The sequence below is a fragment of the Nostoc sp. CCY0012 genome (assembly GCF_963920855.1).
GTDB lineage: Bacteria > Cyanobacteriota > Cyanobacteriia > Cyanobacteriales > Nostocaceae > Cyanocohniella.
Genome location: NZ_CAWUDM010000025.1, coordinates 1 through 57,671, shown reverse-complemented (window position 1 = coordinate 57,671; position 57,671 = coordinate 1). Strand labels below are relative to the sequence as shown.

The window sequence follows — 57,671 nt, the reverse complement described above, 5'->3', positions numbered from 1 at the left end:
TGATTCTACTAGATGGACGTGTAACTTTTGTGCCAACTCTGATAACACAACCGGAACTTTTTGCAAAGCTTTGAGAAAAGGCGATCGCGCATCGGCAACTAAGAGCGATAATTCTGGTAAGCGTGACAAGGAATCTGCCAAAGCTACTAAATCTTTAGCGTTCGCTGTCCCTGAACCAGCCCTTCCCGTTAGCCGTTCCAAATCGTAAATTTGCCGTAACAACTGCCGCAAATCTTGACGCAGAGGGGTATTTTCCATCAATTCTTGGATGGTATCTTGCCTGGCCCCAATGCCTTTAATATCAAGTAGGGGTTGTAACAACCATCGCCGCAAAGCCCGTCCACCCATTGCTGTGCTAGTTCTATTTAAGGCCCACAGCAGGGAACCGTGAAATGTCCCATCCCTAACTGTTTGGGTAATTTCTAGGTTACGTCGGGTTTGACTATCAACAATTAAATAATCAGTAATGGTGTAGGTGCGTAGCCTTTGCAAAGAAATAGTGTTTGCTTTTTGGGTATCTTCCACATATTCCAGCAAACCACCAGCCGCCCGCACAGCCAGAGGTAAATGATCACAACCGAGTCCTTCAAGCGATCGCACTTTAAATTTCTGCAATAATGTAGATCTAGCCTCAGCTTGAGAAAATGGCAGTTGCGATCGCAAGCTATAACAAAATGAAGGTGGTAAACACTGGGGAAGATGAGGCGAAGTTTCTCCAGGACGCAGCAAGCTACCCAAATCAGGTGCATTTGTGGGAACCAGCACCTCGGCAGGTTGCAAGCGCATTAATTCCTGAGTTAAATGTTCTAAATCGCTACCTTGGGTGGTTAAAAATTCTCCAGTTGAGATATCTGCATAAGCTAAACCCCAATGATTAACCGCAATTACCACAGATGCCAAGTAATTATTGCGACTAGATTTTAGCATTCCTGCTTCCAGCAAAGTGCCTGGTGTCAGAACACGTGTCACCTCGCGCCTGACTAAACCCACAGCTTCCGAGGAGTCTTCTACTTGGTCGCAAATTACCACTGCGTAGCCCTTTTCTACCAATTGGGTAGTGTAGCGTTCCCAAGCGTGGTGGGGTACACCGGTCATGGCCACACGTCCCACTTCGCCACCGTGTTTACTGGTAAGTACCAGTTCTAATTCCCTAGAGACAGTTACAGCGTCTTGGAAAAAAGTTTCAAAAAAATCTCCTACCCGATACAGCAGCAAAGCACTAGGATGTTTATCCTTTACTTCCACATAATGCTGGTACATCTTACTCAGCTTACTGCGGTCTACCAATTCAGTATGAGTATGAGGCGCACCAGGGTTATTGGGTTCCGTTGGTTGAGATTCAGAATTAGAAGCGGTCATAGATGCTAGGGGTTACGCACGGAAAAGCCACAATATCCGATGATAACGTGATGTGGAAAATTTCGAGCGATCGCTCAAGGTTTTGTTATCTTATCACTGAGGGTGATGAACAGGCGATCGCAGTAGGGCGACGCTTGACGCACTTTAGCCACATCCAGCAGTTCCAAAAGCTTAGAGGCGTGCTTAATTTTTTGATACTCTCCCTTACTAGTGTTACGCGTAGCAGCTTTTAAACTGGGTTCCAGATTATTTTTGTCAATACTCTCTACATTAGAAGTTTTAGGAATGGCATTTTCTTTAAAATTCTTACCGTAAAATTCCCAAAGCTTCGATTAAATTTGATTTGCCGCATATATTAGCACCAATTAAAACATTTAGCGGTTCTAGTTCAATTTCTTCACCATCACTTCCGTAGGAAAGAAAGTTTTGTAACTTAATTTTATGAATAAACCTTTTAACTTCCACTGGATTCTCCTATTTATCTAATGCTCTAATTACTCAATAGAATTTTATGGGAATTGCAGAACTTGATAATAACCTGATGTGGTAGCCAGAAAAGCGATCGCTCAAAGTTTTGTCATGCTTTCCTGCGACTACTGCGGCGCGTCGGTGGCTACCGAAAAACAAAAAGCCAGCAGACAGAATGACTCTATCTTACTGGCTACATCCAGCTATAGTGTGGAAACTTTATGCTTCTGGTGGTAAATCTTTGCTGTAAATAATCTCTCCAGCTAAATTACGCAGTGATACCGTCATCACCTTGGTATAAGCATCAATTTTCACACCGCCAAAGAATTGTAAACCTTCACTGGGTGGTCGATTTGGTAGCATCCCTGGAGGATTACTTTGGAATATTAATTGGGGGCCAAAGGTGTTATCTAATTGGCCTGGGCCAAATGTACCCGCGTTGAGAGGGCCAGCAACAAACTCCCAGAATGGCTTGAAGTCGGTAAACTGTGCTTTGTTGGGATCGTAATAATGGGCGGCTGCATAATGCACATCTGCTGTTAACCAAACGACATTTTGAATATTCCGGTGTTTGATAAATTGCAGTAATTCAACAATTTCTAACTCTCTTCCCAAGGGTCGCCCATTATCAGCGTTAGCCCAAGCTTCAAAAGCGTTAGGGCCATCTCGAACTATAAGTCCTAAAGGCATATCACTGGCAATTACTTTCCATGTTGCTTTTGATTTTAGTAGTTGCACTTTTATCCATTGCAACTGCGATTTGCCCAGCATATCTGTTTCTGAACTTTGTACTTGCTGAAGATTGTCGGTATTTGGCCCCCGGTAAGTGCGTTCATCTAGCATGAAAATGTCCAGCAATGGGCCATGTTGGAATGAACGGTATATTTTCGATCTATCAGCATCAAATCTGGTCTTATAGCGCATGGGCATATATTCAAAAAATGCTTGTCTTGCCCTTTGTGCTAGCAAGTTAACATCCTTGACTGTATAGCGGTCATCGCTGAGAAGAAATTCGCCAGGATACCAATTATTAGTGGTTTCGTGGTCGTCCCACTGTGCCAACATGGGAACTTCGGCGTTAAAACGCTTGACATTTTCATCGAGTAAGTTGTATTTAAAGTTGCCCCGAAATTCTGTGAGGGTTTCTGCTACTTTTGATTTTTCTTCGATGGTAATATTTTTCCAGATTGTGCCATCATTGAGTAATACTTCGGATTGGATGGGGTTATCAACGTAAACAGTATCACCTGAATGAATGAAGAAATCGGGATTAAGTTGACGCATGGTTTCATAAATTTTCATGCCCCCAAAATCAGGATTAATACCCCATCCTTGACCTGCTGTATCTCCGCCCCAAACAAAGAAGATATCTCTTCCCGTTATTGGGGGCGTGCGGAAAGTACCGCTTACAGGTTCACTGTAGACATTTTGATAATCTAAATCTTGGAAAGTTACCCGATAAAATATTTGTTGGTTTGGTGGTAGATTGTTGAGACTAAATCTGGCTGTAAAGTCGTTTTCTTCTAAAGCCCGTGGCCCGAAAACGCGTCGCACATTGCGAAATGATTCGCTGGTGGAATATTCAATCAACATCCGGGCAGGGCGATCGCAACGACTCCAGAGGATAATACTATTATCTGTGAGATCCCCAGATGCTATGCCGTAAGGTATGCCAGGACGCATTTTATCTGAGGTAATAATTGCAGGTGCTTGAGCAAAAATGCGTGACTGGGATATAAGATTTGTGGCAATAACTCCACCTGCTGTGACAGATGAACTTAGCAAAAACTGGCGGCGATTTATCTTCATTGGCTGATTAGATTTCCTACTCATTATTGGTAAGTTCCCCTGAGGGTTTACATAACAGGGAATTACCACATGAAGTTACGCCAATGAGTAAAGGTTTAGTTATCTCTAGGTTATTAATGCTATGTAATCTAAAGCTTCAATATCTCGGCATGGTGGGTAGCGAAAAACGAGTCCGTACTGGATATCAAAAATTGCAACTTACACCAGAATTTATACAACAAATATACGCGCCCATTGGTTTAGATATTGGTGCGTTGACGTCAGAATAAATTGCCGTCAATATCTGTGCAGAATTAATTAAAGTTCGCCGTAGTGGAACTGGTAATTCCTTATCTAAACTACCCGACGAAATAAACCCAAAAATCTCTGAAGGCTCTAGAAATAAGCCCTGCAATCCTTATATTCTTTTAAAGGCGACGAGCCATAGCAAAGAATCTCACTGAAGAAGAACTAGCTAGCAATTTTTGACTTACTGACTAAACCAGAAATTCAACTGACTAAGCAAGAGGAACAGGAAGTCAAACAAGTTCCTAAAGAATTATACCCCCTGCTGAATTGCCGCCCATTTCCCCTGACTTTTTCATTCTTCTAGAGAACCCCTTTACACTTATCGTGTGGTAGCAAATTCTTTATTTGCCAGTTAGCTTTACGCCAATTTGGGGAATCTTATACATAAGGCTACTTAGATTTAGGTAAAAAATACTAATTAGTCCATACTACCTAAATTTGTACTTTGGGAGAAAATATATCTAAATGAAACTAAAAGACTTAATAGAGCGAGGCTACTTCCCGAAAGAATTGCCACCCCCTTTTCATACATCAACACTTGCAAATAATGTAAATAGTATTATCTCATCTTGGGATATATGTTTTGAGCAGAACAGAACAATAGCAAATCCAAATTTCATATTGACGCAACAGGCCGGAGAAAGTAATAACGAATTTAAAAAAAGAAAAAAAACACATGCGAATAATTTTGTCAATAGATTTAATTCATCAAAAGCTACCGAATTCTCTATTTCAAAAGGAAAGTTATCAAGACGATTCTTGCGTATTCCTAACCCTAAACATTTCATTGAATTATCTGAAAAAATAACAAATAACTGGGCATTATTTGAAAACGTTTTTAGATTATCTCAGTACTCAAAAAGTTTACCAGTTCCTGAAAAAGATGTCAAAAAACGCTCTGTAAAGACTAAGAGCAAAGGAGTAGCTGATTTTAGAAATCAACTTATCGAAACTTCATTTAGCAAGTTGATAGAAATTCGTGTTGATATATCAAAATTTTATCCAAGTATTTATACTCATTCTGTAACGTGGGGGTTTTTAGGAAAAGAAAAAGCGAAAAATTATTTTAAACAAAAAGATAGATTAGATGAACTAATTGACAGTGGAGATATGGATGCAAAGCTGTATAAAATAGCGGATAATATTGACAATTGCATTAGAAGTTGTCAAGAACGACAATCTATTGGTATATCAATAGGACCCGATACTTCTCATATAATTGCAGAGCTTATTGCTTGTAGAATTGATAATATTCTTCAAACTCAATTTGCAAGCATCAATCTTAAAGCGTGTAGGTACTATGATGATTATTACTTGTTTGTATCTACTAAAGATGAAGCAGATAGAGTTTTAAAAGGTGTGCAAAAAACTTTAACAGATTTTCAATTAGAAGTAAATGAAAGTAAAATTAGAATTAAAGAATTTCCGTTCTCTTTTGAAGATGAATTTGCATTAGCTCTATTACAATTCGATTTTAAGGGGAAAAATTTAGGAAATAGTATTAAGCACTATTTTAGCCTTATTTGGGGATTGGCTGAAAAGAATCCTTTAAAGGCTGATAGAATATTCAAATATGCTTTAAAAACATTTGAGTATAGAACAACGGAAATTCCTAAAATAAATTGGAAATTATTTGAGAACTTATTGCTTAAAACGGCATTATTGGAACCCTCTATTTTAGATATTGTAACAAGAATTTTATTGTCATATCGAAGTTATCTAAATACAGAATCTAAAATTAAATTAAAAGAATTAATTGAACTAATAATACTTTATCATAGCCCAATAAAACATAATTTTGAAGTTTCTTGGGCATTATGGTTAGCTAAAACCTTCGAGATTGGAATAGCAGAGACTACAGTAAATTGTGTTATCGAAATGAAAGATACAATTTGTCTATTAGTTTTACTTGATATTTCAAAAACAACAAAACTAATTCAAGGTAATCCACCAGATTTTTCAAAAATAGAAAGTGAATTGAATAGCGACATATTATTTTCAGAATATTGGTTGTTGGCATACGAAGGAGTGAAAAAGGGTTGGCTGACTCCCAGTAATGCCAATTTTCTGGATGAAAATCATTTTTTTAAACTATTAAAAGATTTGGATGTAGAATTTTATGACACTTCCAAACAATTAGAAGTGTACGAACCTAAAAAGAAAGATAAAAATAATAATGAGCAAGACAAAAATTTGAATACTAATTATGAATACACAGTAAATACCGAGCCAAAAAAGCAAGCAATAGATGTACAAGAAATAGATTTTTTCATTCCATCCAACCTATATTAATTTGACTGCTAGTAACTAAATGATTACCTATATCAACAATTTTTGCTAGCTAGTAATCTCAGATATTGCACCAAGCGACTGGAAGTCACTGCTACACAGTCCAAACGCGCGTAGGCGGGTTTAAATATTTGATTTTATTTGATTTTTCCTAAGTCCGCCTGCGCGGACTTCGTTTGTATAGCCGCGTTCGCGTAGCGTGCCGGAGGCATCTTTATAATCGCCAGGACAATTAACTGAGGTAAAAACCTTTGCCTTACATTTTTACCCCAGCTTTACCCCAGAAGTTTATCTAAACTACCCGAAATAAACCCAAAAATCTCTGAAGGCTCTATAAATAAGCCCTAAAACTCTCATAAAAAAAGGGCTTGAAAGCCCTGTAACACTTATATTTTCTTAAAGGCGACACCCGGATTTGAACCGGGGGATGGAGGTTTTGCAGACCTCTGCCTTACCACTTGGCTATGTCGCCGCACTCACAATTAACCATCATACCAACATTTTAGCTAAATTGGTACCTCCAAAAGAAAAAATTTTGCTGCTGATCAAAAAATTGAGTAGTTACTGGCATTTTGACATCCAGGGCAATGGTAAATATTTTTGTCCAATTATTGATTGCTGACTAGACATTTGTGGAGATAGCGTGAAGAATTGATGAATTTTTGCCAAGGATGAGTGACGTAAAATACCAAAAAAAGGCAATATCACTCTTAAGATGGATGAAAAATCAGTTTTTTTAAGAAATTACATATCTATATGTGGTTTTTAGTTCTATGATGACATGAAAATCGTTCAAACCTGGATTAGTTACGTTCCCTCAAGACGAATCAGATGTTAAGACACCCACACGGCGATCAGTAAAAATGAATCAAGTGTCTCCCCTATCAATTGCTCAGGTGACAGATATCCATCTGTTTGCTTCGGAACATCACCAAATGCTAGGAATGCCTACTACACAGTCTTTACAGGCAGTTATAGAGAGATTAAAGAAACTAAGGACTGAACTTGATTTACTACTGCTGACGGGAGATTTATCTGGCGACGGCACGCCTGAATCTTATGAAAACCTGCAAAACTTACTAAATCCACTACAAGTACCAACTTACTGGCTACCAGGGAATCATGACTGCGCGATCGCAATGGATGACATCTTAAGTATAGGGATGATTTCCCGCCGTAAGTCTTTTCAGCGCGGTGGTTGGAATTTTATCTTGCTTAATTCGTCTGTACCTGAGTGTGTGCATGGTTATCTTACAGGTAATACTCTAGATTGGCTGGACTCTGAGTTAAAAATGCTAGGAAATAATCCTAGTGTAGTAGCTCTACATCATCCACCTTTTCTAGTTAATTCTGCCTGGTTAGATAGCAGCAGTCTCAAAAATCCCCAAGAATTTTTTGCAGTTCTCGATCGCCATCCCCAAGTCAAGTTAGTTTTATTTGGTCACGTCCACCAGGAATTTCAACACCAACGTCATGGGGTTGATTACCTCAGCACTCCATCGACTTGCATTCAGTTCCAGTCAAACAGCCCAAATTTTATCCTTGACCAACAATTCCCAGGATTTCGTTTGTTGAAACTATACCCCAATGGCAGTTGGGAAACTTCTGTTGAGCGAGTTCCTTATGGCTATCCATTGGAGTTAGCCGCCACAGGTGCTTAAGAGATTGTAATTTTCACTTCATCGGCAAAACTGTGTTTACGCACAAAGTGAAATGGGCCAGCGACAGATCCCCAAATATGTTCATTGGTATCTAAATCACGTCCTCGGTCAAGGCTGATAAATTTCTCTTCGCTAATTTCAAACTCACTATCTAAATAGGTTTTTTGCCCTTTGCGAAAGACAATGCAACCTTTCCCTGGTTCTACTGTGCCTTTAAAGCTGTTGCCAATCCACTCTACATTCATGTTACAGCCTGGTAACTTTTCTAAATCGTCACCTTTTAGTGTTTTCAGGCGTTCCAGGTCACGAGATGCACCGTAAAACTTTTCTTCTTGCTTAACAGTGTAGTTTTCAATTTGGATGCGATCGCCTGCGGTTACCAATTTTAATACCCGCACACGATATGGGTCATTTAGCGTATAATCATAAGCCTGCTCAACAAATAAACTCACCCCCGACAATACATCCCAAGATAGAGGACGCATACACACGCGAATATGGGCAAAAAAAGGCGGGTTTTCAAAAGCTTGTGCTTGATTACTAAAGTCAGCTGCCATCCAACGGGCTAAGGTGGCAATATCTGTGGAATTAGTCATTACAGATGATCAATGGTTTTTTTTTATTATCTGCAAGTATTGTAAAGCTTAGGGGTGGGGCGGTGGGGCGGTAGGGAGAATTTTAGTTTTGGATGCGTCAAACAAGTTGGCAGTTAGGATTGTTAGAAGCAATTCTTAATCCAAAATCCAAAATTTTATTAGGTAAAGTATTTATGCTAAGACGTTTATGTTTTACTGTTACTTTTGCTATAATCTGGCAACTGAACGCTTCTTTGGCAATAGCGGAGAGTAAAAAGCCCCAACAACCAGATAAGTTTCCTCCCAATCCTCTAGAAATTACCACACCTGACCCTTTACTACCGCCTTTAATTGACAAACAGCAGTTAACTCTCCCGGAACTGCAAAGCTTAGAAACAGCACTGGATCAATTAAATTTGGAAGCAGCGGCGAAATTGCAAACAGGTGATGAGGAAGCAGCATTTGATATCTGGAATCGGGAACTCCGCTTGCGGCGATATTTGGGTTCTGTAGCAGAGGTACAAGCATTAGGGCGAGTAGGTGCGATCGCCTGGAATGAAAATAATAATGAACAGGTACAATATATTACCCAGCGATTACAAACCATTCAAAAGCAAGCACAAAGCTCAAAAATTGTAGACTTAGAATTAATGCGATCGCTTGGTGAAGCTTACCAAAAAGTGCGATCGCCTGAACTGGCCCTAGAAGCGTACAACCAAGTTTTGGCAACAGTGCGCCAACAACAAGACACCAACGCCGTATTGCAGACTCTCAATACCATTGGAGAACTGCATCTACTTTGGTTTAATTACCCCCAAGCCGCCGCCACCTACGAGGAATTACTGAGTTTAACCCCAGGCGATCGCCAAAACCAATTAGTATATCTACAACAGCTAGCTTATATATATCAACAAGCAAGACAACCCCAAGAGTCGGTCAATGTCTTAAATAAGCTCGCCGAAATTTACAACCAGGATAATAATCTGAATAAAATCTCAGAATTGAAACTAGCGATCGGTGCCAATTATGAATCCCTAGCACAGCAAAATCCTATTTTACTACAAGAAGCATTTAACAACTATCAAACCGCTTACGTCACCGCCTGGCAATCACAGCAATATGCTCGTGCAGGTGAAGCTTTGCAGAAATTAATTCTCCTTTATCGTTCTCAAGGACAAATAACCGAAGCTTTGCAAGCTAGCCAAATTCTCATCGAGACACAAAAGCAAGCCGTCAATTTTTATGGCATGATGCAAGCCTACGACCAAATTGGGCAATTGTATCTAGAACAAAAAAATTATCCTCAAGCACTCACAGCCTTTCAACAAGGATTACAACTAGCACAACAACTCAAACACGAAGAATCATATTTTACTCAGCAGATTGAAAAAGTACCAACCGCTAATTTTCAAGAAACCAAATAAAAATCAGGACTTACGTAACCAACCACATATTTTCGTCATTGCGACCGTAGGGAAGCAATCTCAAAGCCTTAATTTTTGTAGCGAGTGCGTAAGTCCTAAAAATGTTTGCTCGTAGTCAGGACTTTAGTCCTGTCTTGAAAAACTTCAGTCCCTACTACAAACTTTTCATTATCAGGAAATGCCAGAGTATAAACATACTCTGGCATTTGTCTGTTTTATTTGCTAATTAAGCCTTTGTTGATTCTAATTTCTCCGATGCTTGAACCAGCTGATAAAGTCTGGCTTCAAACTTTTCTGTACACGCCGACCAATCATATTGAAGTATAGAAGGACGAGCTTGTGCAGTCATTTCTGCTTTAAGTGGAGAATTTTTGAGAATTGTCACCACCTTCTGGGCAAAATCTGCGGGGTTGTTGGGTTCAGCTAAAAAGCCGTTGTGACCAGGAAAAACCTGCTCGGCAGTTGAAGGTGCAACCACAGCAACTACAGGAGTACCAGAAGCTAAAGCCTCGTTATTTGTAGTACAGAAATTTTCGGTTGCTGAGGGATTGACAAAGATATCTGCACGAGCAAACCAACCCAACAGTTCAGTACCGTGAGATTCACCCCAGACAGTAATCCCAGATTTAAACTTGCTAGCACGTCGCCGCAATTCATCATCAAGGGGTCCACTACCAATAACCACCAAATGAACATCAGGAATTTCAGCGGCAATCAGCGGAAACATATCTATCAGTTGCATCACATTCTTTTCCGCCGTAATCCGTCCCACAAACAAAATAATTGGTCTGTGGTCATCAGGAATGGGGTTGTAGATAATATTTCGGGGATGAAATTTCTCACAATCAATTCCCTGATAGGGAAGATATTCACCACGTTGACAGTTCAGCAATTCATACTTATGTAGTTGTTCTCGAGAAGAAAACAAATTGGCATCATAAGCCTCAGTGGATTGCTTAACTAACATGGGAATAATCGGACGCATCAAGTTAAACCACTGTTGGCCTAAGTAGTATTGGATATAGGCAACAATGTCAGTATGAAAGATAGATATGATGGGAGTACCTGTTTTTTGAGCGTATTCCACACCAATTGAACGACCATAACCTTGCAAGAAAAGTGAGTAGAAACCCCTCATTTGTGGAGCCTCTTCAACTACTATAATATCGGGTTGGAAGTTTTCTAATAACTTAGTATCGCTCCAATGTCGATAATTTAGTGGTTGGGGTAGAGACTTGTAGAAAATCAGCGGGCGTGTGGGAAATGCGTAAGCACAAAAGTTGGGAAAAGGCAATAATTCATCTAGTCCTGGCATGGGGCGATCGCCCACATTTTTAGGATACTTATCATTGATTTCTGGATGGACGAGAAAGACTTCATGACCTTGTTGTAGTAACCAGCGAACTCGTTGATGTACTGCGACTGAAACGCCCGTCAAAAAAGGAGAGTACAATCCTGTAAACAGCGCAATGCGAAGAGGTTGCTTGTTCATAGTTTCAATGTATTTGCGTATTTTGATTCAGAGAAGTACTGGTGTTGAGAAACTTGAACACCCATTTACCCTGATGAACTCGAATTTAGGATTTACGCATTGACACCGTTACCGAATTGTACAGAGTAGATTTTTACCCTATACTCTGCTGAACAATGAGAGTATTCAAAGAGATGTATGGCGATCAACAGATTGCTCTAATACTTGATAAGGGCGGTATTCCAATAGCCGAATCCTCCAGGAATTTTTGATTTGATAAGTAATACCACGCCACTTAACTTTTGGCATCCATAAAGATGACAGCATTGCTAACCCAGAAACCCATTGTGTAAAGGGAATGCCCATTAACATTTTCAAGATGTGAGTAACTGACAATTGTGTGCGAGGCTGACCATGAAATTGCAGAACTTGCTGTACTCCTCGCTCTAAGAAAAGTATGATTAACATCAAAGCCACTACATAGCTGCCATAGGAACTAAAAGACAAGGCCGCAGCATACCATTGTCCAGTGAACAAGGCTGCCAAAGATAGCAGCATGAGAATAGTAGGAAGGAATATGGTAAAAATCGCATTACCAATTACAGCTAACCATCTAGGATGATATAGCCGAGAACAAAGTAGTTGGCGTTTCATCCAGTATCTGAATCCTGGTAAATCACATTCTTCCTGATTGAGCATGATCAAAGAAGGTACAAATCTAACCTGTATTTTGTATTTACCTAAAACACTACGTACCATAGTATCTTCACATAAAGCTTTCCCCCACTTATCTAACAATCCTGTTTGGTGAAGTACTTCTGTTTTAATCGCCAAAGTACCACCCCAAGGAATTTTGTATATGTACATCTGAACTACCGCAGAAACATTCCAGATATACCGTACTAAAGAGCCTAAATTGTTGCCTGTAGGCAAATACCAACGATTACCAGTTGTTGCTCCGACTTGAGGATTAGTTAGAGGAGTAACTAATTCACGCAGCCAATTGGGATGGGCTATTGTATCAGCATCTACTAAAGCAATTACTTTGTAAGAATCGTCTAATTCTGAAACAGCTTGTAATAGAGAACTACACTTAAGGCTACAGTTTTTGCGTATTATTCTTAAAGGACTAATTTGAACATTGGTTGCTCCTTCTGCCTCAATCGTCTTGGTAGCAATTGTCCATGCCGGATCTTCCATACGATCAACAACCAACTTTAAATCATAGTATGGGTAGTTCTGATTTAATAGGGCTTTTAAACAGTCACCTAAGAACGGATCAGCACCACGCAAACAAAGAATTACCGCTGTTTTAGGCAACTGTTGATCTGGTAATAAGTTATTTTTGTGTGAAGACAGACGCCACAAAAATACCAGTGATAAACATACCTGAATAGCCAGGCTAATGGATAAAGCTTGAGATAGAAATATTACCAATTTGTTCATCTTTATACCTCTATTAAATTCCTTGCGAAAGATGAATCAATTTGTTATCAGTCATTCGTTATGAGGAAGAAAATTAACTCTTGTACCTTGTTTATCTGCTTATTTCACCCTACCTACTATTCCTCAGCAAAATTAGTCAAATCAAAGAGAAATTTTGCTATCAATAGGTTGATCTAACAAATCATAAGGATGGTATTCAACTAATCGGATATTCCAAGGATTTTGTACTCGATAAACAATACCGCGCCATTTAACTGTTGACATCCACAAAGAAGATAGCATTGCCAATCCATACACCCACTGTGTTAGAGGGATAGCAATTAATATTTTGCCTACTGTAGTAACTGACAAGGGAGTCATCGGCTGACCTTGAAAGCGAATTACTGGACGTACTGCTAACTCTAATATCAGTGTCAACAAAAGTAATCCGATGGTATAGATACAATAAGTAGCCAACAATATCATTGCCAAATCCCATTGAGTATCGAGCAATGACAAGATAAACACTACTATTGCTAGAGAAGGAAATAAGATACTAGAAACAGCATCGCCAATTATAGCTATCCAACGAGGATGATAAAGTCGAGAATAAAATAGTAACCGCTTCAGAGAGTCCATGAAGCCAAGTAAATCACATTCTTCTCGATTCAGCATAATTAAAGAAGGAACAAGCTTGACCTGCATCCCATGTTGTTTAAGGATGTTATGCATCATCAAATCTTCACCGAAAGCTTGTCCCCACTTCTCTAGTATTCCTGTGTGACGTAGCACATCTGTTTTGATAGCCAAAGTCCCGCCCCAAGGAATGCGAAATAAGTACATCTGCACAACTGTAGAGACGTTACCGATGTAGCGGACTAAAGACCCCCAATATTTACCTGTAGGCATATACCAACGGTTACCTGTCGTTGCGCCGATTTTGGGATCATTTAAGGGACTAACTAATTCACGCAGCCAATTAGCATGAACTATTGTATCGGCATCTACCAAAGCAACTACCTTGTAAGAATCATCTAATTCCGACACAGCTTGCAGTAGCGAACTGCATTTGAGACTACAGTTGTGGCGAATTATCCTCAAAGGGCTGATTTGGAAATTGCTGGCTTCTTGCTTTTTGATAGTTTCGTTGACAACTTCCCAAGCCGGATCATCCTGACTATCAACAATTAGCTTTAAATCGTACTCTGGGTAATTTTGATTTAACAGGGCCTCGATACAATTGGGCAAATACGGATCGGCTCCACGTAAGCAAAGAATCACTGCTGTTTTAGGTAACTCTTCATCAGGCAATACTTTTTTGTGACTTAAGTGGATGTAGAACAGAAAAACCAAAGCTAAACACATTTGAATAGCCAACCAACCCAGCAAAGACTGAGATAGGAATATTGTCAACTCTTTCATATATAGTCTCCGGCAAATTTTGCCCTGTTGACTGAGGTGGGAGGTGGGGTGAAGAGGCAGGGGTGCCGGGTGCAGGGGGGAAAGACTTTGAGTTGTTACCAAAATCTTTGTTTTTCTGATCCCTTATTCCCTACTCCCTATTCCCCGTTCTTATGAATCGAGGGAATATTTCATGAAAATGTTGATTTTGGTATTTTGGTTCATGAAGAAACTGGCATCATGAAACTTGGGTGTACCTGTGGCTATGGAAACAGTGGGATTTTGGGAAATTCCAAAACCTTCTTTGGGAATGCCAAAAAAGTCTGTATTCAACTGGCGATCGCCATTTTGATCATCTACTACGGCAACGGCATAATTTCCCGGTTTCAAACCAGAAAATGTATGAGTCAAAGTACTCCCTGAAGGCTGCACACAGGCACTTTTGTGAACATCATTAGTACTCATAGGAAATCCTTTGCCCTTAGAGTAAACTCCCATGCAGATTTCACCCTTTTGGTTATTGATTCCATTCACTACCACTGTCAGCGTTGCTGTAGTGTCTGCATTCACGGTTTTTGCAAAGCTGAGACTTAATAAACTAGCTAGCAAAAGAGAAGAAAGATGAGTTATTTTCAACATGATTTGGTTATTTTTACCAGTAATTTTTGTTTTGCATTCACTGTTACAACACCCTTTTATTGTTAAAACCCAATTATTTAAGAAACAATTTGCTGTTTTTGAGCAGCATAATCTTGCCAACGTTGCCAGACTATTTGCATCGCTTTTAGTAAATCTTTGAGCAAAAGATACTCACTACCTCTCAACTGTTGATAAATACTGATATGGCACCGTACACGCTGATAAAGACTTAATTCAAACAGGTATATAGAAAGGATATATTCCCAAACTATTCTCCAATGCGGAAACAAAATTTTTCCCTTTTTTGAAGAATCAAACCACACTGTATAGGCATAAAGGTCAGGCAACATACTGGGTGAATATTTAGTTTTATTGTCTGTAAACAACAAGTAGTTGGGAAAAAACATACTCAAGGATTGCTCAGAATGAATTCTGGCAAAAAACAGATATTCGGGGATTTCATAAAATCGACCCAGTAAACCAAGTCTTAACAGTAAAATGCCATCAGCAGTACCATAACTACCCATTAATGGTATTTGTTTCAGGGCATTGGCGCGAATTACTCCATAACATTGATAGCAGAGATGCTTGGTAAGTAATTCATGAAAACGCTCCTGAGGTTTCAGTGAATCCGTGTTGAGTTTGAGATTGTAGTTTTGTAAAAAATGGCCATTTTCGTCAATAAAATAGACGTGGGAATGACACAAAACTATTTCAGGATTATAATCAAGTACAGCAACACATTTTGCTAGAAAATCTGGAGCATGTAAATCATCATAGGCAGCCCACTTAAAGTATTCACCTGTAGACAATTCAAAAACACGGTTGAAGTTAGGAGAACAACCGATATTTTTTTCATTTCGATAGTAGCGAATACGTTGATCTTGGGCGGCGTATGCTCGACAAATTTCTTCGGTTTTATCTGTCGAAGCATTATCTGAAATAATTAGCTCAAAATCTGCAAATGTCTGAGCCAAAAGCGAGTCTAAGGCTGCTTGGATAAACTTATCACCATTGTAGACAGGTAACCCAATACTTAATTTTGGTAGAATCTTGCTCATACGACGAAATAATGTTATTGAAAATTTTTCGACTATTTAACTAGATGTTGTCTTGGAACTTGCGTTTTTCAAAGGGAATAGGGAACAGTAACCCACCAGGAAATTTTGTTTTTCTGAGGCTTACTGCTCAAAATAATTGTTTTTCTGACTGGGGCTATAAACCCAGACCAGTAATAGAGTTTTTACTGCTTCCTATTCCCTCAACCTTTTATGAAGTGTGTCGCAAGGTAGGGTTTGTAATCTCTTGTGCAGTAGAGAAAGAATTAACTACATATAAACACAGAGCAAAGTTATGTAGACGGGTTTTCCAACTTAGGAAAATTTTCAAGATAGATGAAAAGCACTGTATTGATGTTAATTTTAAATATCGGTTTTGTTCAGCCATTCTTGTGTATAGTGCAGCCCTTTTTCTAGGTCAATTTTAGGTTGAAAATTTAACAGGTTTTGTGCTTTGGCAATTGAATAAGCGTAAGGGCGACTCATAAAATCTACAGATTCAGGGAGAATATCAGCTTTCTTTCGGAAAAGTTTCTGTCCTTGGGCGCGTAGTTTCAGAAATAATTTCATTTCCTCTTTTGGTAAAGACATTGGTGCCGATAAGTTTTCCATTGCCGCCAATTGCAGAAAATATTCTTTCCAAGACGTGCTTTGTCCATCGGTGATATTAAAAATTTCACCGTATGCCTCTTTTTCTATTGCTAAAAAGATGGCATCTATTAAGTTGTCTATATATACGTGATTAATGATTCCTTTACCATCATTGGCATAAGCAAATAATTTTTGGCGCATCATCAGAATGGGTCTAATTACCCAAGAAATACTTCCTGGCCCATAAACATCTCCAGCGCGAATAATGATAATGCCAAAATCTGGGGGTGCATTCAGAGGTAAAAGTTCGGTTTCGGCTTCTATTTTAGTTTGACAGTAGGGATTATTTTCACCTGAAAGAGGCCCAGTTTCTGTGATGCCGTCAGGATAATTAAAACCATAGACCATTACACTGGAAAGATGCACAAATGTTCTGACGCCAGCATTTTTAGCAGCTTTAGCCATATTGACTGTACCACCAACATTCACAGCCCTAAATTCTTTAATAGAACCTGCTTCTTGGGCCATTTGTGCCGTATGCAAAACAATATCTACACCCTGACAGGCTTTTTGGGCAACAGCAGCATCAGTAATACTGCCAACAATTACTTCAATACCCAAATTCTGTACTGTTTGATTATTATCGGCAGAACTTTGGATTCCACGAACTTTCATTCCTTGGGCTATAGCTAACTCGGCTGCACGCAAGCCAATAAATTCATCAATTCCAGTAATTAAGAGAGTTTTGTTTTGGAGGTTCATGGAGATAGGAGTGATTGGTAATTTATATGATTGAAGTTAGAAGATAGTTCGCTTCTAGAAGACTAGAAAATATCAGCCGGATCTGCGGAGCGGAGTTTATTAATTGCTAGTGACCCTGAAGTTATACATATTAAAACTGCTGAAACCAAGACTATTACTGCATTATTCACAGTCATCATGATTGGCAATTTAGTAGCTTCCATTGCAAATGCATAAATAATTATGGAAGATAAAAATCCTGGTATATAACTTAATAAAGCCAAGATTATTGCTTGTTGAAAGACTACATTTAAGAGATATGTATTGGCATATCCAATTGCTTTTAAAGTTGCGTAGGCCACAAATTGAGTCGCAATGTTGCTATAGAGAATTTGATAGACAATTACTACACCAACTACAGAAGCCATAGTCAACATGAGATTAAGAATAAAACCAATGGGTGTTCTCACAGCCCAATATTGTTTTTCAAAATCAATGAAACCCTCACGAGTAAATACTTGAACATCTTTAGGTAAAATTGCTGCTAAATTTCTCATAACCGTATCTGGGTCTGCACCAGGATTAAGGCTGATGACACCTATATCGATCATTTCTGCTGGTCGAGTGATAGGATTTATCTTCAAAAAAGTTGAGTCACTGACAATTAAATTGCCATCTACACCGAAAGAAGGCCCCAAGCTGAACAAACCCCCTACCCTCACTCTGTAGCCAATGAGAGCATCAAAGGGAAATATTTCAATTGTCTGCTCAGAATTTCCCGCATCAAATTGTGCAGCGATGGGGCCAAACTCTGGGCGAGAAATTCTGTCAAAAAGGACAATGTCAGGAATTTTCAGTCGGTCTAAATTTTCTGCAACTTCTGGTATATTGAAGACAGATTTTCCTGGGTCAAAACCAATCACATATATTGAATATTTCTCTCCAGTTTCTGGATTTTTTAACTTGGCAAATTGTAAATATATGGGATTAACTGACTCTACCCCATCAAAACCCAAGGTTTGGTATAAACGATTGCGTGAAAAACTTTGATTCGATGTCAAAGATTTGTATTGCGAACTGACTAAAAATAAATCACCCCGGAGATTTTGATGCAGTGCGGTAGCACTAGAATAAAGTGCATCTTGAAAGCCAAGTTGGATAAACATTAGCAGCACAATAAAAGCAATCCCACTTACGGCTACGACAAACCGAACTTTTTGCTGGGCTAGCTGTAGCCACGCCAAAGGAATTCTAAAATTCATGGATTCAGTTGTGATTTGTTATATTTGTTTGTTTGTCAGTTGGCAGTTAGTGATATATAACCGACAACTAACCACTGACTCATGACCAATGACTATATTTGAATGGCAACATCTACCTGTAAATTCGTTAAACGAGCTACCCGCGCACTATCTTCGGGATTATCGATGCTGATTTTGACTTCAACTATTCTGCGGTCTGTATCTGCTGTGGGATTAAGGCTGAATATGCTTTGGCGACCAATTTGCCAACCAATTTCGGTCACTGTTCCGGGAATTGCCCCAGCAAATGCCGTGCTAGTAATGGTAGCTTTTTGACCTACACTGACTTTTGATATATCAGTTTGATAAACTTCTGCAACTACATACATCTGAGATATTTTACCGATCTCAGCAAAGCCTGCGTTGTCAATTACTTCTCCGGTTTTGGTGTGGATTTTTAAAATCTTGCCATCTATGGGAGATCTGAGGTAAGTCAATTCCTGGTCAGCTTTTGCTTGTTTGATAGCAGTTACCGCACTAGTAACTTCAGTTTGTGCTAACTCAACATCGACGGGCCGGACTTCGCTAATACTGTTAAGTCTAGCTCTACCTTCTTGTATTTGGTCTTGGAGAGTTGTTTGAGTGCGGTTGAGGTTGGCTCGGGCTTCTGTGATCTGCTGTTGTACAGTCTGGAGTTGTAAAGCTTTACTATCTGCTACAGAGGCAGAAATGGCACCTTGTCTAAATAACTGTTGATATCGCTCGTTTTCGCTTTGGGCGTTGTCTACCTCAGCCTGGATGCGGTTGATTGTTGCTTGTTGCGCTGCAACGTCTCCTTTTAATTGTGACTCTAAACCCGCGATCGCAGCTCTTTGTGCGGCAATATCTCCGCTTCTAGCTCCCGCTTTCACCTGTGCGAGTCTGGCTTTGGCTACTTCTAGCTGGTCTAACGATTGTTGCAAGGCGGCTGTGGAGCGAGCATAATTTTCTAAATGCGCCAATACTTGTCCTTTTTTAACTTGTTCACCTTCGGTGACTAGTAGTCTTTCTACTCGTGGGCCGTTAACTGCATTAGGAGCAGACAAAGTTGTCACTTCCCCTTGGGGTTGTAAACGTCCTAAGGCTGTCACTGCAAGTCTAACAGGGGCAATTTCTGTGGTAGTTTCTGGTGGAGTCTGAACTTGAGGGCGTGTCCGATTTGGTGAAAAATTGTAGAAAGCGATGATTCCGGCTAATAAAGTAACGGAACCGGCCAAAATAATCCGCCACCGACCTAGGGGTTTTGAAAATAATTGGCTTTCTTTGTTTGCTGCCATATTTTTATTCCAATTGTGTTAAATTTGTCTATCGCAGTCGGCTTGTCTGCAAGTTAAGCAATATGACTTATACTGGTAGTGCTGAATTTAAGATATGAAAAGCTCACGTAAAGGTGCAAAGATGAGTTGGGCTTTACGTATTTGTGGGTTTTAGGAATCTTTGTATGTCTGTACAGCCACCTTATTTACTAACTTGGCAACAAAATCGATAGTGGCGTTACTTCAAATCTTTCTTAGTTTTATCCTAATTTGACATCGCATCCAGTATCGTAAAATACGATATTGTCATTAGTCGCTGGTTACTGTCCCCATCACTCTATCTCTATCACTTCTCTAAATTATGTATACTGATTCTTTGACTGACTGCACTAAAAAGCTGTAATTATGCCCATCGTGCCTATAGACCAAATTCATATTGGTCAAAACCGCCGTCCGGTCAAGGGTGAGAAGGTTGATGATTTGAAGGAGTCGATTAAGGCTAATGGTTTATTGAATCCGATTACGGTAGACCAAAAGCTGAATTTGATTGCTGGTTTGCATCGGCTGACTGCTTGTAAGCTATTGGGGCTGGAGGCGGTTGAGTGTAATATTGTCAATTATCAAGATGCGGATCAAGCGCGGTTGGCGGAAATTGACGAAAATCTGATTCGCAATGAGTTGGAACCGTTGGAACGTTCGGAACTGTGGTTTGAGCGTGATCAAATTTTAGTAAGGATGGGACTGAGGGCGAAAGCTGGCGATAATCAACATACTCATAAAGGTAGTGAAACGATTTCACCACCTCCCAAGCGCACAGTTGAGTTGGCTAGAGAGGTGGGCTACTCGGAACGCACTTTTCAGCATGGTAAGCAAATTGCTAAAAGTATTCATCCAGAGGTGAAACAGATAATTAAGCGATCGCCTATTGCTGATAGTCCTACAGCGTTACTGAAGATAGCTAGGGCTGGTAGTCAGGAACGGGCGGCGGCGGAACAGGCGCAACAGGCTTGGGAGTTGGCCCAGGCTAGGGGAGACGAGGCGGAAGCTGCACGGTTAGCTCAATTGATGGTTGATGCGAGGGCGAAACAAAAAGAGTTACAGATTTTGGCCCATAACAGTGCTATGGCACAAAGGGCTGCTAAGTTGGCACAGAAGCAGAGTCTACGTCAGCCAAAACAGGTGGTGGAACCAGCAAATACTCAAGTGAAGCTTGGGGATGAATGGCTGCTGGATCGGCATTTGGTGTATTGCGGCGATACGGCTAGTTCAGATTTTACCAACTTGTTACCTTCAGATGCTTCTCTGGCGATCGCTACTCTTTCTGCTACCTGGGAGCATGATTATTTGGTGGATGAGGCGCGGGTGGTGGCGGTGTTACGTTCTGAGGGTCAGATTTATGAATTTTATCGCCGTTGCCAAATGCCCTTTCAATATGAGTTGCTGCTGGGTAATGTTTATGTGGGTATTTTTTCTCATCAATTAATATCTCGGCCGCAGGCTCCTATTAATATTGAGGGCGTGGAAGGAATTGTTAATTATTTAATTAATTTGTATACAAGTCAGAATAATTTTGTGATAGCTCCTTTTATGGGGCATGGGGAAATTTTGCTGGCTTGTGAACGGTTGGGGCGCATCTGTTTTGTGGGGGATGCAAATCCGGAGTTGGTTGGCCGGGGGTTGTGGCGTTGGCAGCAGTGGAGTGGGAAGTCAGTTATTAGTCATTAGTTTTTTGGCTATGGGGTTAGCATCAGAATTTTATTAAGTGTGATATGGCTATTTGTGGGATTCATGGATTTATTTCTATTTCTGTAACTTTGTTGTCAGATGTTAGTTGATGATATCAAATTTTTGGGGATTCATTACAATTTATTTTGTGTTGTTTATTATGTACAATTTACTAAATTAAGGTTTGCTTCATAAATAACTGTTTAGATATTTTTGTTATTTAATATTCAAAAATCATTAAATATTTGGATTCAATTATGATGCTCTGCTGAGAAATACATTTACTTACTACTGTTTTATTCCTATGTGTTAATTAGATGTTTAATTAATTGAATAGACTCTGGTACTGATATGTGAATCAAGACCCCAGGGGGAATTTAGAGAATTTTCAGGTGATTGCATTGGATATTAATTATACTTTTGGTGTATGGTTTATACAAAAAAAATGCCAGCCAGAATTTAGGCTTTTTATAAAATAACCTTAAACAAATGATTTAGTTTGTGTGAATCATGTTATTCTTTTTATTAATTCAAACGTTTCAAGGCGGCAAGGAAATTTAGTTATTTTGTTAAGCGTGGAAAAGACAAAACTAAACCCAACCGCATTGGCATCACCTTTTAAGTGTGTGAGTATTTCTTCAGAAAAGTGCATGAATTGGGAATAAAGGGGGATGTTTTTTCGGTAACGAACTTGTCAACTTTTCTGGGTTGAATTGCTTAAAATACATTATCCTGGACGTTGAAACTGGCTATGGCATTTATCAAAATACAGAACGTCATTATTAACACCAGCTATATTGCTGCTGTTAAGTTAGATACTCAAACAAGTTTGGGAGAAAAAAGCGTTTCTGTCTTAGTAGCTACTCCTCAGTTTCCGGTGATCCAGTGGGATACAATTGCCCAAAACCTTTGCCATTACGAATGGATGGAATTCACTGGTCAAGCAGCTAACGCACTCCAAGACTATTTTACCAGTTTCAACAACGTCATTGACCTATTACCACAATATCAAGAATCGAGTGCTGGATAAAATTCTGACGCGATCGCTGTTTTCCAAAATTGCCTGGAGGTAGAAAGGCAGTGTGTATCGTGTGGTGTCGGTTTAAAGAGAAGCATTTAGTTTTGTCTGCGTCATGTTACGCGTAGATAAAAAATAGCTCATTTTGAATGGGCAACAGGAATTACTGTAGCTATGCTGCGCCACGCAAGCTATCACGATTCACGGTACTTAAGAACAGTATATGCCTTATGTCTGCTTATTCAATTGATACTGCCTTGGCAGAGTTGGAGAGCCTAATCAATAGTTGTCAAAAAACTGTGATGAGGTCAATAGAGGACAAGAAATCGAATAAGGAAAAACCAATGTCAATTAGCAAGATTAACAGACAATTACAACAAAATCCTATAGCCATTGTTGGTATGGCTTCTCTATTGCCTCAAGCCAGAAATTTACAGGAATACTGGCAAAATATCATTAACAAAATTGATTGTATTACTGATGTTCCCGCTAGTCACTGGAACATAGAGGATTATTACGACCCTAATCCTAGAAATCCTGAAGATAAAACTTATTGTAAACGCGGTGGTTTCATCCCAGAAGTAGATTTTAACCCGATGGAGTTTGGCATTCCTCCCAGCATTTTGGAAGTTACAGACATTTCCCAGCTATTGGGTTTGGTGATTGCCAAAGAAGCAATGGAAGATGCTGGTTATGGTGAATCTCGTGAGTTTAGCCGCGAGAATGTCGGGGTAATTTTAGGGGTGGCTATGGCCAAGCAATTGGCAACACCACTTTCCGCTCGTTTGGAGTATCCTGTTTGGGAAAAGGCACTCAAAAGCAGTGGTATTTCTGATGAAGATACCCAAAAAATTATCGAAAAAATTAAAAGCGCCTACATCAAATGGGATGAAAATGCTTTCCCAGGAATGTTGGCTAATGTGGTCGCCGGACGAATTGCCAACCGCTTGAATTTTGGCGGGATGAATTGTGTCGTTGATGCGGCTTGCGCTAGTTCCTTTGGTGCTTTAAAGGTGGCAATTAGCGAACTAGTTGAACATCGTGCTGATATGATGTTGACCGGTGGTGTGGATACTGATAACACCATCATGGCTTATATCTCTTTTAGCAAAACACCTGCTGTTTCTCCTAGTGATAATGTTAAACCCTTCGATGCTAAATCTGATGGGATGATGCTGGGTGAAGGTGTGGGAATGTATGTCCTCAAGCGTCTAGAAGATGCAGAACGGGACAACGACAGAATTTATGCAGTGATTAAAGGCATTGGTACTTCTAGCGATGGTCGCTACAAGAGTATTTATGCTCCCCGCAAAGAAGGCCAAGTCAAAGCCTTAGAACGTGCTTATGAGGATGCTGGTTTTTCTCCTGCTACTGTCAGCTTAATGGAAGCCCATGGTACAGGTACAATGGCAGGCGACCCCACAGAATTTGGTTCTTTAAGAGATTACTTTAACCAACACGATACCAAAAAACAGCACATTGCTTTGGGTAGTGTGAAGTCCCAAATTGGACATACTAAGGCGGCGGCTGGTGCGGCAAGTTTGATTAAAACAGCTTTGGCACTACATCACAAGGTTTTACCCCCGACCATTAATATTACTGAACCCAACCCCAAACTCGACATTAAAAACTCCTCATTTTATTTAAATACCGAAACCAGACCTTGGATTCGGGCAGAAGGAGAAGCACCAAGACGTGCGGGTGTGAGTTCTTTCGGCTTTGGTGGTACAAATTTTCACATTGTGTTGGAAGAATACGAAGCCGGCGAAAATCGTCCCTACCGTTTACACAGCACTCCCCGCGAGGTACTACTGTTTGCTAACAACCCAGCACAACTGTTGAGTAAGTGTGAAGAAACTCTCGGTCAGTTGCAAACAGATGGCGGTGAGAGACATTTTGCGGCATTAGTTCAGGAATCCCAATCAATTGAGATTCCCCAGGTTGCAGCCAGAGTGGGATTTGTGGCTGAAAATCTGCAAGAAGCTTGCAAGTTCATGCAAATTAGCATTGACTGGTTAAAGCATAAAGGTTCAATCACATCTTGGGATCATCCCCAAGGTATTTACTACCGTTCCTCTGGGATGGAGTTGGGCGGTAAGGTTGTGGCTTTGTTCTCTGGACAAGGTTCCCAATACCTAGAAATGGGACGGGAAGTGGTGATGAATTTCCCGGAAATGCGTCGTCTGCACGGCTGTATGGATAGTTTGTTACTCAAAGATAATTTGCAGCCGTTGTCAGAGATTGTTTTTCCCCATCCCGTATTTGATGAGGCAGAAAAAAATGCCCAAATTGCCGCACTGCAACGCACAGAATATGCCCAACCTGCCATCGGCGTATTTAGTGCAGGTTTGTATTCCATCTTGCAACAAGCCGGTTTTAAATCTGATTTTGTCGCCGGACACAGCTTCGGTGAATTAACAGCTTTGTGGGCTGCGGGTGTTCTCAGTGAACAAGATTACTTATTCTTGGTGAAAGCCAGGGGTCAAGCCATGGCCGCCCCAGAAGACCCAGACCATGATGCTGGGAGTATGTTGGCGGTGAAAGAAGATTTATCTAAAGTGGCTGTAGTCCTGCGGAACTATCCCCAGGTAACCATTGCTAACTTTAATTCTCCCACCCAAATTGTCTTGGCAGGGCCCACCGCAGAAATCGCCAAGGTAAGACAGGCGTTACATGACCAAGGTTGTGCAGCGGTATTGTTACCTGTGTCTGCTGCTTTCCACACACCACTAATTGCCTTTGCTCAAAAATCCTTTGCCATCGCCACTAAGTCGGTCAAGTTCAATAGTCCCAAAGTTCCCGTCTTCACCAACGTTACCGGTAAGCCTTACCCCCAAGAAGCCCAAAGTATTCAAAAAATTCTGGAAACCCACCTTGCTAACTCGGTGTTGTTTAAACAGGAAATTGAGAATATTTATGCAGCCGGTGGTTATTGCTTCGTAGAGTTTGGCCCCAGACGGATTTTGACTAACTTGGTGAAAGATATTCTAGGCGATCGCCCACATCTTACCATCTCCTTAAACCCCAGCACCCAAAAGAATAGCGATCGCTCCCTGAGAGAAGCGGCTGTACAGTTGCGTGTGGTTGGTTTACCTTTGAAAAACATCGATCCTTATCAAATTGAACCTGCACTACCTCCCGTTGAGAAAAAGAAGGCATTAAATGTGCGGTTGAAAGGCATTAATTATGTGTCTGACAAAACCAAAAACGCCTTTACGCAAGCTTTGGAAAATGGGCATACAGTCAGTTTACCTGCTGCACCTGCCATCACTTCTACACCAGAGTTTTCTGAGGCTGTGGTTGTAACTCCACCAGTTAAAGACAGTATTGGTAATGGACGTGTTGCCCATCCTGCACAGAGTTTGCCCGAATTATCACATAACTCTACTAATTCCACCGCATCTAGTACCACCCCACCCCAGCCGCAAATGAATCCGGCCATGCTTCCCACTCAAATAGACCAGGAAACGAAGATGCAACCAACACCAGAAAAACCTGTAAATTATCAACGGACGCTAGAAGGTTTAGAATATCTGCTGACTCAGTTCCAAAAAAATCAAACCGAGAACTTACAAGTTCATGGAACTTATCTGCAACATCAAATGGAATACACCAAAGCGTTTTTCCAACTGATGCAGCAACAAAACTCCTTGTTTGCCAATACTAAATCTGACGCTGATACAGCACAACTTAAGTTAGTTGTCAAGGAAAGTATTGAACGTGGCATGATGCAGTTTCACGGTCAACAAGGTGAAACCCTCCGCATCCATGAGCAATATCTCCTGGAACAGTTAGAATACGCCAAGAACTTTTTCCAACTAATACAAGAAGAATATTCTCAACTAATCTCTGGTGAGGCAATTACTCAACCCACAGAGACAGTTATTAATAAAACCACACCTGCACCTGCGCCAGTAGTAGCAGCGCCAGTTGTCGAACCGCAACCTGCACCTGCACCAGTAGTAGCAGCACCAGTTGTCGAACCAAAACCCGCACCTGCACCAGTAGTAGCAGCACCAGTTGTCGAACCAAAACCCGCACCTGCGCCAGTAGTAGCAGCACCAGTTGTCGAACCAAAACCCGCACCTGCGCCAGTAGCAGCAGCACCAGTTGTCGAACCAAAACCCGCACCTATCTCTGTTCCCGCCATTGACTTAGCTGACTTGGGTAATAACTTGTTAGCCATCACAAGTGATAAAACTGGCTACCCAGTCGAGATGCTGGAAATGGATATGGACATGGAGGCTGACTTAGGAATTGACTCCATCAAACGAGTAGAAATCTTGGGTGCATTACAGGATATGTATCCTAATCTACCCCAGCCAAACCTAGAAGAATTATCAGAAAAACGCACCATCGGTCAAGTTGTAGAATATCTGCAATCCCTTTTTTCCGGTAGCGTTCCTGTAGAAACAGCTACACCTGCTACTAATATCCCCACTCCAATTATCCCAGAACCAGAAGCAGTAGCACCCACCATTCCTACCACAGAACCAACAATAGAATATACCCAAACCCCACTCCCGACTCCCCACTCCCCACTCTCCACCGACGACTACGCAGACTTAGGTGAAACCCTGTTAGCCATCACCAGTGATAAAACCGGCTACCCAGTGGAGATGCTAGAACTGGAAATGGACATGGAGGCTGACTTAGGAATTGACTCCATCAAACGGGTAGAAATCTTGGGGGCGATGCAAGACAAGTACCCCAACTTACCCCAGCCAGACATCGAAGAACTGGGCGACCTCCGCACCATCGGTCAAATAGTTGATTATCTCCAGAAGTTGGCTGGAGGTGAAAAAAAAAAGCCCCAGCAGGAGTTTAGCTACCAGCCAGTCCAGATAATTGACGGTATTGCTCGCCGTCCTGCTAAACTTCAGTTTCTACCACCACCCGATAGTTTAGATTTCGCGTTACCAGAGGGACACGTTGGTTTAATCACCGACGATGGTTCCCTCACCACCGCCCAATTAGCTCAATCCTTAAGCGATCGCGGTTGGAAAGTGGTAGTTTTAAGTTTCCCCCAATCTATCGTTTCCCAGCAATCGCCTTTACCAGTCGGAGTGCATCGCGTAGTTCTCGCAGATATGACAGAAGAATTACTACAACATAAATTATCTGCGATCGCAACTAACTTTGGCACCATTGGAGCTTTCATCCATATTCATCCGGTATTTGAGGTAAATCAAACACCTGCTTATCTGGAAGCAGAAAAGGCGATTGTCAAGCACGTGTTCTTTATGGCTAAACATCTCAAACAATCCCTGAATGAAGCGGCTGGTTACGAACGTAGTTGTTTCTTGACTGTGAATCGTTTGGATGGTGCTTTTGGGTTAGAACATAATGTAAACTTCGGGGCCATTGGTGCAGGGTTATTTGGCTTAACTAAGACTCTAAAGTTTGAATGGCCCAAGGTGTTTACTCGCGCCATTGATTTGAGTCCGGCTGTGGATGCTCAAAAATCAGCAGAATATATTATTGCTGAATTGCATGATCCGAATCTGCTCATCAGCGAAGTGGCTTACGGTTCTCAAGGTCGTGTGACTTTGGTTGGTGATTTGCAGAAGTAATGGCATGAGGGAGGTAAGAAATATATCTCCCTCTGCGTTCCAGGATTGTTTTTTGTTTCACGCAGAGACGCAGAGGCGCAGAGTTTAAGAGCGCAGAAATCTTTAAAACACTCTTTCTTGGCGTCTACAGCCCTTACGGGCATCGCTGCGCGCGGGCGTCTTGGCGGTTTATTTTAATCATAAATTCCCAATAATATGACTACACAGACTCAGGTTCGTCCTTCATCGGTTTTTGTTGTAAGTGGTGGTGCGAAAGGAATTACAGCTCAATGTGCGATTAAGTTGGCGCAGCACCAGCCTTGTAAGTTTATTTTGCTTGGTCGTTCGCAGCTTTTAGAAATTGAGCCGGCGTTTGTGCATGATTGTTTTGAGGAATCGGCGTTAAAGAAACGCATCATGGAAAATCTTCTGTCTCAAGGGGAAAAGCCGACACCCATGAGTGTACAGAAGATATATAACCAAATTGCTTCTAGTCGAGAAATTAAGCAAACACTGGCAGCGATCGCCGCAACAGGCGCGCAAGCAGAATATATTAGTGTAGATGTCACCAATGTTGCTGATTTGCAGCAGAAGTTGGCGGCTGTGGGTGGAATTACGGGGATTATCCACGGGGCGGGAAATTTAGCTGATAAGTTAATAGAAAAGAAAACTGACCAGGATTTTGAAAAGGTCTACACAGCTAAGGTGCAGGGATTGGAAAATCTGCTATCTTGCGTGAATCTTGAGCAACTCCAGCATTTAGTATTATTTTCCTCCGTAACTGGATTTTACGGGAATATCGGACAATCTGACTATGCGATCGCTAATGAAATTCTCAATAAATCTGCCCATTTGATTAAGCAAAATTATCCCCAGTGTCATGTAGTAGCCATTAACTGGGGCGCTTGGGATAGTGGGATGGTGTCACCAGAACTGAAAAAAGCTTTTGCAGAAAGGGGAATTGATATTATTCCTGTGGATACAGGTACACAAATGCTAGTCAACGAACTGCACCCAGCCCATAATGACACTGCACAAGTTGTCATTGGTAGTCCATTAGTTCCCCCAAGTATCGAGTTAGACACCCAACTGCGAACTCATCGTCTGCGTCGCCAGATGACACTAGAAGCCAATCCCTTCTTATATGATCATGTAATTGCGGGTGTTCCAGTATTACCGGCTACCTGTGCCATGTCCTGGATTATCAATTCCTGTGAGGAAATGTATCCAGGATATAAATTATTTAGTTACCAAGATTTCAAAATTTTGAAGGGAATAACTTTCAATGACACTTTAGCTAAAGAACATATTTTGGAAATAGAAGAAGTTTCCAAAGTCAATTTAGAAAAAATAGAACTAAAAGCTAAAATCTGGAGTAAAAACCCCGCAGGAAGAACCCATTATCATTTTAGCGCTCAACTAAATCTCCAGCGAGAAATTCCCACTGTTCCGATTTATGAATCAATCAATTTAGCCGAAGATCACATCATCACAGCCACTAAAAAAGACTTCTATCAAAATGGAGGAACCACCCTATTTCATGGCCCTGCATTTCAGGAAGTCCAACGAGTTTTAAATATTACTCCCGAAAAAATTACCACAGAATGCTTGTGGACAAAACTCAGCCCTCAAAAAGAAGGACAATTCCCCGTCAGATGGGTCAATCCTTATACAACAGACCTGAGTATGCACGCCTTATGGATTTGGACACAACACTTTCATCAAGAAGGTTGCTTACCGGGGAAAGTAGAGAAATTTGAACAATTTGCCCCCACCCCACACAACGAACCATTTTACGTATCCTGCGAAGTAAAAACCAAAACAGCAAGTAGTGCGATCGCCGACTTTATTATCCACGATAAACAAGGAAAAGTATACTCCCGAATGCTAGGCGCCAACGCCATTATTTGGTCAATGAAATTACTCAGAAGTTAATCACTAGGCACTACTGAATAAAATCTCTTACTCTCCGCGCCTCTGCGCGAGACAAAAATTCTCAAGTTTGGGGAACAGCGTAAATCCTGCCTTCCTTTAAATACCCCACAACTGTTGAGGATATAAAAATGCAAAAAATAGCCATCATCGGATTATCATGTCTATTCCCCGATGCAAAAAACCCCGACGAATTTTGGCAAAATCTCATAGCCCAAAAAGAATCCACCTCATCAGCCACCATTAACGAAATAGGCGTAGACCCCAACATTTTTTACAACCCAGTTAAAGGCACACCAGATAAAACCTATTCCCTCAAAGGTGGATATATCAGGGACTTTCAATTTAATCCCGCCGAATATAACCTACCATCAGAATTAGTTGCTGGTTTAGACGACTCCTTTAAATGGTCATTGTATGCCGCCAAACAAGCAATTACCAATAGCGGCTACTGGGGAAATCAAAACCTCCTGGCCAAATGCGGCGTAATTCTCGGTAATCTTTCCTTCCCCACCAAACTTTCCCATCAATTATTTTCCCCCATTTACCAACAGGCGATCGCACCTGCTGTTAAAGAACTTCTACAAGACGAAGATTTCGCTTTAGCTGGTTTACCAAAGACAACAAAAGCGTCTTTATACAACGCCATGATTTCTGGCTTACCAGCTTCTATAGTTGCTCAAGCTTTATCGTTATCTAGAATTAATTTATGTCTAGATGCTGCTTGTTCTTCGTCATTTTATGCTATTAAATTAGCCTCTCATTATCTATCATCTCACAAAGCTGACATGATGTTAGCGGGAGCCATCAGTTGTGCCGATTCGCTGTTTGTAAGAATGCTATTTTCCGGTGTCCAAGGCTTTTCTGAAGACGGTACAAGTCGCCCCTTAGATAAGACATCCAGAGGACTAATTCCCGGTGATGGCGTGGGTATGGTCATGCTGAAAAGATATGCCGATGCTGTCAGAGATGGTGACAATATTCTGGCAACTATTTGTGGTAACGGACTTTCCAATGATGGCAAAGGTAAGCATTTACTAAGTCCCAATACCAAAGGGCAAGTCCTCGCCTTTGAACGAGCTTATAACGAAGCTCAAATTAGTCCCCAAAGTATTGATTATCTGGAGTGTCACGCTACCGGCACATTACTAGGCGATACAACTGAACTTAATTCCATAGCTACCTTTTTTGGACAACATCAAGCTTCACCATTGGTAGGTTCTGCCAAAGCCAACACCGGACATTTACTAACATCTGCCGGTATGGTGGGTTTGACTAAGGTCATTCTGAGTATGTCTCAGGGAGTTATACCACCTACTATTAATGTTGATGTACCTTTAGCCTCAGACAATAATGTCATTTCCAGTGAAAATATTGTCAGAAAAGCGACAGCTTGGCCTAACAACAATACACCAATTAAACGAGCAGCTATCAGTGCTTTTGGGTTTGGTGGTACCAATTCTCATTTAATTATTGAACAAGGCATCACAGCATCAGCTACTAACTCTACAACACCCACACCACCTGCTAAAATTGCCATTATTGGTATGGATGCCTATTTCGGTGGATGTAACGGCTTAGATGCCTTTGAACGCAGCATTTATGAAGGAACCCAGCATTTTATTCCCCTACCACCTTCTAGATGGCATGGCATAGACGAGCAAACAAACTTACTCCAAGAGTACGGTTTAACAGATGGAAAAGCGCCTGTAGGGGCATACATCCAAGACTTTGACATTGATACGTTGGCTTGCAAAATTCCTCCCAACGAAGTTGAAAAACTTAATCCCCAACAATTGTTACTTTTAAAAGTTGCTGACCGGGCTGTTAAAGATGCAGGCTTGAAGGAAGGGGGAAATGTAGCAGTAATTGTGGCTGCGGAAACGGAGTTTTCTGTACATCAATTACAACAACGATGGGATTTATCTTGGCAAGTTAAAGAAGGCTTACTGTCCGAAAATATCGCTTTACCAGATGCAGACGTTTCCCAGTTAGAAGGCGTTGTTAAAGATAGCATTCACCATCCAGTCGAAACAGGTGAGTATGTCAGTCACATCGCCAATATTATGGCAAGTAGGATTTCCGCTTTGTGGAATTTCACTGGCCCCGCCTTCACCATGACATCTGGCGAAAACTCTGCACTCAAGGCCTTAGAAGTTGCTCAAATGCTATTAGCATCTGGAGAAGTCGAGGCTGTAGTTTTAGGTGCAGTAGATTTAGCCGGTGGTGTAGAAAATGTCTTATTACGCAGTCAATTAGGCAAAGTCAATACAGGCATCAATACCTTAAGCTTTGACCAAAACGCTGATGGTTGGATGGTCGGTGAAGGTGCGGGTGCAGTTGTCCTCAAACGTCACGACACTGCCCAACAAGACAACCAACGAATTTATGCTGTACTTGATGCCGTCAGTTTTGCCGAAGGTAGTTCTCCTCAACTAACAACATCTGATGCCCAAGCTATCCAAGAGGCCTGTCAACAAGCCTTCTTGATGGCAGAGATTGAACCTCAAGAGGTCAATTATGTAGAAGTATTTGGTAGTGGTATTCCCCAACAAGACACAGCCGAAATCAAAGGGTTGTTACAGGCGTATCCCAAGACTGGTAATGGTTTGCAGTGTGCCATAGGTAGCGTCAAGTCCAACATCGGTCATACATACACGGCATCAGGAATTGCCAGCCTAATCAAAACTGCCCTCTGTCTTTACTACAGATACATTCCAGCCACACCTCAATGGTCTGGTGCCAAAACACCACAACTATGGGAAGGCAGCCCTTTTTATGTAGCGACAGAATCTAGACCTTGGTTTGTCGATAAAGGTGGTACTCGTCGGATAGCTGCCCTCAATAGCATCGGTATAGATGGCACCTACGCCCACGTCATTTTGTCAGAAGACCCAGACCAACAAGAACGCGACAGTAGGTATTTACAGCAAATGCCTTTTCATCTGTTCCCCGTAACATCTGAGAATCAAGGCAACTTACAAGAGGTTCTAAATAGCCTCCAACAAAGTATCGAAGATAGTTCTTGTTTATCCACCACTGCCAGTCAGACCTTTACCACCTTTAAAGAACATACTGAGGCTAAATACGCCCTAGCAATTACAGGACGTAACAAAAAAGAACTCCTCAAACAAATCGATGCTGCCCGTAAAGGTGTAAATACTGCCTTTGAAAAGGGTACAGATTGGCAATCACCACTAGGTAGTTATTTTACAACCAACCCCTTGGGTAAACGCGGAACCTTAGCTTATGTTTATCCAGCCGCAGTCAATTCTTATATTGGCATCGGACGGACAGTCTTCCGCCTCTTCCCTAAAGTCTTCGAGGACTTAAAAAGCAACAATCTCTATAACCGTGCAGCCGATGTAGAGAAATTAGTTTATCCCCGCAGCTTCCCTAAACTCACAACCAGACAACTAGAAACCCTCGAAAAGCAACTGTTAGATGATTCCCTGGCGATGTTTGAAAGTGAAATCGCCTTCGCCAGATACATGACAGCAATTTTCCGAGACGACTTTCAAGTCAAACCCCAATGCGTCTTCGGCTATAGTTTAGGTGAAACCAGCATGATGGTAGCCCAAGGAGTTTGGAGTGATTTTGAAGGCGGTAGTAACACCCTCAACTCATCACCCTTGTTTGGCAATAAACTATCAGGCCCGAAAAACGCCGTCCGTGAGTATTGGGGCTTAACTACAACAGAATTACAAGACGATAACTTCTGGGGTACTTATGTACTCATGGCTACCCCCTCTCAAGTCAGAGAAGCTCTCAAAAATGAGTCACGAGTTTATTTAACTCAAATCAACACACCAGAAGAAGTCTTAATTGCCGGTGAGAAAACAGCCTGTCAAAGAGTAATCAAAACCCTAGGTTGTAATGCTTTTCCTGCACCATTCGATCATGTCATACATTGTGACCCTATGCGATCGCAATACGCAGAAATAGCCAAAGTCAACACCTTACCCAGCCAAAACCTACCAGGTGTTACATTCTACTCCGCCGCCGAATACCAACCCATCGTTTTAGATAGTGGTGTCATAGCGCGCAGCATAGCCACCGGACTGAGCCAACAACTGGACTTTCCCCAACTAGTTAACCGTATCTACGACGATGGCGTAAAAATATTCATCGAAGCCGGTGCAGGTGGAGTGTGTTCACGATGGATTAGCAAAATCTTAGAAAACAAAGAACACATCACCGTATCCCTCAATCGTAGAGGCATGGATGACCACAGTTCTATGGTCAAAGCTTTAGCAAAACTAGTCAGTCACCGAGTCACTTTAGACTTATCACCACTTTACAACCTCACCACCACCACCAAACAAAACAAATTAACCCTAAGAACCATCACTTTAGGTGGTAAATCAATTGCTGCGGCAATATTGACAGAAGTAAACCGTAAACACTTCCAAAATATCGCCGATAATCTCAACAATTATCGGGTGAAAAATCTGTCTCAAAACGTACAATTACTCACCCCAATTCAGCCAGCAGAAGACCCAATAAAAAATATCATGGAACACGGTTTTGAGTCTCCAAAAGAATTACAATCTTTTGAGTCAACAGCCCTGGGACAGAAAAATCTGCAACCAATTGTGTCATCTCCAGCCACAAATCATCAACTAGATAACACAATTAGAATGTCTGAACTCAACAAAACTCAGTATCAAAAACTGAGTGAAAACAATGACCGCATAACCAAAAATCATACTGCTTTCTTACAAGCCAGAAAAGATTTTAGTAAACAAATGAGTGAAATCATTCAATTACAACTAGCCTGTGCGGAAAACTTATTGAATGAGGAAACTTAATTAAATTTCAGGGCGTTGCTGATTGAAAGTAGGAGTTACCTCACGCAAAGCCGCAAAGACGCGTAAGGATTCAGCAACGCCAACCATCTCACAAACAAAAACTTCTTTCTTTCTCTTTAACTTCGCGCACTTTGTGTCCTTTGCGGTATGCGCTACGCGAACGTTACAAAAAATCCCCCTGACAACACAAATAGGATTGCTAAGTAAGTCGGTGCAATAAAACCAAACTATGTAAAGAAAAGTAAAGAAAGCTCAAACTCTTTCTTCCCCTGCTCCCTGCTCCTCTGTCTCTTTTGAAACCTCCTCCCTCAACACTTAATAAACCATCATTAACAACTTGAGGTAAAACTACAGTGACTCCCGTAGATACACTACCAAACAAACACCATAATAGTCTGAAATTCTCCCCCCACATTCACGCCCAAAACCTAGCCTGGAAAGGGTGCTTAGATAGTGTATCCTTCGACCAACAAACCATCAAAATCAAACTACAAACATTAGATAAACCCTGTTACATCCTCAAAATTGGCGACAAAATCGGTGTCACCAACGAAGGCTACCTCTGCCAAGAAAATAACCCAACTGCACAACTCCTCACCTCCATTCCCCCCATCACACTCGAACAACTAGGAGACCCCACCTTCCTAGCTTTTCACGGAGTCAAATACGCCTATGTAACCGGTGCAATGGCAGGCGGAATCGCCTCCGAAGAAATGGTCATTGCCCTGGGAAAAGCCCAAATATTAAGTTCCTTCGGCGCAGGTGGACTACCTCCAGAACGCTTAGAAACAGCCATTAAGCGGATTCAAGAAGCCCTTCCTCATGGCCCCTATGCCTTCAACTTAATTCATAGCCCCAACGACATGGCCATCGAACGCCGGGCTGTAGAACTATACCTCAAACATGAAGTCAGCACCGTAGAAGCTTCAGCATTTCTCGACTTAACCCCCAACATCGTTTATTACCGTGTCGTTGGACTCAGCTTAAACGATGCTAACCAAATCGAAATTAAAAACAAAGTCATCGCCAAAATTTCTCGTCGAGAAGTCGCAACCAAATTTCTCCAGCCAGCACCACCCAGAATTATTAAAGAACTTCTAGAACAAGGATTAATCACCGACTTACAAGCCAAACTTGCAGCCAAAGTTCCGATGGCTGACGATATTACCGTCGAAGCCGATTCTGGTGGACATACAGATAATCGTCCCCTTGTCTGTTTATTACCTTCTATTATTGCTTTGCGGAATGAAATCCAAGAACAATATCATTACGACCAACCAATTAGAATTGGTGTAGCCGGGGGAATTGCCACACCAGAATCAGCCCTAGCAGCTTTTATGATGGGTGCTGCGTATATCATGACTGGCTCAATTAATCAGTCCTGCGTTGAATCTGGAGCTTGTGAACATACCAAAAAATTACTCGCTCAAGCAGAAATGGCAGATATGATTATGGCACCAGCCGCCGATATGTTTGAAATGGGGGTAAAACTACAAGTCCTCAAACGCGGCACAATGTTTCCTATGCGCGCGCAAAAGTTGTATGAAATATACCGGACTTATGACTCCATTGAAGACATTCCCCTGGCAGAAAGACAGAAATTAGAAAAGCAAGTTTTTCGCAAAACTCTCGCCGAAGTCTGGGAAGGCACAGCGGCTTATTTATCCCAGAAAAACCCTGAAAAGCTAGGCAAGGCAGTTAATAATCCGAAGCTAAAAATGGCATTAATTTTTCGCTGGTATTTAGGATTATCTTCCCGTTGGTCTAGTTCTGGAGAAAAAGGCAGAGAAGTCGATTATCAAATTTGGTGTGGCCCAGCAATGGGTGGTTTTAATGATTGGGTGCGGGGTTCTTACTTAGCTGAACCACAAAATCGTCGGGTAGTTGATGTTGCTTATCACATCATGACAGGAGCAGCTTTCTTGTATCGCATTCAAAGCTTGAAAATGCAAGGAATGCAAATCCCCGAAGATTACAGTCAGTATTGCCCAGAAAATCCTCAATTATTGGAGATGTAAAAATGACTCTAAAACAATCTTATAGTGCAGCAGATATTCAAGCATGGTTGGTATCTAACTTGGCTGAATTATTAGGAGTAGAAACCGACGAAATAGATGTCAATGAAAATTTAGAAAATTATGGTTTGGACTCAGCACAAGCCATGACTTTGGTCAGTAAATTAGAAGAATTATTGGGATTTCAACCATCGCCGCTGCTACTTTGGCATTACCCAACTATTGCCTCACTTTCACAGCGTTTAGCGGAAGAAATACAAGAAGGTGTACAGGTTCAAGATAGTGAATCTAAACCTACTAACACCCCAGTTCTCAATTTAGCAGATGAGGTTGTGCTTGACCCTACTATCAATCCTGCCAATGCATCTAGCATCTTTATTGGTGAACCCAAGAATATATTTTTAACTGGGGGAACTGGCTATTTAGGTGCTTTTATTATCCGGGAATTACTACAAGAAACTGACGCGGATATATACTGCTTAGTGCGGGCTGCTAATTCCACAGAAGGTAAAAGCAAACTGCAAAAGAATTTAGAACAGTATGCAATTTGGGATGATAATTTTAATTCTCGAATTATCGCTATTGTGGGTGATTTATCTCAACCACTGTTGGGTATTCCCTCCGAACAGTTTCAAATTTTAGCTACTAATATTGATACCATCTACCATAGTGCGGCTTTGTTGAATTATGTTTATCCATATTCAGCATTGAAGGCTGCTAACGTTTTAGGAACTCAAGAAGTTTTGCGATTGGCTTGTCAAACTAAGGTCAAGCCTCTACATTATGTTTCCAGTGTGGCTGTATTTGAATCACCTGCTTATGCTGGTCATTTAGTAGAAGAACAGGATGATTTTAGTCATTGGGAAGGTATTTTTCTGGGCTACTCTCAAACCAAATGGGTGGCAGAAAAATTAGTTAAAGTTGCTAGTGAGCGAGGATTACCTGTAACTATCCACAGACCACCATTAATCTCAGGAGACAGTCAAACAGGGATTTGTAATACCCATGATTTTATCAATTTGATGACCAAGGGTTGTCTAGAAATGGGCAGTTTTCCCGATGTAGATTATATGTTGGATATGTCTCCGGTGGACTATGTAAGTAAAGCCGTTGTTTATCTATCTAGACAAAAAGAATCTATCGGTAAAGCATTCCACTTGCAACACCCCCAACCAGTACCGTTGAGTTTCTTAGTTGACTGGATACGCTCTTTTGGTTATCAAATTAAAATGTTGCCCTATGATGAATGGCAAGCAGAGTTAATTAAAAATGCGTCTTCTGTGGACAATCCTTTATATACCCTGCGACCTTTTCTCTTGGAACGCTGGTCTGATGAACAATTAACTATTCCAGATTTGTACCTAAAAGCCAGAAGACCTCATATTAGTTGCCAAGCTACGTTGAAGGCTTTGGAAGGGAGTTCTATTGTTTGCCCAACCATAGATTCTCAATTGTTGATGACTTATACAGCCTATTTGATTCAAACTGGATTTTTGAATGTGGCGAATGTAGCTTAGGTTAGGAACTGGGGAGATGAGGGGGATAAGGCAAATGAGGAAGAAACGTTGTGTGTCAAAACCAAAGTTTACCTCTTTTTCCCCTTCGCTAACCTCCTCATATACCCCAAATTCTATTTCAGGGCTTTACCATCACATCTCATAATTTTTAGCTTAATAAGAAGCTAAGTATTACTACGTAATCTCAGTAAATACACTTACTTTTAACCGTATATATTCTTAAGTATAGTATATTTTAGAACAAGTTGCTAAATTAGCTAATCTCATTTTTATTAGAAATTACGTGTATTTACGGTTATTTTTTTTATTTAAGTATTAAATAATAATTAAGTAAGTTAAGTTTTTACATTCAATGTGAAAATTTTTATAAAATATTTCCTTATAAATATTTTTTGCATTGTCTCTTTGTGTAAAACGTTTAATTATTTCTTCCCAACTTAATTCAACTAAAAACATACATTCTCGAAGAAAATAATTTATCTAAATCTGCAATTTTCTCATACATTTTTTGCAGACATGAAAAATTTAGTTCTCCGTCGTGTTTTGTTGTTTGAAATTGCATGACAGATAGTTGTGGCTACAACTCAAATGTTGTATTGCCATGTTTTTAGCTATCAATTTTCAGGTTTGATGTTGCTTAATTTCAGAAGTTACTGGAGTATCCATGAAAAACCTTGTCTTGCCCGAATTATACTGCCCATTTCCATCTCAGATTAGTAAGTATGCAGATGTTCTAGAAGATTATGCTTTTGAATGGGTACTGCGCTTTGATTTGTTAGAAAATGAATCAGTTTATCAGCGTTTCAGCAAGGCAAAATTTGCTTGGTTAGCCGCAAATACCTATCCTGAGTGTCAACTCGAAGAACTGAAGATTGCAACTGACTGGTTGAGTTGGTTGTTTATTTGGGATGATCAATGGGATATGTCAGATTTAGGCAAAAGACCTGACTTGCTGAAAGTTTATTACAGAAGATTTCTGGAAATCTTTAACGGAGCAGAACTGACGAGCCAGGATATTCCCTTAACTTATGCCTTAAGTGATATCCGCAAGAGGATGCTGCAAACAGGGAGTGCAAAATTATTGCATCGTGTTGTTTACAGCTTTGAAGACTTCTTTTATGGATGTGTATTAGAAACAACTAACCGCGCTCAGGGAAATATACCTGATGTTGAAACTTATATTGAGCTACGTAAGTTAAGTGTGGCAGGAGACTTGATTATCTTATGGATTGAATTGTTCAATCAATTGAACATTCCCGATGTTTTACGCAAACACAATAGCGTCAAGAAAATCCAAGAAATGACAATTAACATTCTGGCATGGTGTAACGATATCTTTTCTGCGCCCAGAGAAATGGCAAGTGGTGATGTGCATAATCTAGTGCTGGTACTACATTATCAACAAAAACTTCCTTGGGAACAAGCAATTCATCGTGCTGCCGAAATGCATGATCAAGAATTAAGAGCATTGTTGAACTTAGAAGCTTCTCTTCCTTCTTTTGGGGAAGAAGTAGATGGTCAACTAGCAAAATATATATCAGGAATGCATAGTTGGATACGTGGCAACTTGGATTGGTCTGCTCGTTCTGGCCGCTATCAATCTGCTGAAAGGCTAGATTTAGCTGTTGGTATTACTCCAACGGTGAACGTGTAAAGACAGTAAATTTCGCCAGGAAACATATCAAATGCAACTACCTAATCGCCTGAAAGCTCCTCGTTTTATCCAGAATATCCAATGGGTGGTTGACCCTATGGGGTATATGGAGAGTGCAGCTAAGAAATATCCTGACCTTTTCACTGCTGAGATAATTGGTTTTGGGAATACCTTAGTATTTGTGAATAATCCCCAAGTAATGCAAAAAATTTTAACTAGCGAGAAAAAAAAATTTGCAGACCTTGGTGACAATAACAGATTTTTGCAACCGCTACTAGGGGAATATTCTCTTGTCATGTTAGGAGGCGATCGCCACAAAAAACGACGACAATTGTTGATGCCCTCTTTACATGGAGAACGGATGCGAACTTATGGTGATCTAATTAGTGATCTCACCGAAAAAGTTTTTAATCAATTCCCTACTGATCAACCCTTTGCAGCTATTAAACCTCTACAAGAAATTTCTTTCCAAGTAATTGCAAAAGTTATCTTTGGCTTGTACGAGGGAGAACGTTATCAAAGACTCCAAGAGCTATGGTTGTCGTTGTTGGATTTTTTTCGCTCACCTCTAACTGCGGGTTTTCTTTTATTACCTCCTCTCCAAAAAGATTTAGGTGCTTGGAGTCCTTGGGGAAAGTTTATTCGCCAACAACAGGAAGTAAATGAATTGCTTTGTGCCGAAATTGCTGAACGCCGTTCTCAACCAAGTTCAGATCGCATGGATATCCTCTCAATGTTGATGTCAGCAAAGGATGAATCTGGAGAAGGTATGAGTGATGAAGAGTTGCGTGATGAAATGAAAACTTTGCTATTTGCAGGTTATGAAAGCACGTCAACCGTCATGTCTTGGGGATTGTATTGCATTCATCGTCAACCAGAAGTTCGGAAAAAACTCCTGGAAGAATTGGATAGCCTCGGTGATTCCCCTGACCCCATGAGCATTTTCCGGCTACCTTATCTCACAGCTGTTTGTTATGAAACCCTGCGGATTTATCCGGTTGTGATGCTGACTTTTCCCACCATAGCGCAAGAGCCAGTGGAATTACTAGGTCATATATTAGAGCCAGGTACATCAATTATTGGTTGCATATATCTAATGCATCAGCGAGAGGATTTGTATCCCCAACCTAAGGAATTCAAGCCAGAACGCTTTCTGGAAAAACAATTTTCTCCTTATGAATTTATGCCCTTTGGTGCTGTTAGGCGCTGTGTTGGCGAGGCTTTAGCTATGTATGAAATGAAGCTAGTTTTTGCAAAAATATTGTCTAATTATCAACTCGAACTAGCCGATAGCAAGCCAGAACGACCTGAACGCCAAGCTGTGACACTAGCACCTGCCAATGGCGTGAAAATGGTAATGACAGGTAGGCGTACGCGTCCAGAGTCTCCAGTAAATATGGCAACTGCACATACCGCTTAAGTTAAGGTTAATTCGTGCATTTTCATGTAACTCTCATTTTGCTGGGGAGTGGGGAGTGGGGAGTGGAGAGTGGGAAAATCAAGGTTTTTAACTTAACCCGTGTAGGCGGCCTTCCCTTTGGGAAGACGCTACGCGTCATGCCTGTGTAGCCGCGATTTATAATTGCCTGGTGCTTATAAAACTAATTTTTCATCCCTCTGCCCCCTGCTTTTTCACTGTTGCATTGGTATTTCAATCACAAATTCAGTTCCCTTTCCAGGAGTCGAATTACAAGTTAACTGACCTTTGTGTTTATCTACAACAACTTGATAGCTAATTGATAACCCCAATCCTGTACCACTACCTATGGGTTTAGTGGTAAAAAATGGGTCAAAAATTTTCTGACAAACCTGGGCATTCATCCCATAACCGTTATCACCAATGCGAATCCTTAAGGTGTTGGCTTCTCCTCGCTCAGTACTAACGCGAATCTGTGGTTTGTCAGTTATTTTTTGATTTACTATTGACTCGTCTAAAGCATCGATGGCATTACTGAGGATATTCATAAATACCTGATTGAGTTGGCCAGCGTAACAATTTACTTCGGGTAGCTGTGCATATTGTTTAATCACTTCAATTTCTGAGCGATCGCTCTTTTCTTTGAGTCGATGCTGCAAAATCATTAAGGTGTTATCAATGCCTTCATGAATATCTACGGGCTTCATTTCTGATTCATCCAGGCGAGAGAAATTACGTAAGCCCAAAACTATATTCCGGATGCGTGAACTCCCGACTTTCATTGAATTGAGAATCTTCGGCAGGTCTTGTGCGAGAAAATCGACATCAATTTCTGCGGCTTTCTCTTCAATTAAGTCTGAGGGATCAGGGCATTCTTGTTGATAGAGAGCAATTAAATCTAGCAAATCTTGGACATAATCACTAGCATGATTGATATTGCCATGAATAAAATTGATGGGGTTATTGATTTCATGGGCCACTCCTGCCACCATTTCCCCTAAAGAAGACATTTTTTCACTTTGAATCAATTGGGTTTGGGTACTTTGCAATTCTAGGAGTGCTTGTTGCAAGCGTTGATTGTTTTCGTTGATTTCTTGGGTTCTCTGCTCTACTTTTTCTTCTAAGTTGTGGTTGTATTCCTCTAAACTTTGATTGGCGCTAGCTAAATTTGTGTAAAGCAAAGAATTTTCTAGGGAGATTGCCGCTTGGGTAGTCAGCAGCTTCAACACTTCGACGCGATCGCGGGTAAAGACTCCTGTAGTCAGGTTATTCTCTAAATAAAGAATACCTAACAATTTACCTTGATTCATCACCGGGACACACAACAAACTCTTGGGTTGCTCACGTACAATGTAGCGATCGCCTGTGAGGAAAGCCACGGTTTTGACATCATCAATTACAAAAATTTCTTTGGTACGTTTGATGTAGTTAATTAAAGTTATGGGAACATCAGTACTAGATTCTAGTTGAGTTGATGGAAACTTTGTGGAGATACAATCCAAATTGGCGCTAGAACTAACTGCGGTCACAGTTAAATTTAAATGATCACCTTCACTCAAAATCAGCACGCACTTAGAAGCGCCGGCATTTTCCATGACAACTGCCATTAAGGTAGAAAGTAGTTGCTCCAGCTCAATTGCTCCAGATAATGCTTGGGAGGCTTTAATGACAGATGCCAAGTCCAGCATATCGGAAACGCTGCTTTGAGAAGCGTTAGAGCTAATGACAGTTTCGTTAGTACTGGGGATAGATTGAGATATGCTGATATTGCTAATCTGACTATTACTGGCTGAGAGTTTCAGTTTTTCTGGCTGAAGAATAGGCGCAAGTAGTTGGGGATAGTTGGTTTGTAAGTGTTCCGCTTTGGCTAATGCTCCCCAGTGAACATACCCATAGTAAGCATGATTCATATAAAGTTGGGCAATTTTGTCTTTGCCCCATTGAAAATAAAATTTAGCAGCTAATTCGTGCGCCAAGGCCTCTTCGTTGAGATATTCGTTTTCTCTAGCTAGAGAGATAGCTTGCTCATAGTTATCCATTGCTGCTAAATAGTCCCCCAAAAGGCGCTGCCTTTCAGCCTCCACAAGATAATATTTGTGCAAGAAATTCATGGGCGAATGAGTTGCCCAGTGCAGCATTTTTTCTTGATTAACTTGCACTCTTGCTAGTATATTGTTTTGCTGCTCATCTGTTGCCTCTGCATACATTGCCAGATGTGCCAAAGAATCATAAAAATGGAAAATAGGCACAACCAGTTGTCCTGTACCACCATCTAAATACTTTTCTGCAAACATGGCGTTTTCTACAGCTTGAGAAAAATCTTCAAATAGATAACAGAGAAATAATTTACTGACATATAAATGAAACAGCCCCATGATATCGTTACCTTGGAGGTAAATCGGCAGCATTTTTTCCTCATCGTAAGCTTCGCCGACTAAACGACAAGGATTTGCCGCTGTTCCCACCAAGTTCAAGATATTCTGCCGATAGATTTCATTCCAATAAAATGCTGTTTGTTGTTTAATTTGACATATGGCATGGCTATAATTTGCTACCTCTTGTTGCAAGCCTGTCAGTTTTTTACCTATATAATAGGTACCATAAGTGTAATTAAACAATGCATAGGCAGCGTGTTCTAAATCTCCTGTTTCTAATGCAGCAGTGTAAGCATCTAATAGAGGTTTAAAATTTTCTCTGGCATGTTCCTTCCAATGTCGGATAGCACAATTAAATACCAGTACGGTCTTAGCGGTAAATTTTCCCGTATTCTGCTTAATCAACAGATTTAAAGCCAAGTTACCAAATTGATAACCAGACTCAATGTTTCCCATTGCACAGAGTATAAACCCATAGCTAACATAGACAAAAGCAGACAACGGCATATTGCCATATTGGATTGATAAGTTGATTTGTTTGAGAATAATCAACAAAAACAGATGAGGATTAGTCTGATAGGCCAAAGAACTGACACTGGATAAGATAGCCATAATTGCCATTGTTTTGGCTGCTGTCATTTCTGGCAAGTCAATAAAATCCTCAATGCGTTTACCTGTGAGGTTTGATGTTGTTTCTGCCATTGCTAGCTGTACATCTGACTGGCTAGCATTTTCGGGAAAATCTACCCCTAACAATTTTAAAAATGATAGTCCAATGTTGACTGCTGCTAATGCTTGATTTTGCGCTCCATAAGCTTGAATCTTGATTTCATAAAGTTTGACTTGATCTAACAGAGATTGCGCCTTTTGTAGTGCTACTTCTGTTAATTGTTCCATGTGCTGAAAATCCCCTGATAAATATGCCGCCTCTGCGGCTAGTTCATAGAAAGTCAGGGTTAATCCATATTGATTTTCCCAGCTATCATCTGCCAGTAGTTTAATTCCCGTGGTGAAATACTTGAGTGCAGCCGGATAAGCTGTAGATGCCAAAGCCTTACGTCCAGCAAGCAAATTCATCTCAGCTAGTTGAAGGCGATCGCTTGGTAGGTTAATTAACGGAATTGCAATATTAAACTGATTTACCAGTTCAAAAATATTGTCTTCTCTTTCAACAACTGAGGTATTTATTAATAATAGTTGTCCGATTTTTAAATGAATTGATTGTTGTTCTTGTTTGGGAATTAAAGAATAAGCCGCTTGCTGTACCCTATCATGGATAAAACTATACTTAGGCAACTGAGAATTATTATGTGTAGATTCTTGTTCTTCCAAATATTTTGTGGTTTCTGGACTTTCTTTAACTACTAATTTATAGGATTCAGTTTGTGGTATTACTAATCCTTCAACCAAGGCAGTCCATAAATCTGAAGCTGTATCTACTGTAGATTGTTCATAAATCATTGCCAGGGTTTTTAGGTCAAATTGATTACCAATACAGGCTGCTAATTTCAAGACATCTTGAGTTGGTGTTGGCAACTTCATGAGTCGAGTTGTCATAAATTCCACGACATCATCTGTAAGAGCTAATGCCTGAATATTCACTAAGTCATACTGCCAAGATCCTAAATCAAAATTAAACTCAAATATGCCATCCTTGTATAAAGCCTTGAGAAATTCATGAGTAAAGAAAGGATTGCCTTTGGTTTTGGCAAAGATAATTCTAGTCAGAGCGATCGCCTCTTTTTCTGGGCAACGTAAAGTATCAGTAATTAAACAGTTTAAATCACTTGGCGTTAAGGGCGTTAAAGTGATAGTGTTAACCGCAGCTTTGGTATTTTTCAACTCTTCAATTGTCAAATACAGTGGATGCCCTTTAGCTACTTCGTTATCCCGATATGCACCAATTATGAGCAGACTTTTATCACCTGTATACCCCGAAGATAAAGTCATATTTTGCGGTGTTTTATTGGTTTCGCTCATTAATAGTTGCATTAATTTTAACGAAGCCGCATCTGCCCATTGCAAATCATCCAAAAATATTACTAAGGGATGTTCTCTCGTCATGAAAACATGAATGAATCTCTGCAATAATAAATTGAAGCGATTTTCGGCGGCACTACCAGTAAGTTCTGCTATTTCTGGTTGTTGACCAATAATTAATTCCAATTCAGGAATCACATCAATAATTACCTGAGCTTGTTCACCTAATGCCAATAATATGTGATTTTTCCACTGTTGAATTTGCTGATCTGTTTCTAAGAGAATTTGCCCAATTAAGTCCCGAAAAGCTTGTACAAAGCCAGAAAAGGGAATATCCCGTTGAAATTGATCAAATTTTCCCTTAATAAAGTAGCTACGTTCCCGGACAATGGGTTTGTGAATCTCATTGACTACAGCTGTTTTCCCAATACCAGAGAATCCAGCTACCAATATCATTTCTGTGGTACCGTTACTGACACGTTCAAAAGCCGCCAGTAAATTTTCTACTTGGGTTTGGCGACCATAGAGTTTTTCTGGAATCAAAAAACGGTTGGAAATATCTTTTTGTGCTAATTCAAAGTTGGCGATATTTCCTGTTTGTTGCCATTGTTGACGGCATTCTTCTAGGTCATGTCTGAGTCCGTGGGCGCTCTGATAGCGGTCTTCCGCATTTTTGGCCATCAATTTGCTAATAATGGCAGATAATACTGGCGGAATGTGTGAGTTAACTTGGCTAGCCGTTGGCGCTTGTTTGGCAATGTGACAGTAAACTAACTCTATGGGGTCTGCGGTAACAAAAGGCAACTCTCCCGTGAGCAGTTCAAACAGGGTGACACCCAAAGAATAAAAGTCACTGCGGTAATCGATACCTCTGTTCATCCGTCCCGTTTGTTCGGGGGAAATATAAGCTAATGTTCCTTCTAAGACGTTGGGATTGGTCAGGAATTGAATTTCTCTAGGTAGCAGGGTGGCAATACTGAAATCTATGAGTCTGACTTCAAAGGTGGTGGGGTGAATAACAATATTGGCAGGTTTAATATCTTTGTGGATTATGCAATCACGATGCAGTCCCTCTAGGGTAGATGCTATTTCTGTGGCAATGTGAAAAAATTCTTTGAGAGTGATACCATTTTTGTTTTGGCGCTTTCTCGCCTGTTGCCACTCTTTTAGAGAGATACCACCACAGTCTTCCATGACCAATGCATAGCTGTTGCCGTAGTTTTCTAAACTCAAGGGTTTGATTATGCCAGGTAGGTTGAGGTTTTGAGTAATAGTGTACTGATTACGGAACTGAGAAATTTCGCTGAATGTAGGGTATTCATTTCTCAGCAGTTTAATAATAACGCCTTTTTGGTCTTGTTCTCTGATGCCTCGATAAACTAAGGTTTTGCTACCAGAATATATTTGCTCGGTAATGGAATATCCCGGAATGGTCAAAATTATGTTGGATAACGCTAACATTACACCAATGCTCACAGGTATGATTTGCTTTAGTATTCCCTGTTTACTGGTACCAAATATCACACAAAAAATATTCTTGATTCCTGTGGACAAATATGTTATTTCCGGTATTAAAAAGCTGAATATTGCCAGCATTGCAACGAACAGTCAGAACCTGCAACTACAATAGCAGCCAGATAATTTTCAGTAGGCGTTAACTCGAAGAGACTCCAATCATCAACTGTTTGCAACTTGGCGGGTTCGGTAATATTTAACACTACTTCAATTTGTTCTAACTGGGCGAGTCCTTCCCCAGTGGCTTTTAAATAAGCTTCTTTACAAGTCCAATAACGGAAAAATATTTCTTGTTGTTGATGACCACACAGCGATCGCACTACGTCATATTCTCTGGGTAAAAAGAACCTTTGGGCCAGGGTTTCAATATCAGACATGGCGTGGATACATTCTAAATCTACGCCGATGGGTCGCTGATAATTCACTGCACACAAAGCTAATCCCTGGGAATGAGACAAGTTAAAAGCTATGCCACTATTACTTAAATGAGGAGCTAATACTGGTTTACCACGGGGTTGATAATCAAACTTGACTTGTTGTGGCTCAATACCTAAATAGCCACCCAAGATACTCCGCAGACTACCACGACCGGCAATAAAACGCCGCCGATGCTCCGGAAAATAAAAGCGGTTAGCACGAGTGATTTCGTCACTAGAGAGGGTTTCCAGTAAGTTTTGTAATTGTGGTTCTGGTACATCCAGGTCAATTCGCCAAACATGAACATCATTCGGCAATAAAGTTAAATCTGCTGGTACAGGTAGCCACATGGAATCATGTATGTCACGTTAATTTGGCATTTTGGCACACTTAATTTCAAAAGGATAGATACACTGTGTAAGTGGGATACATTTCATGTGCAAAGTACTAAAGATTGAAATCCCTCGACTAGTTACCGAGGGATTTTTTATCCACTTTTGTTGAGGCGATAAGCCCGGAGGGCATGGCTAGAGCCTCCGGCACGCTACCGCGGTAAGCGCAGCGATGCCCGCTAGGGCTTTATGCCTATCGCAGCTTGATAAGCTAGTGGGCATGAATCATTAAACTATGGCAAATAATAGCAGCCGACTTACTGATCAAGTGACGAGTCTAGAAAATTTGACTTTTGACTTTCAAGGTAGCGGTACTAGCCTCTAGCCCCTAGCCTCTGTTTGTAATTGAGTGTACCCAATACAACAGTCAACAGCAATAAAGCTTTGAGCGCTGACGGTTCTGGTACTTCTCTGACTTGGGGTGGCACAAAAGTATTGCTTGTAGGTGATTCTCCTCCATTATCGACGGCAATTAAGGGGGGCAAAGTATCGGGTATCGCTTCGGCAGGAGTAGGTGGTTGACTAGAAGAATTATCTCCTCCCAGAAGTAAGAATAGAGCCATAAGAGGAAATAAACTATAAAGCCACCCATAATTACCCCCTGAAGGCAATACAACTTCATTCAAAAAAGGTACATCTAGAGCAACCATCATCTCATCTCCTACCGGTAGTGGATTTTCACTGACAATAGCTGTACCAGGCAATGTTGGTAATTCTGGTTGATCTGTGAGTGGAACGTCAACTATTTTCCGCCCATACCAACCGTCATCTCTAACGCCCGGTGAGTAGGGAAAAGAAAGTAGTCTCAACACGCTTTGTCTGAGTCCTCTCTCGTCACCTGTATTTAAGGCGCGTAACCCTTGAGAAATGTTAGATAAGTAAAACTGAGTCATATCTGGAGGTAAATCCAGAGAAGTAACCTGCTGTTCTAGGTTAGGAATTTTGGCTACTTCTTCTAAAAGAACGCGCCCGTAAGAGTATTTCAAGTCCAACAAACCATCACGAGGGCTGATTTCTCTCCCTCTTGATAGGGGTGACCAAGCAAAATTCCGGGTGACATCTGCAAGACCAGTCACAGGATTACGACTTACAGATTGACCCAACACATACCGATGTCCATCCAAAATTGAAGGGTCTTCATTCCGCCAAAATGAGGCGTAGGGAATTGTCGGTAATTGAGGATTGTTATTATAAAAAGCCGCAAAGTTACGGTAGTTATCTTCACCACCAGTAGCTCGCATCAATAAGTCATAGTAGTTAGCACCATGAGATTCATTAATGATTTGTTCAACTACTGTTCCTGTTTTATTACAGCCCAAACCATCACCCAGACTACAGTCTGGCATAACTCGCATCTGGCGCAGATTTTGATTATTCTGACGTTGGTACTCTAAATACTGCGACTCTTGTCCTTTAGGAATAGAATCACGCTGGTTCACACGCAGCTGTGCTGTGGCTGATTCACCCATTGTCAGCACCACTACCAAAGACGAAAAGAAGATTGCGATATTTTTAAACGTTGACTTCAACAAGATACACCTCAACAAAACCACACAAAACGCTTACCGAACATCATGAAAAATTGAGCATTGCTTAACGATTAAGTTTTAATCTCTCTCTCACAGAGGGTTGTAATCTCCTGGGCGTTGCTCCAGTATTTAAGTTTTCAGGTGCTTGAATATTGATGGTGATGGCCGAGCCTTTGAGGTCTCCTGTAGAGAGTGTTTGGTACAAAACTAATGCACGGTTGGGTTGGTCAAAGAAAAACCCCCGCCGTGAAGGTTGTATTTTGCCTTCTTTCACCAGATCAACGAAGGTTTCTAAATATCTGCGGACACTTTGACGGTTCTCTTGGCTGGTATTCATGTGACGCTCAACCAGCTTCATAAAAAAGTCAATACTTTGATATTCCTGTCCTTCAATGAAGTTACCGCCATCTAGAAAAGAACTGGCTATCAGCTGTCCGTTCATCTCTTGCACCTTAAATAAGGTATAGTACCGTTCCTCTCTTTTGGGGTCGTTGACATAACATACCCACGCACCATCTTGGCTTTGTGTAAAACCTTCCTGAGCAAGATAGGACAATAAGGAATTACTTGGCTTATTTGGTATTGGTGGTAATAAATCTGCAACTGGATCTACAGAGCAAAGCCTCTGGGTTGTTCTTGGTTGAAGAGTCGTCGGGGTTTCTTTGGCAATAGCCACACAAGACATTGCCATCACTACCAAGGCTTGCAACACGAAGGCGCTAGACCAGTGAACAAATATTTTCATCTTCTCTTCCTCCATTTTTAGGGTCAGTAAGCAATAATACTGATTTTTTTAAGTATTGACTGAGATTTGTATTCTAGATAAAAAGTAACAATCAGTTGGTTCGTTTTATCGGTTATCACGCACTATTATTTACACAAACAGTAAAATTTTCATGAATTGTAAAGGGAATGCAACACTGTAAGTGTTTTACACTCTTGCATTGCTTGAGTTACCCATGCCACTTGCTTCTATCAATTGATTTTGCGATCGCTACTCATGATTGATCCTTCTGTTTTAACCAATCTATACCTGTCAGAACAGGAGGCAGAGATTAATTGGCCTGATGTTAACTATAGAGTTACGTTTAGTAACATTATTGACGTCAGCATCTATTTGATGGTGTGATTTTTTAGTCTTAGATATTACTTGTTATCTAAGTATTAGCTATTGATTATTCATCAGTTCCTGAGAATAAGCTTTGCTCTGATGGCAACTGGAATCAGATGTAATAGTGACAATATTTGGTCAATAGTTCAAAATATATCTTCACCCGCACGCAAAATTCAGCATTGCTAACACTAGCAAGCTATGTGGCTGATTGATATTTTTTGTATCTAGAAAACAGAAGCTTTGACGGCTTCGGTTAATATGATGCTATTGACTTTTTCTTGATCAAAAATTCACATATAGCTTCTTGCTGTATGCCTTAATTGCTCAACTTCCATACTCGGATAAATTCTGTCTGCTTTGCTCTCTAAAGCTTGTGTGAGTTTTTGTACCTGTATTGAATAACTCACTATATTTTTGGTGATCAGTAGTGCATCCATGTATGTTTTTAGTCCAGTCTGTTATGTGATGGATGTAAAGACTTAACTTTACATAGCGGTGATATTACCATCAAGGACAAACCAGAAAAATAGTGTGTGTACAACTTTCAAAATTGAACACTGTGAATCTTTGAGGTGACTGCAAAAACTTTGCAACTAAAATTTTTTGTCAACGCATTCTTTGACAACCAATATCAATTTTGCTAAATATCGTTGGAAATCAGCGCCATGAAACAGCTAAATGGAATAATACAAAGGAAAAGATTTGGCATCCTTGGGCTTGACATACACCCGTTGCTGTGGTTCTAACTGTAACTCGTTAAAGCGATCGCGTGTTAAATGCGCTGCCACTACTTGCCCATCATCCAAAGTTAATTCCACCTGAACTTCCCAACCCAAATGTATCAACCGACTCACGATAGCCGGGGTAGTAGTACCATTGGCTTGTCTTTCAATCAGCACATCTTGCGGACGCAAAAATATTTGGGGATTTGGGGAATCGAAACCACTGCCTTGAAAAATTCTAGAGGTGTTGGGCAGAACGTTCACAGGGCCGATAAAGCTCATTACAAATGCTGATGCCGGGTTGTCGTAGATTTCTGCCGGTGTACCCATTTGTTCTACACGTCCTTTATTCATGACTACGACCTGATCAGAAACTTCCATTGCTTCTTCTTGGTCGTGGGTGACAAAAACAGTGGTAACATGTACTTCATCATGGAGGCGGCGTAACCATGCCCGCAAATCTTTACGGACTTTAGCATCAAGTGCGCCAAATGGCTCATCTAGCAATAATACGTTAGGTTCTACAGCTAAGGCCCTAGCTAATGCTACCCTTTGTCTTTGACCACCAGAAAGTTGTGATGGGTAGCGATCGCCTAACCCACTCAATTGCACCAACTCTAGTAACTGGTCTACCTTTCCCTTAATCTTTTTCTTGGGTGCCTTGCGAATTTCTAACCCAAAGGCGATATTCTGCCGGACATTGAGATGCTTAAATAGGGCATAGTGTTGAAACACAAATCCAATATTTCGCTCTTGGACGCTTTGATATGTAGCATCCTTGCCAGTAAGTAAAATTTTGCCGCTATCTGGCATTTCTAAACCAGAAATTAACCGCAGCAACGTGGACTTACCAGATCCCGATGGCCCCAACAAAGCAACTAATGAACCACTTTTGATTTCGAGATTGACCTCATCAACAGCTTTAAAGCTCCCGAAATTTTTGGATACATTTTCAACTACTATGCCCACTGCTGCTATCCCTCTGCAACTCTATCTACGGCTTTTCGCTAGGGTTACCGTGCTTTATATATACCATACATTAATATCTTTAGATCCTTTGAGTTAATTCAAATTAGACATTTATTTTCTCGGACTAAGGAAGACAACTGCCGCAATCGAGAAAGCTACAATCAACACCACTGCAATCAGCACCACTGCAATCAAAACCACTACAATCATCAGGGGCAATAACCACCTCAGCACAATTGCAGCCAAAATCGGCACAAGTAACGCAGTGAGTACCGTCACTACTCAGACTGCTAATACCGCAAGCAGGTTGAGCCGATTTATCAGGGGCTTTTTTTGGTGACTGGGTATTTTGTGCTTCCTGTCCTGGTTGTTGCGCGTGCGATTGCAAAATGTGATTAGCTTGTTTACAAGCCTGAAATCGTTCACGAGACTTAATTAGTGCAGAGCGAAACCCATCCTGGGCAATCACCCGCTTAAAATACTGAGAGCAAGACTCACCCCCATACAAAACTCGATGAGCGCAAGCAAAACCCTTATGGGGGGAAATATGTTTTTGATACTCAGTAATTGCGGTAACACCGACTTGTCTAGTAAGCGAGTTCAATGAGGAAATTGGCATAAAAGGGTCTAGAGGCTAGGGACTAGGGGCTAGAAGTGAGCAACTAGCCAATATTCTTGATTTATTGCGAATTGGTTTTATTGTTCCCAATCCCCAGTACCTAATACAGTGCGGCATAAATTATGGATACCCTTTCAAAAAGTTCAAATGCCCAAAATAAAAGCCTTTCGACTTTTGACTTCACTGTGGTACTAGTCCCCATTTTTGTATCGAAACATTAAGGAATGTTGCATTTATGTCAAAACCTGAAGGTAGAGCGCGAAAACAGCCAAAACTCCGTGGTACGATGCTTTCGGTAAATGTTTTTATCAAAAAATTGGGAGAAGACCTTTGACACTACGGGTTGCTGTTGTTGGGTCAGGCCCTGCTGGTTCATCTGCCGCTGAAACACTGGCAAAGGCTGGAATTGAAACCTACCTGTTTGAGCGGAAACTGGACAATGCAAAGCCCTGTGGGGGTGCTATTCCCCTATGTATGGTGGGTGAATTTGACCTACCACCAGAGATTATTGACCGTCAAGTACGGAAGATGAAAATGATTTCGCCTTCCAATCGTGAAGTTGATATCAATCTGGTAAACAAAGAAGAATATATAGGAATGTGCCGCCGTGAAGTGCTGGATGGTTTCATGCGCGATCGCGCGGCAAAACTAGGCGCAAATTTAATTAATGCCACTGTTCATAAACTAGATATACCCACAAACAACACCGATCCTTATACAATTCACTACGTTGACCATACAGAAGGCGGCGCACAGGGTATTACTAAAACCCTAAAAGTGGATTTAATTATTGGGGCGGATGGGGCTAATTCCCGAATTGCCAAAGAAATGGATGCTGGGGATTATAACTATGCGATCGCCTTCCAAGAGCGCATACGCCTCCCTGAAGACAAAATGGCATATTATAACAACCTGGCCGAAATGTACGTTGGTAACGACGTTTCTACCGACTTCTACGCCTGGGTATTCCCCAAATATGACCACGTAGCCGTGGGTACTGGCACAATGCACGTCAACAAAGCCAGTATCAAACAGTTACAAGCTGGCATCCGTTCCCGTGCTTCCGAAAAGCTAGCTGGCGGTAAAATCATCAAAGTAGAAGCTCATCCCATTCCCGAACATCCTCGTCCCCGGCGTGTTGTCGGACGAATTGCTTTGGTAGGAGACGCGGCTGGGTACGTTACCAAGTCTTCTGGTGAAGGTATTTACTTTGCTGCTAAATCTGGGCGCATGTGTGCCGAAACCATTGTCGAAATGTCTAACAGTGGTGCGCGCATTCCCACAGAAAAGGAACTCAAGATTTATTTGAAGCGTTGGGATAAAAAATACGGACTCACCTATAAGGTACTGGACATTCTGCAAAGTGTGTTCTACCGTTCCGACGCTACCCGTGAAGCGTTTGTAGAAATGTGTGGTGATATGGATGTCCAGAAGCTAACATTTGATAGCTATCTATATAAGACAGTTGTCCCCGCCAACCCCATCACCCAACTAAAAATTACTGCCAAAACTCTTGGTAGCTTAATTCGCGGTAACGCTTTAGCACCCTAATCACAACATAAATTAGGATAAAACTTGAGAGGAGATGGGAATAGATTAATTTATTCCTTGTCTCCTCTAAATTTTTGCCATGACCTAAGTTTTGCCTATCTTCGCAAACTGCGGGGGTCGAGGGCATCTCTTAAACCATCACCCAATAAATTAAAAGCCAACACAGTCAGAATAATTAACGCCGCTGGGGGCCAAATTAACCAAGGTTGCAGCACCAAAATAGAAGCATTGGTAGCTAAAGAAAGCATATTACCCCAAGAAGGATCTGGTTGTTGAATCCCCAAACCAATTAGACTTAATACAGCTTCTGCACCAATAAAGCTGGGAACCGCCAGTGTAGCAGAGATAATCACATAAGTGGCAGTTTGGGGCAAAATATGGCGGAGGATAATATAAATTGGCTTACCACCCATTGCTCTTGCTGCTTGGACAAATTCTCGCTCTTTAATTGAGAGTACCTGTCCGCGAATTACCCGCGCTAACCCAGCCCAACTAATCACCGAAGTAATCACCACAATCAGTAAAAAGCGCTGGGTACTAGTTAAGCCAGGTGGTAACACTGCACCCAAGGTTACCAACAAATATATCCCAGGAAAAGTCATCAGCACTTCGGCAAAGCGCATAATCACGCTGTCAGTCCAACCTCCGAAATAGCCAGAAATACCACCGATAATCAACCCGAGGGGGAAAGTAATCAACACCCCGATAATCCCAATAAACATACTAATACGACCACCATGCACCAAACGGCTGAATTGATCGCGGCTTTGGTCGTCAGTACCCAAGATATTAAATTGAGCTTCACCAGTGCTACCAAACAAATGCCAATTTAAAGGTATACCGGGAAAGATAGTTACTTCATCCCAGGTCGGGGGTAGAGGTAAACTAAACTGAAACAGTCGGTATTCCGGCCCAGAGACAAATAAACGTAGAGGCGAGGGTTTTTGAAAGTCTACAATAAGTTGGCGATCGCCTGTTTCTAAATCAGTATCTCCCTGGGTTGTCGGATAAATATGCGGCCCAATAAAGTTTCCTGATTGTTGAGACACCCAATAAACCCGAGTTGGTGGCAACAGTGAACCATTTGGCTGTGAAGCAAGAGGGTTGTATGGGGCGACGAAATCAGCCGCAATTACCGCCACATAGAAAATTAACAGCACAATTGCCCCAAATCGCGCCAAAGGATTTTTCTGAAGTCTTTGCCACCAATTCATAGTTATTTGTCCCTTGTCATCAGTCTTTTGTGATTAGTCATTCGATAAATAAACTAATGACTAATATCTAAGCATGTCTTTGCTCTACTAAATATAGATGTTCTTCTTGGCTTTTTTCATGTTCTACCACAAAAACATTCGAGTAGAGATTAGCCAGAATTTGTTTACCCTGTTGTGTCAAAGACAAATAATGCAGTCCATCTTTAATATAGGGATGTACGCCATGCCAGTAAAACTTAGCGTAATTCTTGCGTAAATCGGCAGGTGTTTCGTAACCTAAAACTTTATTCATCCCCGTTTCTTCAAACTCGTAGAATAAAGAAGTGATTTTCTTTAAGTAACGTGGGTCACTTAATTGCCCAATTAAATCCGCTGCACGGACTAAGCCAGCAAAGCTAGTAGTATCTTGATGATCCTCGGCTACAGGCACAGGAAACCGAGTCCATTCAATATTACTTTTTATGACATCAGCATCGATTAACTTGTGACCACCAAAACGCTCATCAATGAAAAGTTTAGCTCTATCAACATGATAAGGAGTGAGACTGGCATCAGAAGCCCCTGGATGCAAAGAAATCATTCTGCCGTTTTGTCCTGTGGCATACAAACCTGCTGCTTCTTTGTCTTGGCGACAAACTCCTTTGACGTAGCCAATATCATGACATACCAAGGAAATAATAAAATGCAACCAGTCTTCACTAGAAACACCACCTTCCCGGATGTGTTTACCGCGTAAAATTTCCTGTCCTACCAGGGCAACTAAAACGGAATGTTCAACATTGTGATATAAAGCATCGCTATTGGCAATATTTTCCAACGCCATACTCCCAGCCCAAGCGATGATATCTTGATAATCATTTTTTAAGCAGCCATACGTGCGACTGTAACCATCTCGAATTTGCTTAACAAAGGCATCAATTAAAATTTCAGTGGCATTGAACATATTGTTGGCTCAGATAGATAAGATTTATTTATGTAATGTCGTCAAAATTGCATCATCATGTTTGCCCTGACTAGATTGGAGACAATGCAGATTTATCCTTTGTAACTTAAGTATCGGTATGGGTGCTAGTTACCTTTATACTTGCTCATAATCATAGGCCATGCTTTTGTGAACTACTTACGCCGTAAGCTGCACCTGTCTCAGTATTCCATACCCATCTACTATGTAGCGGTGATCTGAATACACAAGGTTTGTGACTTCACTATAAACCGCGTGTGCCTTTGCAAAAGATGCTATTATAATTGTTAAATTTATTTTAGTTAAGAATTTTTGCGGGTGTAATTCAGTGGTAGAATGTCACCTTCCCAAGGTGAACGTCGTGGGTTCGAGTCCCATCACCCGCTTTTGTACATTCGCAAATTATATGTCGCAATTCGCAAATTAATGTCGTTTTTATCAAATTAATGTCGCTTCGGCTATTTTTTATAATCAATTTTATTATGCTAGGTTTTCGCAAATTAATGTCGCTGTTAACAGATTATTCTTGTCGAATTAGTTTACACCACTGCTAACAAATCAATGCCGTCTTAAAATTATGAATTAATTGACGTAGCGACTATTATATTAAACTCACGCACCAATATTTGGCTACACCAAGTTTCAGGTGGAAAATTTTATTACTTTACACTCAACACTACCCTTACCTAAGGATGAAGCAACTAATCACCGAAAGTAACTGGTAGCATATCTTCTTGACAAAAAAAGACCTATTTATTTCAACCTTCCATTAATCAATATGGCTTTTGAAACTTCAGTATTGGGAAGGTGACATTCCTTTCAACCCTCTTAAACAAATTTTAGATGAGATAGCTGTTAAAACTTTTTCCATTTCTGGGATCAACCTTAACGGGTGACAAGAAGGCTAAACAGCTTGTTTAATAAGGGATAGAGCCTG

The 57,671-nt window shown here is 40.9% G+C and carries 36 protein-coding genes and 2 tRNA genes (1 of these 38 running past the window's edge); 16 read left to right on the top strand and 22 right to left on the bottom strand.

The window, feature by feature from the left end:
* From mutS to ACM0OS_RS09660, 3 genes are all read right to left on the bottom strand, one after another.
* Positions 1-1,359, bottom strand: the 5' portion of a protein-coding gene (gene mutS / locus ACM0OS_RS09670; RefSeq protein ID WP_414542965.1) for a DNA mismatch repair protein MutS. Its footprint begins 1,227 nt before the window's first position; 1,359 of the gene's 2,586 nt are visible here — the first part of the coding sequence; the start codon lies at positions 1,357-1,359; its stop codon lies beyond the left edge, outside the window.
* Between the two features lie 74 nt (positions 1,360-1,433).
* Positions 1,434-1,619, bottom strand: a complete 186-nt coding sequence (locus tag ACM0OS_RS09665) for a DUF4276 family protein (protein WP_414542976.1) — start codon at positions 1,617-1,619, stop codon at positions 1,434-1,436.
* Positions 1,620-1,665: 46 nt separating this feature from the next.
* Positions 1,666-1,824 carry an AAA family ATPase gene (locus ACM0OS_RS09660; protein ID WP_414542964.1) on the bottom strand — a complete coding sequence of 53 codons (159 nt, stop codon included), beginning with the start codon at positions 1,822-1,824 and terminating at the stop codon, positions 1,666-1,668.
* 78 nt (positions 1,825-1,902) lie between these two features.
* Between ACM0OS_RS09660 and ACM0OS_RS09655 the strand changes: the two genes are divergently transcribed.
* Positions 1,903-2,064, top strand: coding sequence for a hypothetical protein (locus ACM0OS_RS09655; protein WP_414542963.1), 162 nt, complete (start codon positions 1,903-1,905; stop codon positions 2,062-2,064).
* Here the strand turns inward: ACM0OS_RS09655 and ACM0OS_RS09650 are convergent.
* A complete protein-coding gene (locus ACM0OS_RS09650; RefSeq protein WP_414542962.1) occupies positions 2,047-3,660 on the bottom strand; it encodes an alkaline phosphatase D family protein in 1,614 nt (537 codons plus the stop codon). The two genes, ACM0OS_RS09655 and ACM0OS_RS09650, sit on opposite strands and share 18 nt — an antisense overlap.
* Positions 3,661-3,719: 59 nt before the next feature.
* Between ACM0OS_RS09650 and ACM0OS_RS09645 the strand changes: the two genes are divergently transcribed.
* A complete protein-coding gene (locus ACM0OS_RS09645) occupies positions 3,720-3,905 on the top strand; it encodes an XdhC family protein (RefSeq protein ID WP_414542961.1) in 186 nt (61 codons plus the stop codon).
* Between the two features lie 484 nt (positions 3,906-4,389).
* A complete protein-coding gene (locus tag ACM0OS_RS09640) occupies positions 4,390-6,216 on the top strand; it encodes an RNA-directed DNA polymerase (protein WP_414542960.1) in 1,827 nt (608 codons plus the stop codon).
* Positions 6,217-6,613: 397 nt separating this feature from the next.
* On the opposite strand, the gene ACM0OS_RS09635 is transcribed toward ACM0OS_RS09640, so the two are convergent.
* Positions 6,614-6,685, bottom strand: a tRNA-Cys gene (locus ACM0OS_RS09635).
* A gap of 391 nt (positions 6,686-7,076) precedes the next feature.
* Between ACM0OS_RS09635 and cpdA the strand changes: the two genes are divergently transcribed.
* On the top strand, positions 7,077-7,874 hold the full coding sequence (cpdA, locus tag ACM0OS_RS09630; RefSeq protein WP_414542959.1) for a 3',5'-cyclic-AMP phosphodiesterase: 798 nt from the start codon (positions 7,077-7,079) through the stop codon (positions 7,872-7,874).
* Here cpdA and ACM0OS_RS09625 read toward each other — a convergent pair.
* Positions 7,871-8,470: a chromophore lyase CpcT/CpeT gene (locus ACM0OS_RS09625; RefSeq protein ID WP_414542958.1), complete on the bottom strand. Its 600-nt coding sequence runs from the start codon at positions 8,468-8,470 to the stop codon at positions 7,871-7,873. The two genes, cpdA and ACM0OS_RS09625, sit on opposite strands and share 4 nt — an antisense overlap.
* 173 nt (positions 8,471-8,643) lie before the next feature.
* On the opposite strand from ACM0OS_RS09625, the gene ACM0OS_RS09620 reads away from it, so the two are divergent.
* Complete coding sequence (locus ACM0OS_RS09620) at positions 8,644-9,873, top strand: tetratricopeptide repeat protein (protein WP_414542975.1); 1,230 nt, start codon at positions 8,644-8,646, stop codon at positions 9,871-9,873.
* Positions 9,874-10,099: 226 nt separating this feature from the next.
* Here the strand turns inward: ACM0OS_RS09620 and ACM0OS_RS09615 are convergent, their stop codons facing one another.
* From ACM0OS_RS09615 to ACM0OS_RS09580, 8 genes are all read right to left on the bottom strand, one after another.
* Entirely contained in the window at positions 10,100-11,365 is a 1,266-nt protein-coding gene (locus tag ACM0OS_RS09615) for a glycosyltransferase (RefSeq protein ID WP_414542957.1), read from the bottom strand.
* A gap of 165 nt (positions 11,366-11,530) precedes the next feature.
* Positions 11,531-12,790 carry a glycosyltransferase gene (locus ACM0OS_RS09610; protein ID WP_414542956.1) on the bottom strand — a complete coding sequence of 420 codons (1,260 nt, stop codon included), beginning with the start codon at positions 12,788-12,790 and terminating at the stop codon, positions 11,531-11,533.
* A 141-nt stretch (positions 12,791-12,931) separates the two neighbouring features.
* A complete protein-coding gene (locus ACM0OS_RS09605; RefSeq protein ID WP_414542955.1) occupies positions 12,932-14,191 on the bottom strand; it encodes a glycosyltransferase in 1,260 nt (419 codons plus the stop codon).
* A gap of 150 nt (positions 14,192-14,341) precedes the next feature.
* The gene (locus ACM0OS_RS09600; protein WP_414542954.1) at positions 14,342-14,809 is read right to left on the bottom strand and encodes a DUF2141 domain-containing protein; all 468 of its coding nucleotides are present in this window, start codon (positions 14,807-14,809) and stop codon (positions 14,342-14,344) included.
* A 77-nt stretch (positions 14,810-14,886) separates the two neighbouring features.
* Positions 14,887-15,870 (bottom strand): glycosyltransferase family 2 protein, encoded by a 984-nt coding sequence (locus ACM0OS_RS09595; RefSeq protein ID WP_414542953.1) that lies wholly within the window; start codon positions 15,868-15,870, stop codon positions 14,887-14,889.
* A 360-nt stretch (positions 15,871-16,230) separates the two neighbouring features.
* Positions 16,231-17,220, bottom strand: coding sequence for an NAD-dependent epimerase/dehydratase family protein (locus tag ACM0OS_RS09590; RefSeq protein ID WP_414542952.1), 990 nt, complete (start codon positions 17,218-17,220; stop codon positions 16,231-16,233).
* Positions 17,221-17,282: 62 nt separating this feature from the next.
* On the bottom strand, positions 17,283-18,461 hold the full coding sequence (gene devC / locus ACM0OS_RS09585; RefSeq protein WP_414542951.1) for an ABC transporter permease DevC: 1,179 nt from the start codon (positions 18,459-18,461) through the stop codon (positions 17,283-17,285).
* A 92-nt stretch (positions 18,462-18,553) separates the two neighbouring features.
* Positions 18,554-19,756 carry an ABC exporter membrane fusion protein gene (locus ACM0OS_RS09580; protein ID WP_414542950.1) on the bottom strand — a complete coding sequence of 401 codons (1,203 nt, stop codon included), beginning with the start codon at positions 19,754-19,756 and terminating at the stop codon, positions 18,554-18,556.
* A 384-nt stretch (positions 19,757-20,140) separates the two neighbouring features.
* On the opposite strand from ACM0OS_RS09580, the gene ACM0OS_RS09575 reads away from it, so the two are divergent.
* From ACM0OS_RS09575 to ACM0OS_RS09535, 9 genes are all read left to right on the top strand, one after another.
* Complete coding sequence (locus tag ACM0OS_RS09575) at positions 20,141-21,460, top strand: ParB N-terminal domain-containing protein (protein ID WP_414542949.1); 1,320 nt, start codon at positions 20,141-20,143, stop codon at positions 21,458-21,460.
* Between the two features lie 751 nt (positions 21,461-22,211).
* The gene (locus ACM0OS_RS09570) at positions 22,212-22,490 is read left to right on the top strand and encodes a hypothetical protein (protein WP_414542948.1); all 279 of its coding nucleotides are present in this window, start codon (positions 22,212-22,214) and stop codon (positions 22,488-22,490) included.
* Positions 22,491-22,708: 218 nt separating this feature from the next.
* On the top strand, positions 22,709-28,051 hold the full coding sequence (locus ACM0OS_RS09565; protein WP_414542947.1) for a beta-ketoacyl synthase N-terminal-like domain-containing protein: 5,343 nt from the start codon (positions 22,709-22,711) through the stop codon (positions 28,049-28,051).
* Positions 28,052-28,246: 195 nt separating this feature from the next.
* Entirely contained in the window at positions 28,247-29,965 is a 1,719-nt protein-coding gene (locus ACM0OS_RS09560; RefSeq protein WP_414542946.1) for an SDR family NAD(P)-dependent oxidoreductase, read from the top strand.
* Between the two features lie 128 nt (positions 29,966-30,093).
* Positions 30,094-34,773, top strand: a complete 4,680-nt coding sequence (locus tag ACM0OS_RS09555; RefSeq protein ID WP_414542945.1) for a PfaB family protein — start codon at positions 30,094-30,096, stop codon at positions 34,771-34,773.
* A 353-nt stretch (positions 34,774-35,126) separates the two neighbouring features.
* Positions 35,127-36,791: a PfaD family polyunsaturated fatty acid/polyketide biosynthesis protein gene (locus ACM0OS_RS09550; protein ID WP_414542944.1), complete on the top strand. Its 1,665-nt coding sequence runs from the start codon at positions 35,127-35,129 to the stop codon at positions 36,789-36,791.
* Between the two features lie 2 nt (positions 36,792-36,793).
* On the top strand, positions 36,794-38,305 hold the full coding sequence (locus tag ACM0OS_RS09545) for a thioester reductase domain-containing protein (protein WP_414542943.1): 1,512 nt from the start codon (positions 36,794-36,796) through the stop codon (positions 38,303-38,305).
* Positions 38,306-38,969: 664 nt separating this feature from the next.
* Positions 38,970-39,959, top strand: coding sequence for a terpene synthase family protein (locus tag ACM0OS_RS09540; RefSeq protein WP_414542942.1), 990 nt, complete (start codon positions 38,970-38,972; stop codon positions 39,957-39,959).
* Positions 39,960-39,990: 31 nt separating this feature from the next.
* Positions 39,991-41,379: a cytochrome P450 gene (locus ACM0OS_RS09535; RefSeq protein WP_414542941.1), complete on the top strand. Its 1,389-nt coding sequence runs from the start codon at positions 39,991-39,993 to the stop codon at positions 41,377-41,379.
* A gap of 212 nt (positions 41,380-41,591) precedes the next feature.
* On the opposite strand, the gene ACM0OS_RS09530 is transcribed toward ACM0OS_RS09535, so the two are convergent.
* The 6 genes from ACM0OS_RS09530 to yidD all read right to left on the bottom strand — a co-directional run bounded on the left by ACM0OS_RS09530 (position 41,592) and on the right by yidD (position 53,008).
* Complete coding sequence (locus tag ACM0OS_RS09530) at positions 41,592-47,192, bottom strand: AAA family ATPase (RefSeq protein ID WP_414542974.1); 5,601 nt, start codon at positions 47,190-47,192, stop codon at positions 41,592-41,594.
* Positions 47,193-47,302: 110 nt separating this feature from the next.
* Positions 47,303-48,013: a 4'-phosphopantetheinyl transferase HetI gene (gene hetI / locus ACM0OS_RS09525; RefSeq protein ID WP_414542940.1), complete on the bottom strand. Its 711-nt coding sequence runs from the start codon at positions 48,011-48,013 to the stop codon at positions 47,303-47,305.
* Between the two features lie 356 nt (positions 48,014-48,369).
* On the bottom strand, positions 48,370-49,587 hold the full coding sequence (locus ACM0OS_RS09520) for a hypothetical protein (protein WP_414542939.1): 1,218 nt from the start codon (positions 49,585-49,587) through the stop codon (positions 48,370-48,372).
* A gap of 61 nt (positions 49,588-49,648) precedes the next feature.
* A complete protein-coding gene (locus ACM0OS_RS09515; RefSeq protein WP_414542938.1) occupies positions 49,649-50,329 on the bottom strand; it encodes a hypothetical protein in 681 nt (226 codons plus the stop codon).
* 1,043 nt (positions 50,330-51,372) lie between these two features.
* Positions 51,373-52,389 carry a sulfate/molybdate ABC transporter ATP-binding protein gene (locus ACM0OS_RS09510; RefSeq protein ID WP_414542937.1) on the bottom strand — a complete coding sequence of 339 codons (1,017 nt, stop codon included), beginning with the start codon at positions 52,387-52,389 and terminating at the stop codon, positions 51,373-51,375.
* Positions 52,390-52,513: 124 nt separating this feature from the next.
* Positions 52,514-53,008, bottom strand: coding sequence for a membrane protein insertion efficiency factor YidD (gene yidD / locus ACM0OS_RS09505; protein ID WP_414542936.1), 495 nt, complete (start codon positions 53,006-53,008; stop codon positions 52,514-52,516).
* A 330-nt stretch (positions 53,009-53,338) separates the two neighbouring features.
* Between yidD and chlP the strand changes: the two genes are divergently transcribed.
* Complete coding sequence (chlP, locus tag ACM0OS_RS09500) at positions 53,339-54,559, top strand: geranylgeranyl reductase (protein WP_414542935.1); 1,221 nt, start codon at positions 53,339-53,341, stop codon at positions 54,557-54,559.
* Between the two features lie 95 nt (positions 54,560-54,654).
* Here chlP and ACM0OS_RS09495 read toward each other — a convergent pair whose 3' ends face one another.
* Together ACM0OS_RS09495 and ACM0OS_RS09490 are read right to left on the bottom strand one after the other, a co-directional pair.
* Positions 54,655-55,773 carry an ABC transporter permease gene (locus ACM0OS_RS09495; protein WP_414542934.1) on the bottom strand — a complete coding sequence of 373 codons (1,119 nt, stop codon included), beginning with the start codon at positions 55,771-55,773 and terminating at the stop codon, positions 54,655-54,657.
* A gap of 67 nt (positions 55,774-55,840) precedes the next feature.
* Positions 55,841-56,716, bottom strand: a complete 876-nt coding sequence (locus ACM0OS_RS09490) for an Npun_R2479 family HD domain-containing metalloprotein (RefSeq protein WP_414542933.1) — start codon at positions 56,714-56,716, stop codon at positions 55,841-55,843.
* Positions 56,717-57,048: 332 nt separating this feature from the next.
* On the opposite strand from ACM0OS_RS09490, the gene ACM0OS_RS09485 reads away from it, so the two are divergent.
* Positions 57,049-57,120: transfer RNA gene (locus ACM0OS_RS09485), tRNA-Gly, on the top strand.
* The last annotated feature ends 551 nt before the right edge of the window (positions 57,121-57,671 follow it).

Excerpts from the sequence above, each read along its gene's own strand:
- ACM0OS_RS09650 (WP_414542962.1), bottom strand. The coding sequence starts at position 3,660 with ATGAGTAGGAAATCTAATCAGCCAATGAAGATAAATCGCCGCCAGTTT.
- ACM0OS_RS09645 (WP_414542961.1), top strand. The coding sequence starts at position 3,720 with ATGAGTAAAGGTTTAGTTATCTCTAGGTTATTAATGCTATGTAATCTA.
- ACM0OS_RS09640 (WP_414542960.1), top strand. The coding sequence starts at position 4,390 with ATGAAACTAAAAGACTTAATAGAGCGAGGCTACTTCCCGAAAGAATTG.
- cpdA (WP_414542959.1), top strand. The coding sequence starts at position 7,077 with ATGAATCAAGTGTCTCCCCTATCAATTGCTCAGGTGACAGATATCCAT.
- ACM0OS_RS09625 (WP_414542958.1), bottom strand. The coding sequence starts at position 8,470 with ATGACTAATTCCACAGATATTGCCACCTTAGCCCGTTGGATGGCAGCT.
- ACM0OS_RS09620 (WP_414542975.1), top strand. The coding sequence starts at position 8,644 with ATGCTAAGACGTTTATGTTTTACTGTTACTTTTGCTATAATCTGGCAA.
- ACM0OS_RS09615 (WP_414542957.1), bottom strand. The coding sequence starts at position 11,365 with ATGAACAAGCAACCTCTTCGCATTGCGCTGTTTACAGGATTGTACTCT.
- ACM0OS_RS09610 (WP_414542956.1), bottom strand. The coding sequence starts at position 12,790 with ATGAACAAATTGGTAATATTTCTATCTCAAGCTTTATCCATTAGCCTG.
- ACM0OS_RS09605 (WP_414542955.1), bottom strand. The coding sequence starts at position 14,191 with ATGAAAGAGTTGACAATATTCCTATCTCAGTCTTTGCTGGGTTGGTTG.
- ACM0OS_RS09600 (WP_414542954.1), bottom strand. The coding sequence starts at position 14,809 with ATGTTGAAAATAACTCATCTTTCTTCTCTTTTGCTAGCTAGTTTATTA.
- ACM0OS_RS09595 (WP_414542953.1), bottom strand. The coding sequence starts at position 15,870 with ATGAGCAAGATTCTACCAAAATTAAGTATTGGGTTACCTGTCTACAAT.
- ACM0OS_RS09590 (WP_414542952.1), bottom strand. The coding sequence starts at position 17,220 with ATGAACCTCCAAAACAAAACTCTCTTAATTACTGGAATTGATGAATTT.
- devC (WP_414542951.1), bottom strand. The coding sequence starts at position 18,461 with ATGAATTTTAGAATTCCTTTGGCGTGGCTACAGCTAGCCCAGCAAAAA.
- ACM0OS_RS09580 (WP_414542950.1), bottom strand. The coding sequence starts at position 19,756 with ATGGCAGCAAACAAAGAAAGCCAATTATTTTCAAAACCCCTAGGTCGG.
- ACM0OS_RS09575 (WP_414542949.1), top strand. The coding sequence starts at position 20,141 with ATGCCCATCGTGCCTATAGACCAAATTCATATTGGTCAAAACCGCCGT.
- ACM0OS_RS09570 (WP_414542948.1), top strand. The coding sequence starts at position 22,212 with ATGGCATTTATCAAAATACAGAACGTCATTATTAACACCAGCTATATT.
- ACM0OS_RS09565 (WP_414542947.1), top strand. The coding sequence starts at position 22,709 with ATGTCTGCTTATTCAATTGATACTGCCTTGGCAGAGTTGGAGAGCCTA.
- ACM0OS_RS09560 (WP_414542946.1), top strand. The coding sequence starts at position 28,247 with ATGACTACACAGACTCAGGTTCGTCCTTCATCGGTTTTTGTTGTAAGT.
- ACM0OS_RS09555 (WP_414542945.1), top strand. The coding sequence starts at position 30,094 with ATGCAAAAAATAGCCATCATCGGATTATCATGTCTATTCCCCGATGCA.
- ACM0OS_RS09545 (WP_414542943.1), top strand. The coding sequence starts at position 36,794 with ATGACTCTAAAACAATCTTATAGTGCAGCAGATATTCAAGCATGGTTG.
- ACM0OS_RS09540 (WP_414542942.1), top strand. The coding sequence starts at position 38,970 with ATGAAAAACCTTGTCTTGCCCGAATTATACTGCCCATTTCCATCTCAG.
- ACM0OS_RS09535 (WP_414542941.1), top strand. The coding sequence starts at position 39,991 with ATGCAACTACCTAATCGCCTGAAAGCTCCTCGTTTTATCCAGAATATC.
- ACM0OS_RS09530 (WP_414542974.1), bottom strand. The coding sequence starts at position 47,192 with ATGTTAGCGTTATCCAACATAATTTTGACCATTCCGGGATATTCCATT.
- hetI (WP_414542940.1), bottom strand. The coding sequence starts at position 48,013 with ATGTGGCTACCTGTACCAGCAGATTTAACTTTATTGCCGAATGATGTT.
- ACM0OS_RS09515 (WP_414542938.1), bottom strand. The coding sequence starts at position 50,329 with ATGAAAATATTTGTTCACTGGTCTAGCGCCTTCGTGTTGCAAGCCTTG.
- yidD (WP_414542936.1), bottom strand. The coding sequence starts at position 53,008 with ATGCCAATTTCCTCATTGAACTCGCTTACTAGACAAGTCGGTGTTACC.
- ACM0OS_RS09495 (WP_414542934.1), bottom strand. The coding sequence starts at position 55,773 with ATGAATTGGTGGCAAAGACTTCAGAAAAATCCTTTGGCGCGATTTGGG.
- ACM0OS_RS09490 (WP_414542933.1), bottom strand. The coding sequence starts at position 56,716 with ATGTTCAATGCCACTGAAATTTTAATTGATGCCTTTGTTAAGCAAATT.